Consider the following 57671-nt stretch of genomic DNA (forward strand, 5'->3'; position numbering starts at 1 on the left):
TTTGGTTCGTTCGACTTGCATGTATTAGGCACGCCGCCAGCGTTCGTCCTGAGCCAGGATCAAACTCTCGTTAAAATGAATTTGAATACTTATTCAACACCGTGAATAAGTTTCCTTAGCGTCTTACTTGACTTCGCTAGCAATTTCTTACTAGATTTGTTTTGGAAATCACTTTTGATTTCCTGCCCTACGAATTGATTGGTGAAACATACTGTCTCATCGCTTTTTCGTCTTCTTTTTGTTCAGTTTTCAAAGGTCAATTCTTTTCGTTGCTTTTTTACCAGCAACTCTTATACCTTACACCATCCAGCAATCAAAGTCAATAACTTTTCCAAAAAACTTTAATCATAATTTTCATTTTGATTATCAGATATTCGCTGGAACGTTTATTAATATACCATGTTTCCTAGGCCTTTGCAAGCGAATTTATAAAAAAGTTTTCATTCATACAAAATTGTTTGCGTGATAAAATCTATTCACTAAAACGCCATATATTAAAAAGCCTAAAAACTTCCTCAACACCTCTTTTTTAAAAGAAAAACCCAGCAAAAGGCGAATAAAAAATCGTCTTGAAGCTGGATTTTTAAGAATTTACTTTCAATCTCTATGTTTCATTGTCGGGAAAAGCAGCACATCACGAATGGATGGTGCATTAGTCAGCAACATGATCAATCGATCCATTCCAATTCCAAGCCCCCCCCGTCGGCGGCAAACCATGTTCTAATGCTGTCAAGAAATCTTCATCCATTTCATGGGCTTCATCATTCCCATGCTCTCTCTCCACAATTTGCGCTTCAAACCGTTCTCTTTGATCAATTGGATCATTCAGTTCAGAAAAAGCATTAGCGTGCTCACGACCAACAATAAACAATTCAAATCGATCAGTAAACCTGCCATCCTTTTCATTCTTTTTCGCAAGCGGTGAAATTTCTACGGGGTGACCATAAACAAAAGTAGGCTGAATCAACTTCTCTTCAACAAAGGTTTCAAAAAATTCATTTAAAATATGCCCATATGTCATATGCTCTGTAATTTCAACATGGTGTTCTTTCGCAAGTGCTTTCGCCTCTTCTGTAGTGACATTCCAAAAATCCACACCCGCATATTCTTTAACCGCATCAACCATATGAATTCTTTTCCATTTTGGAGCAAGCTCAACTTGGTAATCTCCGTATGTTACCGTCGTATCTCCAGTTACTTTTTCAGCCACATAAGATACGAGTCCTTCAACTAGATTCATAATATCTTCATAATCTTCAAATGCCGCATAAGATTCAAGCATTGTAAATTCTGGATTATGACGTGTTGAGATGCCTTCATTGCGGAAAACACGTCCAATTTCATAAACTTTGTCCATTCCTCCGACAATCAAGCGCTTTAGGTGAAGCTCAAGCGCAATACGTAAATAGAGATCCATATCAAGCGCATTATGATGCGTAATGAACGGTTTAGCAGCAGCTCCGCCGGCAACTGTATGCAAGACTGGCGTTTCCACTTCAAGATAGCCTTGTTCATCCAGGTAGTTACGTGTATATTTTAAAATCTGGCTACGCATGACGAATCGTTTTTGGCTTTCATCATTTGTGATTAAATCTAGGTAACGTTGGCGATAGCGCTGTTCAACGTCTTTCAAACCATGATACTTGTCGGGTAGCGGGCGAAGCGCTTTAGTCAGCATTTCGATAGCTGTTGCTTTGACGGATAGCTCACCTGCGTTGGTGCGGAAGACCGTGCCTTTGACGCCGATGATGTCGCCTAAGTCCGCTTGTTTGAAGATCGCATACTCTTCTTCGCCAACATTATCTTTGCGAATGTATATTTGAACTTGATGGAAACGGTCTTGGATATGTGTGAAACCCACTTTTCCTTTGACACGTTTTGTCATGATTCGTCCAGCAACGGATACTTCGATGTTCGCTTCTTCTAATTCTTCTTTTGTCTTCTCTTTATACTTCTCTTCTATTTCTTCCGGACTAATCGTTCGGATAAATTTCCCGCCAAAAGGGTCTACGCCTTCAGCTCGTAATGTATCCACTTTTTCACGGCGAACAATTAGCTGATCATTTAATTCTTCGTGATTTTCGTGACTCATGTCATGACACTCCTATTCTATTCATTATCTACAGATGCTACCATTATACGCTTAATCGGCTCCTTTTTTCTAGCCTAAACCGAAAAAAATTACCGCAAATTGGAATTTGCGGTAATTTTCATTCGCATTAAGATTGCTTAGCTAAACTTTTTTCTTCATATTGAGACACAAAGTCGCGTAAGATTTTTTCCATCTCTGCTTTTTCAGTTGCTTGATTGACAGCTACTTTTGCACGCGTACTTCCGCGCGCACCTTTTAAATAATAAGCTGCATGTTGACGGAACTCCCGAACAGCAATATTTTCTCCTTTAAGCGCGATTAAGCGGTCAAGGTGAAGCAAGGCTGTTTCGATTTTTTCACGCGGCTCCGGTTCCGGCAGAAGTTCACCAGTTTCAAGATACTTCACTGTGCGGTAAATCATCCACGGATTCCCTAGCGCTGCGCGCCCGATCATTACACCGTCTGCACCTGTTTCTTCAAGCATGCGCTTAGCATCTTCGGGCGTCTTGACATCTCCATTCCCAATAAACGGAATGTGGATAGCTTTTTTGACGTCGCGAAGCACATCCCAGTTTGCTTTCCCTTCATACATTTGCACACGAGTTCGGCCATGCATCGCCACGGCTGAAGCTCCGGCACTCTCAGCTGCTTGTGCATTTTCCACAGCAAAAACATGCTCATCATCCCAGCCGATCCGCATTTTTACAGTGACCGGTTTATCTACAGCCTCAACGACCGCTTTCACCATATCATGCACTTTGTTTGGATCAAGCAGCCACTTTGCACCTGCTTCACACTTGATAATCTTGTTTACTGGGCACCCCATGTTGATATCAATAATATCTGCGGTGGTATTTTCTGCCACAAATTTTGCCGCTTCGACAAGCGTTTCTTTCTCGCCGCCAAAAATCTGCAAGCTAAGTGGTTTTTCTTTTTTCGTCTATATAGAGCATATCGATCGTTTTCTTGTTGCGATACGCGATTCCTTTGTCACTGATCATTTCGCAGCAGACAAGCCCTGCCCCGAACTCTTTTACAGTCAGTCTGAATGCAGAATTTGAAATCCCAGCCATCGGTGCTACAACAACGCGGTTTTTAATTTCTACATCACCTATTTGAAACATTGACAAGCCCCTTCCTCTTTCAAAAGATTCCTTATTCTTTGCGCTAGTGATATGTTACCACAGATTCCGAGATTGGCAAGTACTTTTTAACCCTCGATTTTGAAATGTGTAAGTTTGACTTCTTGATCCTTGATTAAAGCTTCTTGCAGATAATTTTGCGCAACTGAATTTGCAATTTCTTGAAGGGGTAGCATCACAAAAGCGCGTTCTTTCATATAAGGATGCGGTATTTTCAATGTTTCCGTATTTATTTTCAAATCTTCATATAGCAAGATGTCGATATCAATCAAGCGAGGACCCCATTTAAACAGACGAACACGGCCAAGTTCAGCTTCGATACCGAGACAGGTTTCGAGTAGTTCGTTTGGAGATAACGAAGTTTTGATTTCAAGGGCAATGTTATAGAAAATATCTTGGTCTTCGTAGCCGACCGGGGCAGTTTCATAAACACCGGAAATTTTAGCAACATCAATTCCGTTCGCTTGACGAAGCTGTCTAACCGCCGCATTCAGGTTTTGAAGCTTATCCCCCACATTTGTCCCAAGTGAAAGGTATGCCGTTTTCACTTTGCCTCGCCCCGCTTTCGCTCAATTTCAACGGCTACAAAACGATAGTGCCCGGAAATCGGCGGATTTGGCTTCACTACTTTGACGGTGATGCTTTCAAGTAATGGATAATTCTCCAAAACTTCGGTTGCAATCGTTTCCGCAAGCGCTTCGATCAACTTATATTTTCTTTGTTCCGTAATTTCTTTTACAGTTTCATACACATCCGCGTAGCTAACTGTGTCCTCCACATTATCACTTAAACCGGCTTTTTTTGTCGATAAGTGCAGAATTAGCGAGATTTGAAAAATTTGACCGAGCTTATTTTCTTCCGGCAACACGCATGATAACCATAAAAACTGAGTTCTTCCATATATATTTTATCCATCTTGATCACCCTTTCTATTCTGTAAGCGGCAGCTTCCCAGTGATTGCATCTGTCATCTTTACCATCCGTGCAATTTCTTTCACATCATGCACTCGTGCAATCGAGCAACCTTTTGCAAGTCCATAAACTACTGTTGCGCCTGTTCCTTCTATTCTTTCATTGGCAGGCAGATCAAGCACCCATCCAATTGTCCCTTTACGGCTTGTTCCAAGTAGAACTTCATACCCAAGCGCTACAATTTCGTCAACTCGTCGCAATACTTCTAAGTTTTGCAGCTTTGTTTTAACAAACCCAAATCCCGGATCGAGAATAATATGTTGATCCGAAACTCCCGCTTCTTTGCATATAGCAACACTTTCCAGTAAGTCCGTTTTCACATCTTCCATAAAATCATCGTAATTACTATCTTTTCGATTATGCATAAGGCAAATCGGAATCTCATATTTTGCAGCTACTGTCGCCATATTCGGATCATATTTAGCGCCCCACTGATCATTCAGCATATCTGCCCCAGCAAGAACTGCTTTTTCCGCCACTTCGCTGCGCCACGTATCAATTGATATCCAAATTCCCGGCAAGGCTTCCCTAACCGCGCGAACAGCGGGCAGAACTCGTCTTTCCTCTTCTTCCTGAGAAACTTCTTTAAATCCCGGACGTGTTGAAATCCCACCAATATCAATAATTTCTGCTCCGTCCTCCGCCATTTGGACCGCTTGTGCAACGGCATTTTCTATCGTTATGTACTTTCCTCCATCCGAAAAAGAATCCGGGGTAATATTTAATATTCCCATCACCATGCTCGGATGATTCTTTAACCAGCTTTTTTTCATTTTGCTTCACCTCTCCCGTTATTATAGCAAACATCCGCCTGTTTGAACGCACAAAAAAACCGACACGGAAAAAGGGAGTAAACCGTGTCGGTCAAAAAAGGGAGTTTTAGGTTTCATTCTAAAAAGGGAGAAAGAATGAAAAAGTTTTGCTTGTTGTTAGCTTATACGTATATCTTAATTTATTAAGAAAAAAATCAACTGTTAAATTCATGAAAGTTTACTAAGAAAACGAAAACAGCTTTTTCATTTTCCTTTTCTAGGCAAATAAAAAACCGATATGGAAAAAGGGAGTAAACCACATCGGTCAAAAAGGGAGTTTTGGGTTTCATTCTAAAAGGAAGAAAGAATGAATTTAATTGTTAGTTGCTAGCTTATACCTATATATTAACCGCCAAAGAAAAATTTTTGCTGTATATTCTATGAAAGTTTGCTAAGAATTGGCGAGTAATTTTCTAATAGTTATTTTATGTAAAACAAAAACCGATGTGGAAAAAAGGGAGTAAAACCACATCGGCCAAAAAAAGGGTCAGGATTTTCATTCTAAAAGGGAGAAAGAATGAAAAGATTTGCTTGTTGTTAGCTTATGCTTATATATTAACTGTCAGAAAAAAAATTCCGCTGTCAGTTTCATGAAAGTTTGCTAAGAAAATGAAAACAGCTTTTTCATTTACCTTTTCTAGGCAAATAAAAAACCGATGTGGAAAAAGGGAGTAAACCACATCGGTCAAAAAGGGAGTTTTGGGTTCTTCATTCTAAAAGGGAGTAAAGAATGAAAAAGTTTTGCTTGTTGTTAGCTTATACTTACATATTAACCATTAGAAGAAAAATTCTGCTGTTATTTTCATGAGATTTCACTAAGAACTCGAATACAAGTTTCTTACTTTCTGGCGAGCTGACCGTTTCATCCCTTCCGTTCAAATATTCGAATCGCGTTCAGTTCCTTTGGAGTTGAAAACAAACAACTTCGACTGAATACTATCTCACAGGCATCTTAAAAAATCAAAATTGCTTTAAATTCCTATACTAAAGAAAACTATTCTTATTCAAAAAGATGCGCACGTTTTTATTGCTGAATATCAACAAATAAAAAACCAATGCGGAAAAAGGGAGTAAACCGCATTGGTCAAAAAAGGGAGTTTGGGATTTTCATTCTAAAGGGAGTAAGAATGAAAAAATTTTGCTTGTTGTTAGCTTATACGTATATATTAACCATTCTAAGAAAAAATCTGCTGTTAATTTCATGAAAGTTTGCTAAGAAAACACAAACCTCCCCTTCATTTTTGCCATTTCAAGGCATACAAAAACCAATGTGGAGAAAAGGGAGTAAACCACATTGGTCAAAAGGGAGTTTGGGATTTTCATTCTAAAAGGGAAAGAATGAAAAATTTTGCTTGTTGTTAGCTTATAGTTATATCATACAGTCAAAAAAAGTGTTCTCGCTGTGGAATTCATTAAAATTCACTAAGAAAACCATTTATTTCTTCTTACTTAGTCAAAATTATACAGCGCAGTGCTCAAATAACGTTCACCGTTACTTGCCACAATTGCCAGTACTTTCTTGCCTTCGCCAAGCTCTTTCGCTAAGTCCAGTGCGGCTTTAATCGTTGCTCCAGAAGAAATCCCAACTAATATTCCTTCTTTTCTCGCAACTTCACGTGCTGTTTCAAGTGCATCTTCACTTGAAACTTTAAGTACTTCATCATAAACTTTCGTATCTAATGTATCTGGAACAAAACCGGCACCGATTCCTTGAATTTTATGAGGGGATGGCACTCCGCCGCTAAGAACTGGAGATTCTTCTGGCTCAAGCGCATAAACTTTTACATTTGGATAATTTTTCTTCAGTACATGTCCAACTCCTGTGACAGTTCCTCCGGTTCCAACTCCAGCAATAAAAGCATCTAATCCGTCTTTCCCAAAAGCTTCTACAATTTCCGGCCCCGTTGTCTTCTCATGGACTTCTGGATTTGCCGGATTATGGAATTGTTGTGGAATAAAGTAGCCATGCTCTTTTGCTAGCTCATCTGCCTTGGCAATTGCACCCTTCATACCGTCAGCACCTGGTGTTAAAACTAATTCAGCACCATAAGCTTGCAGCAGCTTGCGTCTTTCTAAACTCATTGTATCTGGCATAACAAAAATGGCTTTATAGCCTTTTGCAGCAGCAATCATCGCAAGGCCAATTCCTGTATTACCACTTGTCGGCTCAAGAATGGTATCCCCCGGTTTGATGATTCCTTCTTTTTCCGCTGATTCAATCATCGCATTCGCAATTCGATCTTTCACACTGCCGCCTGGATTTTGAAATTCAAGTTTTACATAAACATCCGCACTTCCAGCTTCAGTCATTTGATTCAATTTCACGATTGGTGTATTTCCAATTAAATCTGTAATCGAGTTTACAATTTTCATTCATATCGCTCCTCATACTTTTGTTATACGTTTACTTTATCCAATTCCGACCATTTTTGTCAATTTTAATGCTTTTCAACTAAAAACAGCGGTTGCCAGAAAAAAGATCCACTTCATTTTCCGACAACCGCCGTTTCAGTTTTGCAAATTTATTTAGCTTCTTCGTAAATTTCTTCTAGTTCTGCCTCCGAGAATTCATAGTGCTTCCGGCAGAAATGACATTCAGTATCCGCACCGTGTTCTTCCGTAATCATCGAACGAATTTCTTCTTTTCCAAGTGCTTGGATAGCATTTTTAAAACGTTCTTTTGAACAAGTACATTCAAATTTAACTGGAAGCTTCTCTAAGATATGAAAATCCCCGGATTCTCCAGCCAAGCGAGCAATAATGTCTTCAGGCGTCTCCCCATTATCAATCATGTGTGATACGGGCGGACACTTTTCAAGAATGGCTTCAATTTGTGTAATCGCCTCTTCGTCCGCCCCCGGAAGAAGCTGGATCATAAATCCGCCTGCTGCGCGAATAGTCGTATCCGGATTTACGAGCACGCCAACTCCGACAGATGAAAGCACTTGTTCCGAGTTCGCAAGATAATAGGTGAAGTCTTCACCAAGTTCTCCTGATACAAGCGGAACTTGACCGGTGAATTTCTCTCCAAAGCCAAGATCTTTTTGAACGGATAGCGTACCTTCCGTTCCAACTCCGCGCCGAACATCAAGCTTATGGGCATCATTCAATTCTGCAAAATTCACATGCGGATTGGTTACATAACCACGAATTGTACCTTTTGTATCTCCATCTGCTAGAATCGTTCCAATCGGACCATTTCCTTCAACTTTAGATGTGATTTTTTGATCTTCTTTTTGCATCGCACCTAAAAATAGTGTTGCCGTCATTGTACGTCCTAAGGCAGCAGAGGCTACCGGCCACGTATCATGGCGTTGCTGCGCCTCACTCACTGTATCTGTTGTTCTTGCCGCATAGATGCGCACATAACCATTATAAGCCAAAGCTTTTACTAGATAATCACTCATTTAGTTCTATCTCCTCAAATTTTATTTCGTTTATAGAGCAGGTTTAAGCCCTTTAATGTTAAAAACGGATCTACTATATCGACTAAATTGGATTTCTCGGTAATAAAACGAGCAAGTCCACCTGTTGCTACAACCGTTGGATTCGAATCCGTCTCGGCTTTCATTTGCTTGATAATTCCCTCACATTGTCCAATAAACCCATAATAAATCCCAGCTTGCATTGAGCTGACGGTAGATTTTCCGACAACGTACTCCGGCTCAGCCAAATCAACACGAGGAAGTTTCGCCGCCCTCGTATAGAGCGCTTCTGCCGAAATCATAATTCCCGGCGCTATAGCTCCGCCTCGATACATTCCACTTTCATCAATGTAGCAAAATGTAGTAGCAGTTCCAAAATCCACAACAATCACTGGTTTACCGTACTCTTTTATTGCAGCAACTGCATTCACAATACGGTCAGCACCAATTTCGCGTGGATTATCTACCTTTAGATTCAACCCTGTTTTAATGCCTGGTCCAACGATTAACGGTTCGATCTCGAAATAGCGGTGGCACATTGTTGTGATTGCGTGCATGACAGGAGGAACAACTGAACAAATGACAGCCGCTTCAACTTCTTTGGCATTTAACTCAGCTTGAGCAAAAAAGCTTAAAACAAGCATTCCAAGTTCATCAGCGGTTCTTGCTTTATCTGTAGCCATCCGAAAAGTTCGAAGTAAAGTATCATCTTCATATACTCCAAGTGTACAGTTTGTATTTCCTACATCAATCACTAAAATCATCAGTCAGTCCCACCTTCTCCGCAGATCATAACGTATAATAACATCAGTCGCGCAATCTGTCGATTAATCTGTTTTTAAAAAAGACTAAGCCGAATCACTCGGCCTAGTCTTTCATTTTATTTCATTCGTTATCTTTTTTATCTTCTTGCTTAGGCGCTTCCTCTTTCACTTCGCTTTCAGCAGGTTTTTCATCACTTTCAAATTTCCGAGTAGCTTCTTCGCGATCTACTTCGTCTTCCGCTTTGGCTTCTTCTTTTTCCTCAGCAAAAGATTTTGGTTCAACGTCTTCAAAAGCTTTTGTATCTTTCTCAGAAGGATACTCATCAGCGACTACTTGATCGATGTCTGGAGGCATTACGCCGTCATCAAACAACGAACGAATTTGACGTGCATCAAGTGTTTCCACTTCAAGCAAGGTTTCAGCAATTAACTTGTGCTGTTCTTGATGTTCTAAAATGATATTTTTAGCACGATCATAGCAGAAACGGATAATACTTTGAACTTCGGTATCAATTTCATATGCAATTTTATCTGAGAAGTCTTGACCATTACCAAAGTCGCGTCCCATAAATACTTGCCCGTTTCCAGATGAGAACTGAAGCGGTCCGATCTTATCGCTCATCCCCCACTCAGTTACCATGCGACGTGCAATCTCTGTTGCACGTTCAAAGTCATTACTTGCTCCTGTTGTCACTTCGCCAAATGTAACCTCTTCGGCCACACGACCTCCAAGAAGACCTGTAATGCGGTCAAGAAGCTCAGGTTTCGACATAAGGAATCTGTCTTCTTTAGGAAGCATTACAGCATAACCGCCAGCTTGTCCACGTGGAACGATCGTTACTTTGTGAACTGTTTCAGCTTCATCAAGAACCATACCGACAATAGTATGTCCACTTTCGTGATAAGCTACGATACGACGCTCTTTCTTCGAGATTACACGATTTTTCTTCGCAGGTCCGGCAATAACTCTGTCGGTTGCTTCATCAATATCGCTCATATCAATTTGTTTTTTATCTGCACGAGCTGCAACAAGCGCCGCTTCGTTTAATAAGTTTTCAAGATCTGCACCGGAAAATCCAGGCGTTCTTTGTGCTATCGCTTTTAAATCCACACTCTTCGCAAGCGGTTTGTTTCTCGCATGAACACGAAGAACTGCTTCACGCCCTTTAACATCTGGACGGTCTACCATAATTTGACGGTCAAAACGTCCTGGACGAAGAAGAGCTGGATCAAGTACATCCGCACGGTTAGTCGCTGCAATGATAATAATGCCTTCATTGCCGCTGAAACCATCCATTTCAACTAAGAGCTGGTTAAGCGTTTGTTCACGTTCATCGTGACCGCCGCCCATTCCTGCTCCACGTTGACGACCTACAGCATCAATTTCATCGATAAAGATAATACACGGCGCATTTTTCTTCGCATTTTCAAACAAATCACGAACACGGCTTGCACCGACACCGACGAACATTTCAACAAAGTCAGAACCACTGATTGAGAAGAACGGAACACCCGCTTCGCCTGCTACTGCACGCGCTAAGAGTGTTTTACCTGTTCCTGGAGGTCCGACAAGCAGTACACCTTTCGGAATACGCGCGCCTAAATCCGAGAACTTGCGCGGATCTTTAAGAAATTCTACGACTTCCACCAACTCTTGTTTTTCTTCATCCGCGCCGGCAACATCCGTAAAGCGAACTTTTTTCTTGTCGTCGTTGTAAAGTTTTGCCTTGCTCTTACCAAAGCTCATTACTTTTCCGCCGCCACCACCTTGGGATTGGCTCATCAAGAAGAAGAATAGAATGATGATGATCAGGAATGGAATAATGGATGAGAAGAATGTTACCCAACCGCTGTTTTGCTTAGCAGGTGTCACATCCATCTTTGCATTATTCTCATTTGACGCTGTTTGAATTTCTTTTAACAGCGAATCACTGCTTAGTGCGTATGTTGTAAAGGCTGTATCACTTTTACTTTGCCCAAGACCTTTTGAATCATCGCTCTTGGAACTGCTTGAGGATTTAAATTCCCCTTCAATTGTATAGACACTTCGATCAGGTTGAATCGTAAATGATTTTACGTCCCCGTCTTGTAATTTTGTCATAAACTCATTGTAGCTGATATCTTTCGCAGCTTCTTTATTGGTGTTAAAGGAAGCAACAATCCCGATGATCACGAGAAAAATTATGACATAAAATATCGCATTTCTAAAAAATCTGTTCATTCCTTACCTCCTCCCACGCAAGAGCTTGGATTGATCGTTTCAAAATTTTCTTAAAGGAACAGCATATTGCATTACTTTATTCCCTAGATTTTCCGAAAAACACATCCTAAGTTGAAGTTCTCTTACGAAGATTCATTTATTAGTAATTTTTACACTTAAAAATAGGGTTTGCCAGTTAAAAAACTAAGACTAATCATAGCATAACGAGCAGCCCTTGCCTAATAATTTGCCCGTTTTCCAGGCAATTTTATTTCAAAAATTGAAGTATTTTTTTCTTCTTTATATTTTACCGAAAAAAATCGGAGATGTGAACTAGAAATTACTCAGCATAGATTTCTGGTTTTAACACGCCAATATAAGGAAGATTCCGGTATTTCTCAGCGAAATCAAGGCCATATCCGACTACAAATTCGTTAGGAACAACGAAGCCGACGTAATCTGCATCAATTTCGACATTGCGACCTTCTGGTTTATCCAGCAGTGTCACAAGCTTTACAGATTTGGCTTTGCGGTATTTGATCATTTCAACCAAATAGCTAAGTGTCCGACCACTATCAATGATGTCTTCAACAATTAGCACATCTCGGCCTTCGACAGAAGTATTTAAATCCTTAATAATTTTCACTTCTCCAGAGGAAACCATCCCGCCTCCGTAGCTTGAAACATCCATGAAGTCCATTTCAAGATACGTGTCCACTCGTTTCATCAAGTCGGTCATAAATGGTGTGGCACCTTTTAACACGCCCACTACAAGCGGGTTACGCCCTTCATATTCTGTCGTTAGTTCTGCACCAAGTTCACGAATTTTCTCTTGAATTTCTTCTTCACTGAACAGCACTTTTTGAATATCATCATGCATACTCATTTTTCCTCCTAAATTTTTGCGATATCGAATTATATATTGTTTCTTTTCGCGACTCGGTTTTGTGTCTTGATTCGATTTTTTCACTCCCGGAATCCATAAAATCTGCCCTGTAAAATCTGTGACTACTGGAAGGCTATCCCGCAAGTATCGCGGCACTTTTTCACTAATGAAAATGTCTTTCAGTTTCTTTGTTCCACCGCTTCCTTTGAGCTTCATTCTATCGCCAGGAAGCCGCGTTCTCACGATAAGCGGCAATGTCACTTGATCGGCATCTACTATAATTCCGTTAAGCCAGATGTTTGCACAGCTGAACTTTTTTGCCTCATTTTGAGTTCGGAACCATCAAGCAGTGCAATTCGATCTCCTGGTTCCAATTGATGATAGAACTCTTGCACTTTCATTTCTTTTGGAAAATGAGCTTCAAGATCATCATAAACTCGGCGAACAAGTAAACCTTTCGGTAAATTCAGCTGCGCCGATGGATTGTCACGCTGAACAATTGTTAAAATTTCTGCCACATGTTTTGCTGAAATTTCCTTGATTGTCTCGCCCTTATACAGGTATTTTAATAGTAAATGAATTAAGCGCCGTTGTAAAGGAAAGGCCAAATTTTTTTATCCCTGTTACGCTTAATTTGGCATGATTTTCACTTACTTCGCCAAGCTCCGTAAATTTCTGCTGTGCGAGTTCGGCAAGAAAGTCCATATCGGACTGATTTTCGCTTGAAAAGCGGGAAAAATGTTCATATAAGCGAGGATTTTCTTTTCTCAAAAGCGGAATAATATTTTCGCGGAAACGATTTCTTGTGTAGAGCGGGCTACGATTTGTCTCGTCCACACAATACGGTAGGTTATGTTCATGTGCGTATGCTAAAATGTCCGTTTTGCTTTCTTCTAAAAAAGGACGAATCAGCTGACCGAAACGCATTTCCCGTACTGGTCTCATGCCAGAGAAGCCACTCCCAGTACTGCCGCGAACTAGGCGCATCAATATTGTTTCGATTTGATCATCTGCATGATGTCCGACAACCACTTTATCGAGTGCTTCTGCTTGCAGAATCTCTTCAAAAAATTGATAGCGGAGCTTTCTTGCTGCTTCTTCTAAGCTAAGATGCTCTTTTTCTTGTAGTGCCTTTACATCGACTGTCTTTTCAAAAAAAAGGCAATTTATAGTTAGCTGCAAACTCTGCTACAAGCTGTTTTTCCGCCTCGCTTTCCGTGCGTAGCGAATGGTTTACATGTGCTACACTGATATTTCCTTTGTGAAATTGTAGCAAAAAATGCAGTAACGCCAAAGAATCCGGTCCCCCAGAAACCGCTACAAGCAATTTCTCATTTGGCCGGATTAAATCATATTTGACTATGTATTTTTGGACGCGCCTTGAAAATTCATCCATTCTAAAAATACCTTTCCTTTAGAAAATAAGGATGGGGAAATGAAGACCCATCCTTACTCAAACTTTATGCTTACGAATTAACCGCGTCTTGCACCGCGGCCTCCGCGTTTCGATTCAGTTTGGCGCTTAATTGTTGAAAGTCTTTCATCACTGTCCTTCAAGAATTTAGCCATTATGTCTTCAAAACCTTCTGGCTGTTTTGCTTGAGCCGCCGGTTTTTTATTGAAGCGCGGTTTTTTTTCATAACTTCGTTCTGGACGCGGACGATCCACCGCCTTACGAATAGAAAGACCAATCTTGCCGTCATCCCCAACATTCATTACTTTAACTGTAACTTCATCCCCGACAGTTAAAATATCGTTAATATCTTTGACATAGTTGTCTGCAACTTCACTAATGTGGACTAAACCTGTTTTACCGCCTTCCAGCTCAACAAATGCCCCAAAATTAGTAATCCCTGTAACCTTCCCTTGTAACTTGTTGCCCACTTCAATCGACATAAAAAAAAAGCTTCCTCCTTAAAAATTCACTCTATACAGCTTAATTATAACGGTAAAAATAAAGGTGTCAATCACTCAAACTCGTGAAAATCAACAAATTTCATTTAGATGTTGACTTTTTTTTTCTCCAGATCAGTCGGTGTATTAAATATGATTTCTCCCTCTTTCGATAAATAATACTCGCTTCTGGCTAACTTTGCTATGTATTCATCATCGTGCAGCTTACTAATTTGTGCTTTGAGCTGCCTCTCTTCCGTTTTTGCATCTGCTAACTTTTGCTCTACTTTTACCTTCTCAGCTTGCTTATTTTTCAACAGCAAAGCTTGCTTGGTGTAAGTAATAAAAACGGCTGCAAAAGCAATTACCAGTACAGCAAGGAGTACAGCCAGTCTTCTGGCCAGGGCAACGCGATGACGACTCCTCACTTTGTGAAGGTTTTCTCTATCTTTGATATAACGATTCTGCATACGCGTGACCGTCTTCTCATTTTTCATCCATCGCACCTCCTCTACGTTTAGCAAAAAATTTCTGACAGGTCAAAAAGGTTTCTTGTTATGATGATATCAATAATTTCACAATTTGTCCATTGGCAACCAACAAATCCCGACACTTTTTATCAGTCTTTTAAAATAGAAAAAACGGCCTAAACTTCTTAAGGCCGTTCATCATTAGTCTTGATCATTTCGTACTTCACTTACAATTTTATACATTTCAGTTGCGGTTTCTTTACGTGCATTTTCCTCAAGTCGCTCAATTGTTGCTGTTACAGTTTTTGGTCCAAATCTGATAACAAGCTCATCACCGACTTTTACATTTGTCCCCGGTTTTGCTACGGTTCCATTGACCATAATTCGACCTTTTTCTGCTACTTCTTTTGCTACCGTACGGCGTTTAATCAACCGAGATACTTTTAAAAATTTATCTAAACGCATAAGTTGAGCCATTTTCATTCCACCTTTATTGTTTTTTGACTAGTTTGCGACTAAGCGCGTATAGTTTCGTTCCAAATGGTAAATAAATAAAATCATGTGATTCAAGCAGTTTATAGCGTAACGTGAAAACAAGAAAAACCATACCACCTAAGAGACTTGAAATTAATGCTTGGAAGGCGCTGCCGGTTCTTGAAGTTAGCGGGAGAAACGCTTCCCAGAGGACCGGGATGACTGTCATGAAAAGAAGAGCCAAGGCGAGCTTCAGCAAAATAGATCGGTTAACAAACGGAACTGGAAGATTCTGTTTTAGTGCGTAATAAGAAATGATGAGGACTACGAGAAGTCCAATAATCGTCGAGATAGATGATCCGAGTGTTGCTAAACTTGGAACGAGCCAAGCGTTTGCTACAATTTTGGCGACAAGTCCAGCGATGACTGCTACAGCCGGAACTGCAATCTTGCCGAATCCTTGGAGGATACTGCTCATCATGATGATTAGCGAGCTTAAAAAGACTGCTGGCATGAACATTTGGAGAACAAAAGTCCCATCACTCGTTTCAAACAGCATTTGGTTAAGCGGACGCATGATTGCAATTAATCCGACGGTTTCTGCACCGGATAATATCAAAGTGATCTTCATCGCAAGTAAGACTGAACGCTCAAGCTGTCTTTGTTCTCCCCGAACGCGTGCAGCGGTTACCATCGGAACAAGTGCTAACGCAAGTCCTGAGGAAAGGACAAGCCCAAGTTGCAAAATCGGTTGTCCTCTGTCGTATACCCCTTTGAGCGATTTTGCAATCAAATCTGGGATACCGCCTTCTGCCATTAAGCGATAAACTTGAAAGGAATCTGCTAGTTGGAACAAGATCAGCATAGCACTGACGGTACATATGGCCAAGCTTTGTCTTAAAAACTCGCGGCCGATTCCACGCTTTTCGGTTCTGTTCGGTGAGACGGCCCAGATTTTCAAACTGCCTTTTGAAAGTCTTTTTTTATAAAAAGTCTGCAGTAAAAATATGGCTGCAAGTCCGCCAAACACTGCACCACTCATTGCATAGCTCCCTGCTTCAACCAAGCTTCGTCCGCTATGAATCGCGATCCATGCGCCGAGTAAAATCACGCCGACGCGAATCACCTGTTCGACAGTTTGGGACACGGCTGTCGGTGTCATGTCGTCTTGTCCTTGGAAATAGCCTCGAAAGAAAGCGAGGCGAGGTGTGAGTAGAAAGACAAAGCTGACAACGCGGATGGGGTCACTCAGTTCCACATCTCCCATCAAGACAGCAAAAAAGTCTGCACCGAAGAACAGTATCACGAAGATGGTAATTCCAAGCACTTTTAGGGTACGATTGACTGATTGCAAAATGATTTGCTGAGCGCGTAAATCGCCTTCTTTTTCCGCCATCATTTTTGAAATCACGACTGGAAAACCGCCAAGCGCGAGCGTCATCGCAATACCGTAAATCGGATATACTTGTTGAAAAATATAGAAGCCAACGTCACCAACCATATTTTGGAACGGAACACGATAAACAGCACTTAAAATTTTTGAGATGAGCGACGCAATCGTCAGTAAAAGTGCACCGCGCATTAAATTTTTAATGGAGCGTTCTGACATACCTTGCCGCCTTTCTGCTTTTAAGCCGAGTTTTGCGGTAAAACTTTTTCTAAGCTTTTCCTGCCGGATCTTCTTCTTTTAAAGCGCTCTTTAAATTTTTAGTCAGTGTTTTGACGTTGAACAGCCATTCTTGGAGCGATTTATTTTGAATATTCATTGTCAGTTTTAAGGCGGTACCATCCATTCCAACACCGACGGAACGCCCAAATTCAGCGATAACTTCCATCACAAGATCCCCGCGAATCCGTTTTGTACCTTCTTCAGAAAATAAAATTGTAATCTTTTTAGCTTCTTCTTTAATTTGTTCGATTCCAACTGCCAGAGCATGAATCCGTAGTTCGGTCGCACTAAAGAGATACTCCACTTCTTCTGGATATTCACCGAAGCGGTCTATCATATCGCTTTGCAAGCTTTCAAGTTCTTCTTCGGTTGTCACATTACGGAAGCGTTTGTACATCTCGATTTTTTGACGGCTATCTGTGATGTAGTACTCGGGAATGTAAGCATCAATTTGGATATCAATCTCAACCGGCAGTACTTCTTCTTGCTTCTCTTCTTTCGGACGGCGAGCTTCGATTGCATCTTTAAGCATTTGCGAATAGAGATCAAAACCGACAGAATCAATGAAACCGTGTTGCTGTGCTCCAAGAATATTTCCAGCTCCGCGGATCGATAAATCACGCATGGCAACTTTAAATCCTGATCCAAGTTCGGTAAATTCTTTGATCGCTTGGAGGCGTTTTTCTGCTTCTTCACGTAAAATCTTATCTTTTTGGTACATGAAATAAGCGTAAGCAATCCGGTTCCAGCGTCCTACACGTCCTCGCAGCTGATAAAGCTGAGATAATCCCATGTGATCGGCATTTTGAACGAACAATGTATTAACGTTTGGAATATCTACTCCGGTTTCGATGATCGTCGTCGTGACGAGTACGTCGTATTCTCCTTCAAGGAAACTCAAAATGACGGACTCGAGCTCAGATTCTGACATTTGACCGTGCGCAACGGCAACGCGCGCATCAGGAACAAGCGCGCTGATTTCATCTGCTTTTTTAAGAATGGTTTCAACGCGATTATAGAGATAGTATACTTGTCCGTCACGAGCCAGTTCACGTTCAATCGCCTCACGAATTAATACGTTGTTTTGCTCGGTTACGTAGGTTTGTACTGGGAAACGGTTAGCCGGCGGTGTTTCAATGACCGACAAGTCGCGTACGCCGAGCATCGACATATGCAAAGTTCGCGGAATCGGAGTAGCTGTCAAGGTAAGTACATCTATTTTTGAACGAATTTGTTTGATTTTCTCTTTATGGGTAACACCAAATCGCTGTTCTTCATCGACAACTAAAAAACCAAGATCACGATATTTTACGTCTTTTGAAAGCAGACGGTGGGTACCGACTACGATATCAACGGTTCCATTCGCCAATCCTTTTATGGTTTCGTTTTGCTCTTTACGCGTTCTAAAGCGACTGAGTAGTCCAATGTTAACAGGGAAGCCTTGGAAACGCTCTTTCATTGTTTCGTAATGCTGTTGTGCCAAAATGGTTGTTGGAACAAGAAAGGCAACTTGTTTGCCGTCCATCATTGCTTTAAATGCAGCCCGGAGCGCCACTTCTGTTTTCCCATAACCAACATCTCCGACTAGAAGGCGATCCATCGGCCTGATTCGTTCCATATCTTTTTTGATTTCTTTAATGGAACGGGCTTGATCTTCTGTTTCTTGATAAGGAAATGAGTCTTCAAATTCGCGCTGCATATCACTGTCAGGGCTGAAAGCAAAACCTTGTTCTGCTTCGCGCTCTGCATATAACTTAATCAAATCGTCTGCAATGTCTTGAACGGAAGCTTTGACTTTTGTTTTGACACGTTTCCATTCGCTACCACCCAGTTTATTAAGTTTCGGAGCTTTCCCTTCGGCACCAACGTACTTTTGCACAAGATCAAGCTGCTCAACTGGAATGAATAGTTTATCTTCGCCTTGATAGACAAGTAGCAGATAATCTTTATGGACACCGCTTATTTCTAAGGTTTCCATACCTACGTAGCGCGCAATTCCATGATTGATATGGACAACGTAATCGCCAACCTTTAGTTCTGAATAACTTTGAATTCGTTCTGCATTCGATAACTTCTGGCGTTTTTTTGGTTTTTTTTCGCGCGCTTATTGAACAACTCGGTTTCACTGATGATGGCCACTTTTGAAAGTGGAAGTTCAAAGCCATTTTGGAAACTACCGATCACGAATTGAATGACACCGAATTTCGGTACGTCTTCTTCACGCTTTAGGATGACGCTTTCCATATCGTAATCGGAAAGTGTTTGTTGCATTTTTTCGGCGCGTTCAATTGATGGCGCTAAAATCACGACTGCGTAATTATTTTTATTCCAACTTTTGGTTTCAGTTTGGAGGACTGACATTTGTCCGTGAAATTGCTGCATTTGCTTGTAAACAAAATTGGTTGTTTTTGATACGCGCAAACTTCCTTGTGTTTTTTGAAACAGCGTTAGATAGATTTTAGGCGCACGACTTTCTTCTATTAAATTGCGAAAATGATGACCTAGTTCGACGTCGCGGACGGTTTCAAGCCGGCTCAAGGTTTCAGTTTGCCATTCAGCTTCTTCACGTTCTAATCGTTCATCGGTTTCTTGTATGCGGGCAAATTCGTCTAGCACGAGCATGGCGTTTTTTGACGCATAATCTAGAAGAGACGCCGGGTCAGGATACGCGAGGCCAATGTATTTGAAAAACAAATCTGGTTTGATTCCGGAGCGAAGCAGTTCAAGGTCAACTTCGATGTTATCCACGAGCGCTTCTTTATCTTCTTGGTTCTTCATATTTTTCAAGGTACCCGCAAGTCCTTTTTCAAGTCGTTTGACGATATCTGGGAAATAAGCCTGCTCAAGCAAGATTTCTGTGGCAGGCAAAATTTGAAATTCTTCGATTTTATTTTGCGACCGCTGGGTTTCAACGTCAAAATAGCGCAACGAATCAATTTCGGTATCAAATAATTCGATTCGAATCGGATATTCTTCTGTGATCGGGTAAACGTCAATGATGCCGCCCCGCACACTGAATTCTCCAGGGGTATTTACCATACCGCTCATTGTATAGCCCATTGTTACTAGGTTCGCTTTTAACTCTTCAGGGTCAATTTCTTCACCTTGAACAAGCTTCACGTTGTATTTTTCCCAGAGTGAAACTGGTGGTAACAGTTTGCGGAAGCCGGATACGGGCACAACGACAATCCCAGGCTGTTTTGAAAGCAGGAATTCGAGTGCTTCAACGCGCTGACCTCGCAGTTCAGGGCTTGAGACACTTAACTCGGATGAAATGAGTTCATCAGCCGGATATAGAAACAACCGGTCGCTATCCATCAGTGACAAAAGGTCATCGTATAGTTTTTGCGCATGGTATAGATTATGTGTGACAAGTAAGATCGGACGCTTTGTTGCGCCTTCAATTACGCTCGCAAAAAGCGCTCGCGCCGAGCCGGAAAGACCCGTGACCAGCTGGGATTCATTTTTATTATCAACCGCTTTGACGATATCGCGGATTTCTTTTTGTTCATAGATCAGCTGTTTCAAGCCTTTCAATACAATCCTCTCCTTTGTCCAAAAACTGCTTTCATTATCTTTCTGAAAATTCCTTCTTTATAAAACAAGCAAGACAGCATGCCGAGGTTACCGTCTAGAGCCCGGTTCGGCATGCTTAATTATAGCGATTCATCACATCTAAAAAAGGAAGTTTTGTTGCATCTTCGATCGCATCTGCACTTTTTTTAATGGCATCAATAATCTCAGGCTGCTCTGCTTTAGCAAAGTCGCCGAGAACGTAATGGATGATTTCACCGCGTTCCGGACGATCAATTCCAACGCGAATCCGATTAAATTCTTGTGTTTTTAGATGGGCAATTAAAGAGCGCATCCCGTTATGACCACCAGCGCTTCCTTTTTGGCGCAATCTGATTTTTCCGATTGGCAAATCAAGATCATCATAGACGACGATCAAATCATCAATAGCAATATCGTAATAGTCCATCAGCGGCTTGACGCATTCACCAGAGGCATTCATAAATGTAAGCGGCTTGACAAGCAGGACTTTTTCGCCACCTATGATTAGGCTGCTTGTCATCCCATTAAATTTCGTGCTTTTCCACGGAGTTTGAAATCTGTAGCTAAGTTCATCCACCACCATGAAGCCGGCATTATGCCGTGTTCGCTCATATTTTTTTCCTGGGTTTCCGAGCCCTACAATCATTTTCATCGTTTTATTCTCCCCGCTCAACAAAACCACTTCAAAAATTGAACTGGTTTCTCTTTCCAATTATTTGTTTGATTATATCATGATTTTCACGGTTTTTAAAGTTCTCCCTCTTTACATAAAAAAGCGCGGCACCAAGCGGCACCGCACTTTCTATTCGTATCTTCTATTATTCAACGGGAGCATCTGCCGAACCGTGAACTGCTTCTGGTTCTGGCGCTTCGGCTCCTTCTGTCGGTTCTTCAGCAACACGTGGAGCCGCAATTGTTACAAGCGCTTCTTCGCCGTCTGTTATTATTTCGTAGTCTGCATTTTTCGGAATATCACTTGCAGCTAACGAATCACCGATTTCTAGACCAGAAATATCTACTTCAATGGCTTCTGGAAGTTTATCCGGCGTTGCTTTCACAATCACTTCATATAGAACTTGCTGTAAGACCCCGCCGGATTTCACACCGACAGAATCGCCTACAAGGTCAATTCGAACTTCAGTTTCTACTTCTTCACTCATATCTACTGCAAGCAAATCCAAGTGAATGATTTCATCTTTTAATGGATCTTTTTGATATTGATGTAATAAAACATTCATCTTCGATCCATCTACTGTTACTGCGAATACTTCGTTACGTCCGTGCTCACGAACCGCTTTGATTAGTTCAAGGGCATCAACTGAGACCGCAATGTTCTCTGCTTGATAGCCATAAATAATCGCTGGGATACGTCCTGCTTCACGTACTTCTGTTACTTGCGAATGCGGTTTCGTATCTCTTTTCTGAACTTCTAATGTAGTTGCCATAAAAATCCACTCCACTCATTCAATTTGTATTCATCAATAACAAATTTTACCCTACTTCGAAAACTTCAAACAAAATAATGTTTATTTTTTTCCAAGAAAAGGTAAACAAAAACTAGTGTAAAACTTTGTTATTGCACTTCTATTGTAACGTAAACTGAGCTTGCTTTCAAAAATTCCCGCATCAAATTTGGAATGTAAGAGCTTGCAAACTGTATTATAGCGTTTTCATAAAAAAATTAGTACAAATTTCCAAATTAAGGACGTTCATAGTTTCACAAACTGTAATAAAGTGTTATACTGTGTTAGTAAAAAGTTTTCTAAGGAGGAAGTTGTATATGAAAGACCAACAAAAAATAATTTTAATTGGTGACGGTGCCGTTGGTTCAAGTTACGCTTTTGCGTGTGTAAACTTAGGTATTGGTCAAGAGTTCGGTATCATTGATGTCGACAAAGATAGAACTATCGGAGATGCCATTGACCTTAGCCACGCTGTCCCTTTTTCCACACCGAAGAAAATCTATTCCGCTAATTACAGCGATTGCAGCGATGCTGATCTTATCGTCGTGACAGCCGGAACTGCTCAAAAGCCCGGTGAAACACGTCTTGACCTTGTCAGCCGCAATATAAAAATTATGAAAAGTATTGTTGACCAAGTTATGGCAAGTGGTTTTGATGGTATCTTCTTGATTGCTTCAAATCCAGTTGACATTTTAACTTACGCAACATGGAAGTTCTCAGGTCTTCCAAAAGAACGAGTTATCGGCTCTGGAACAAGCCTTGATACCGCTCGCTTCCGTTCTTCAATTGCCGACTATGTAAAAGTGGATGCACGTAACGTCCATGGTTACATTCTAGGTGAACACGGTGATACAGAATTCCCAGCATGGAGCCATACAACGGTTGGTGGACTTCCAATCACTGAATGGATTAAAGAAAACGAACAAGGTGCGATGGATACAATTTTCGTCAGTGTTCGTGATGCAGCTTACGAAATCATTAACAAGAAAGGCGCTACCTTCTACGGGATTGCTGCTGCTCTTGCACGGATTACTCAAGCCATCTTCAACAACGAAAGTGCCATCTTGCCATTATCAGTGTACTTAGACGGTCATTACGGTTTAAATGATATTTACATCGGCGCCCCTGCTGTTGTAAACCGCCAGGGTGTGCGTCATATCGTCGAAATGAGACTTAACGAAACTGAAAAGCAACAAATGGAACATTCAGCATCTACTTTGAAAAAAGTATTAAATGATGCCATGAACGAATTATAAGATCAAATTTTTATCCCATCACACACTTGAGCGGCGCCCCTTCGCGGGCGCCGCTTTTTTGTTTTCTTATCCAAAATCCGTGAACTTTCAGTTTCCCAACTGGTACTCGTTACGCAAAATGTAACAGGTTCCTTTCTGTTTTTCTCTGTTTTTTTAGTCGGAAAAGTCATTCCAAAATTATAGTCCTTATACTATGATGTTGCTGTGGCAATGAAATACTCGAGTATGCCCCAAAGAATCCGTCTATTGAGGTGAAAAACATGGTGAAGAAAAGAGACTATATTGATACAAATGATTTTTCTAAAGATGAAATCGTTTACATGATTGATTTGGCATTGAAATTGAAAGAAGCAATTAAAAATGGTTATTATCCGCCGATTCTTAAAAATAAATCACTCGGCATGATTTTTGAACAATCTTCCACTCGGACAAGGGTTTCGTTTGAAACAGCGATGACGCAACTTGGTGGACATGCCCAATATCTTGCACCAGGGCAAATTCAGCTTGGCGGGCATGAAAGTGTCGGGGATACCGCACGTGTTTTATCACGGCTTGTGGATATTTTGATGGCACGTGTTGAGCGGCACCAAACTGTTGTTGACTTAGCAGAAGACGCGACGATTCCAGTTATCAACGGGATGAGCGATTACAACCATCCAACGCAAGAACTTGGGGATGCGATTACGATGATCGAGCATCTTCCTGAAGGCAAGAAAATTGAAGACTGTAAAATCGTTTTTGTCGGAGATGCTACACAGGTTTGTGTGTCTACGATGTTCATGGCGACAAAGCTTGGTATGAAGTTCGTTCAATTTGGGCCAAAGGGATTCCAGATAAAAGAAGACCGGATCAAAATTGCAGAGGAAAACTGCAGGGTTTCAGGGGGAAGCGTGCTCATCACAGAAGATGCAGACGAAGCTTTGAAAGACGCTGATTTTATCTACACGGACGTTTGGTACGGGCTTTATGAAGCGGAACTTTCGGAAGAGGAACGGATGAAGACTTTTTATCCGAAATATCAGGTAGACATGGATTTGATCAAAAAAGCGGCTCCTCATGTGAAATTTATGCACTGCTTACCTGCTACTCGTGGCGAGGAAGTGACAGACGAGGTGCTCGATGCACCATTTTCGATTGTGCTTGATGAAGCGGAAAATCGCTTAACAGCAATGCGCGCTTTACTTGTATACTTCCTTAAACCCTACTTAAACTATGCCGAAGAAGCGACCTGCTTGAAATACGATGCGGATATTCAAGCGCTTTTACGGCATTATGTGGATTGATGCTTGATTTATTATGGAGGGAGAATTTTGTTTCTTCCTCCGTTCAAAAGAGGAAGTGGACGTTTTGAAGGAAAAGAAAAAGTTTCGTTTGTTTGATGCTGTTTTAATGGCGGTTTGTGTTATTTTAGTTGTTGAATCTGCCGCTCCAGCCGCCGCAATCGGCTCCTCGCAATTCTTTTGGTGGGTCGCTCTTTTGATTTTATTCTTTCTGCCGTACGGGCTTATTTCAGCAGAACTCGGAACAAGCTACGACGATGAAGGCGGTATTTATGATTGGGTCAAACGCGCATTTGGCAACAAATGGGGCGGCAGAGTTGCTTGGCTTTACTGGATTAATTATCCGATTTGGATGGCTAGCCTCGCTGTTTTGTTTATGGAGGTGGCGACACAAATTTTCAAGCTTAAACTAAGCACTCCGGTAGCCATCCTCATTCAGCTATTGTTCATCTGGATCGTTGTTCTGATCAGTTGTTATCCTGTCAGCGATAGCAAGTGGATTCTAAATATTGCGGCTTTTTGTAAAGTATTCATTATGCTTGCACTTGGTGTACTCGGCATTTACTTCGCGGTTACGAAAGGGCTCGCGAATGATTTTTCTGGAAAAGCACTTTTACCAAGTTTCGACTTAAACAGTTTATCGTTTATCTCGATCATTTTGTTTAACTTTCTCGGCTTTGAAGTTGTCACTACGCTTGCAGGCGACATGGAGAATCCGAAGAAACAGATACCGCAAGCGATTATTGTCGGTGGCATCTTAATTGCTTTCTTTTATTTGTTTGCTGCATTCGGGATGGGCGCTGCGATCCCAACGTCTGAGCTTTCGACGTCTGGCGGCTTGATAGACAGCTTTATCATGCTGATCGGCAACCTTAATCCGTTCGTTATCGTCATCGGAATTATGTTTATGTATACGCTTGTTGCCAATTTGATTTCATGGGCTCTTGGCGTCAATTATGTTGCGATGTATGCCGCAAGAAATAAAGATTTGCCGCGTGTATTCGGGATACAAAACAAGAAGAATGAAATGCCGCTTGGCGCTAATCTTTTAAACGGTTTAGTGGCTTCGCTTCTCGTTGTGATTGCACCACTGATTCCAAATGAAAATATTTTCTGGGCATTCTTCGCTTTGAATGTGGTGGCACTGCTTGCCTCTTATATTATGATGTTCCCAGCGTTTTTAAAACTTCGGAAAATCGATCCGGATCGCCCGCGGCCGTTTAAAGTCCCAGGTGGTAAGGTGCTACTCAATTTGTTCACCTATATTCCGGTCGCTCTGCTCGTCATCACGCTGATCTTTTCAGCCGTACCACTCAATGGTTCGTCTGCTGAATTAAATGAAAAAATCCCGATTTTGATCGGGGCAATTGCTGCTTTTATTATTGGTGAAATTTGTATCGCCAAAGCAGGAAAACGAAAGAACTCGGGAAAGGATGAATTGGATTGAAAACTTTAGATAGTTCTCCTAAAAAAGATGGATTTATGATGCCGGGCGAATTTGAAGCGCATCGCGGCTGCTATATGCTTTGGCCAGAACGTCCGGACAATTGGCGCAATGGCGCAAAACCGGCACAAGCAGCTTTCACAGCTGTCGCTTCGGCGATTTCAAAATTCGAGCCTGTTACGGTGGCTGTTTCACCGCGACAATACAGCAATGCACGCCATATGCTACCGGATCATATTCGCACAGTTGAAATAGATAATGATGATGCTTGGGTGCGCGACTGCGGAGCGACATTTGTACGCAACAAAGATGGCGAAATCCGTGCTGTCGATTGGACTTTTAATGCTTGGGGCGGACTCGTTGACGGGCTTTATTTCCCTTGGGATAAGGACGATCAGGTGGCGCAAAAGATGGCTGAATTAGAAGCTTCTGACAGATATCGCTTGGAGAATTTTGTACTGGAAGGCGGATCGATTCATGTTGACGGTGAAGGTACACTGATTACGACCGAGGAATGTCTGCTCTCTGAAGGACGCAATCCTGAACTTTCCAAAGAACAAATTGAAACGATCTTGAAGGAATATTTGAACCTTGAAAAAATCATTTGGCTGAAACGCGGCATTTACTTGGATGAGACAAACGGCCATGTTGATAATATTTTGAACTATGTGGCTCCTGGGGAGGTTGCGCTTGCATGGACAGATGATGTGAGTGATCCGCAATACGAAATTTCTAAGGACTGTCTCGACATTTTAGAGCATACTACGGACGCAAGAGGTCGTAAATTAAAAGTGCATAAACTTCACGTCCCTAACCCCATCTTGATTACAGAAGAAGAAAGTCGCGGTGTCGATGCTGTCGATGGTACTTTGCCGCGCGAAGCTGGCGACCGCTTGGCTGCAAGTTATATTAACTATTATTCTGCGAATGGCGGGATTATTTTTCCGCTGTTCGATGATCCGAATGATGAAAAGGCACGCGAAACATTGAGCGCGCTTTATCCTGACCGAGAAGTCGTCGGTGTGCCGGCGCGCGAAATCTTACTCGGTGGAGGAAATATCCACTGTATCACTCAACAAGTTCCTAAAGGATGATTGCGAGGGAAGAACATGAAAAAACGAAAAGTAGTAGTGGCACTCGGCGGAAACGCAATTCTATCTAATGACGCGAGTGCAGAGGCTCAACAAAAAGCTTTAGAACAAACGGCAGAACACCTAGTGGAATTTGTGCTACATGATGATGATCTTGTTATCTCACACGGAAATGGACCGCAAGTTGGAAATCTGCTACTGCAACAGCAAGCGGGAAACTCTGAAAAAAATCCTGCATTACCGCTTGATTCTTGTGTTGCAATGACTCAAGGAAGCATCGGATACTGGATGCAAAATGCGTTCGATAATGTCTTTCATAAACATCAGCTTGAAAAAGAAACCGTTTCGCTCATTACGCAAGTGATTGTTGATCAGGAAGATCCAGCATTCAGAAATCCTACTAAACCAATTGGCCCCTTTTTATCAAAAGAAGAGGCCTTAACGGAAGAAGCTGAAACAGGCGCTGTATTCATTGAAGATGCTGGACGCGGCTATCGCAAAGTAGTTCCTTCGCCCATGCCGCTTTACATTAAAGAACATGTTGCCATTCGTCAGCTGATCGAAAATGGCGTCATCACAATTTCAGCTGGCGGTGGCGGGATTTCTGTCGTTGATCAGGATGGGAAATTTACTGGTGTGGAAGCTGTCATCGACAAAGACTTTGCTTCTTTACGGCTTGCTGAAATGATCGAAGCCGACTTATTTGTTATTTTAACAGGCGTTGATCATGTTTTCGTCAACTTCAATAAACCGGATCAACAAAAACTGGAACATGTAACCGTTTCTGAGCTGGAAAGATGGCGCGCCGAAAATCAATTTGCAGCCGGAAGTATGCTCCCAAAAATTGAAGCAGCGATGGCTTTCGTGAAAAATCGTCCTTCGGCAAAAGCTGTTATTACTTCTCTTGAGAACATCGGCGACTTCTTAAAAAATGGAACTGGGACGGTTATCACAGCAAAATAAAATGATCAAAGCGAATCCTTAGTTCTAATTAGGCCAAGGGTTCGCTTTTTGTTATCTTAGGAACTATTGTATAATAATCCTGATAGAGACAGTTAGTAGTAATAAAGCTCACAACCTCACATGGAAAGGATTGAAAACTATGGATTTTTTTGAGATTGCCAGTCAATCCATCTCAAGCTTAACTCGCAACGAACGCATCTTATTTGATTACGTTGTTAAAAATATGACTCGGATAAAAAACCAAAGCATCCGCGAAGTTTCTGCTGAATGCTTTGTTTCAACTACTACTTTTTTGCGTTTTGTCAGGAAAATCGGATTTACAGGTTACAGTGAATTTACGACGGTATTGAAATTTACGGAAGCTAACAAACATGCCGAGATCCGCCCGAGCCCGTTTGTCGTGAACCAAAAGAATTATCGCGAAGAATATTTAAAAAATATCATTGAATCTGTTCGCGTACTGGAGCCATCAAAATTGCAACGCATCACGACGAAGCTCGAGCAAAAACCGCGAATTTATTTTTTCGCCAAAGGTTTGAGTAAACATGCCGCCGAATATGTCAAATACCTCTATACGATGAATGGCTTTTTGGTTGAATTTCCCGAGGATTATCAATATCGCCAGGCGATTTTGCCGCATATCGGCTCCGAAGATATGGTCTTTATTTTAACTTATGGTGGTCATGATATTGAACTTGTACAGACTGCTCAAAAACTGAAGGCACGCAAAAACACGCCTCTTCTCATTTCAATCACTTGCGCCGACAATAATATCATTCAAAATATGAGCGATATTAATTTATATATTTTTACAGATGAAATTGAAATTAACCATTTGGATATTACTTCACGCATTTCCACAATCGCTTTAATGGAGCTGATTTTGTACCAGCACATTGAAAATATGAACCCTAATGTATATAGTTAATTTTACACATACTTAGATTAATTTTTGACGGATTTTTGCTTTCCAAGTACACTTATGGAAAGGAGGTTTTTAAAAATGATTACAACAACATCCCCGAACATTGAAGGGAAACAAATTATCGAATATAAAAAAATTGTTTTTGGTGAAGTAATCACTGGCGTAAACTTCATGAAAGATATCGGAGCCGGCCTGCGCAACTTCTTCGGCGGGCGTTCAGAAGGCTATGAAGAGGAACTCATTAACGCGCGCGAAGCAGCTATTGCTGAGATGGAATCTCGAGCTGCCGAACTCGGTGCCAATGCAATCATCGGCGTCGATATTGATTATGAGGTGCTTGGAGCTGATAACGCTATGCTGATGGTAACGGCGTCTGGAACAGCTGTCGTGATTGAAGCACAAGATTATTAAAAAAAAGCGATGCCGCAAAGATTGCGGCATCGCTTTTACATTTTATTCAAACAATGAGCTTACTGATTCGTTTTCATGGACGCGGACAATCGCTTCGCCAAGTAAAGGCGCTACCGAAAGTTGTTCCATTTTGTCGATCCACTTATCCTCTGGCATCGCAATTGAGTTGGTAACAACCAATTTTTCAATTGGCGATTCGTTGATGCGCTCCATTGCTGGGCCGGATAAAACTGGATGTGTACAAGAAGCAAAGACGCGTGTTGCTCCGCTATTGCGCAGCGCATTCGCAGCAAGTGTGATGGTTCCTGCTGTGTCGATGATATCATCGATCAGGATACACACCTTTCCTTCTACGTTGCCGACAATGTTCATCACTTCCGCCACATTTGGACGTGGGCGGCGTTTATCGATAATCGCAATCGGCGCTTTTAAGCGGTCTGCCATTTTACGTGCACGGGTCACTCCGCCGTGGTCAGGTGAAACAACTACGATATCTTCACTCGACAGACCTAGTTTGCTGAAATAGTCGCTAAGAAGGCGAACAGCATTCAAATGGTCAATCGGAATATCGAAGAATCCTTGGATTTGCGGTGCGTGCATATCAAGCGTAATCATACGTGTAGCACCCGCTGTTTCAATTAAGTTCGCTACAAGTTTCGCTGTAATCGGCTCACGGCTTCTGGCTTTGCGATCTTGACGAGCGTAACCGTAATACGGCATCACAATATTGATGGTAGCTGCTGAAGCACGTTTCAGTGCATCAATCATGATTAAAAGTTCCATTAAATTCTGGTTGACAGGATAGCTTGTCGACTGGACAACATACACGTGGCATCCGCGAATACTTTCTTCGATGTTGATTTGAATTTCACCATCGCTGAAATGAGTGACACTTGATTTCCCCAGCTCAATACCTACTTCTTTCGCAATGTCTTCTGCTAATGCGCGATTTGAGTTTAACGAAAAAATCTTTAATTTTGGATCAAAATAATCGTTTGACATAATCAGCCTCCACAAATTTTATAAAATGATAACTAAATGTTTTCCCTCACAAAAGCTACTTTTTATGTTTATCAAGAATTTTCTTCACATAACCTGCTTTGTTCTCTTGACGAGCTCGCGCGATCGCAAGCGCACCTTCCGGAACATCATCTGTGATTGTCGAACCTGCAGCAATATACGTATTATCTGCAATTTCAACAGGTGCAACTAGGTTAGAGTTACAGCCAACAAAGACGTTATCGCCGATTTTGGTCTTGAATTTATTAAAGCCGTCATAGTTAACGGAAATACTGCCACAGCCAACATTTACATTTTTACCAACTTCTGCATCGCCCATATAAATGAAATGCGGCAACTTAGTTCCTTCATCTATAACTGCATTCTTGGTTTCTACATAGTTACCAATTTTGACATGCGCTTTGATATCAGATCCTGGACGAAGATGCGAGAATGGACCGATCGTTACATCATCAGCCACTTTACTGTCTTCGATTTCTGAACTGCGAATTTTAACGCGATCGCCAATTTCAGCATTATCGAACACAGAACCACTTGTAATGACACAATCTACACCAATTTTTGTTTTACCGCGAAGCGTAACATTTGCTTCGATTACTGTATCTTGACCGATTTCAACATCCACATCAATATAGGTGCTTGATGGATCAACAAGTGTAACTCCGTTTCGCATATGGCTTTCATTGATACGGTTCCGCATCAGGCGAGAAGCTTCTGCAAGCGCAACGCGATCATTCACACCAAGCGATTCTTCAAAGTTTGCCATTCGGTAAGCTGCTACAACTTCATCTTCATCTTTTAAGATTTTAATGACATCAGGCAAGTAATATTCACCTTGCGCGTTATCATTTGAAACTTTTGAAAGAGCTTCAAATAATGATAGATTGTCAAAGCAGTAAGTACCTGTATTAATTTCTTGCACACGTTGTTCTTTTTCAGAAGCATCTTTTTGTTCAACAATTTTTTCAACAATCCCCAAATCATCGCGAATAATTCGTCCATATCCAGTTGGATCATCGAGTGTTGTTGTTAAAATCGTTGCTTTTGCCCGCTTTTCGCTATGATACTTCACGAGCGCTCCGATCGTTTCACTTTCAATCAGCGGGGTATCTCCGCAAACAACAATAGTGATACCATCTAGGTCGCCAAGCAAGTCTTTCGCTTGTAGTACTGCATGCGCTGTTCCAAGCTGTTCTTCTTGTTTAACGAATTCGCTTTTTCCTTGTAAACGGCTACGAACTTCTTCTGCTCCGTGCCCTACAATGGTTACAATTTTATCAATATTCAAATTGCTGACTTGATCAACGACATGTTCAACCATTGGTTTGCCGCATACTGGATGTAAAACTTTATATAGTTTTGACTTCATTCGTGTTCCCTGACCTGCCGCCAAAACAATAGCATACTGTTTCGTCATTTTATAGAACCCCCAATTATCACTATTTACCATTAAGAATCATACCGTAAAATAGGGTTTTTTTCAAGGTCGCACGAAGGCGTTCAAACACGCAAAAAAAGCCTTCTTCAGACTAGAAAGCTTACATGTTCGTGCCCTGCAAAATGTGTCAAGCTTAAATTGATCTGGTCAGCCGGTTCAGCAGAACAGCTAAAACTCCCATTTCCTGCTTGCATCATTTTCAAGATTAAGACCTCATTTCCCTAATTTCTTTCATTATAGCATAGCCTTTTCTTGAAAAAAAAGTGTAAACAAAAAGAGCTGCCGTAAAAACGGCAGCTCTATCAATTATTTCATCATTCTTTTCATTATTCAGCAGATACTGATTCTGTTTCTTCAGAAGAAACCGCTTCTTCTTCACCAACACGGTCATATTCAGCGAGTACTACTGTTTGAATTTTACCGCGTGTATCAGAGTTAATTGGGTGTGCGATATCGCGAAACTCTCCGTCAACACCGCGTTTGCTTGGCATTGCTACAAAAAGTCCATTATTCCCATCAATAACACGAATATCATGCACGACGAACTCCTCATCTAAAGTGATTGAGGCGATTGCTCTCATTCTTCCATCAGTTTCCACACGACGTAATCTCACATCTGTTACTTGCATTTTCGTCACTCCTTATCCCACTTAGCCCCTTTACAAGGATGGTGCGCTCTCGGTAGCAGATTTAGGATCCCTCTCTCTGTTTCCGTATTTCGTCGCCGCTCCTATTATAAGGGATTTTTATTTTTTTATTCTGCCGCACTATCATCATTTGATTCTGCGTCAGTTGAAACCGGTTCTTCAGCTACATCGTATGCAGCGATAACTGCCTCTTGAATCTTTGCACGTGTTTCTGAGTTGATTGGGTGCGCAATGTCGCGAAACTCCCCATCCGGAGTCCGTTTACTTGGCATAGCCACAAAAAGCCCATCATTTCCTTCGATGACACGAATATCGTGTACAACGAATTCACCGTCGATCGTGATTGAAGAAATAGCCTTCATTCTTCCATCTGTCAAAACTCGGCGTAATCTCACATCTGTAATTTCCATTTCCTTCACCACCTTAAGTCTAGTTGCTCAGCTTTTGTTATTTAGCGATCTGTGCAACAAAGTTTTGTCTTGCTTCACAGAAAACAGAGATTCATACTTTCTCACCAGGCACCTCGTTTTCTATAACCATATGATAATTAAAAAAAGATGAATTTGACAACTTTGTGAACTCTGGTATTTTTTTGCATTTTAAGCCCCCTAAAATATTGACATCTATTAATTGTTCATAAATTGTTTTAAATTGTCGACTTTTGTTAATTTGTTATAAAATTCACTTTAAGATTAAATTGCGAAATTGACTTGCACAAACTTAAATATCTAAAATCTATTGAAAAAAAGTAATGGTTGATTAAAAAGTGGTGTACAATAAAAATACGATGAAAATTCATATAAAATAAGAAAATTTTACAAAAACACATTTTCAAGCGAAGCATATTTTTTTCACGAATTCAAAACGAAAAACCCGATACACGTTGTAAATAAAGGACTTTCTTTTAATTCCTATTTTGTTTGTCTGAATTTATCTTCATAAAATCAATACTTATGTAACAAAAATGTTAAAATTAGATGACAAGACAGTTGTCTGCAAACTATTTAACACTTGTCAGTTTTTGAATTAATAATAATTACGATTGCTATTCATCTTTTCTCACCCATGTCCAAATTAAAAAGCTGCTTTTGGCCAAATTGTGAACCTTTTTTGACCAGAAGCAGCTTTATTTTTTTACTCTGAACGAAGCGCGTCGATAGGGCGCAACTTGGATGCTTTATTGGCAGGCGCAAGCCCGAAAACAACGCCAATGCAAAGTGAGAAGACAAAGGAGAAGATGATCGTTCCTATGGTTATACCGGAAGGAATGTCCGCTACGCTACCGAAAACCATAGCACCACTTGCTCCGATGATGATCCCGATGATACCGCCAACTACGCTAATAACGACTGATTCAATCAAGAATTGCATCAAGATGTCACGCTTTTTCGCTCCAAGTGCTTTGCGGATACCTATTTCACGGGTACGCTCGCTCACGGATACAAGCATGATATTCATGATACCGATGCCACCGACTACAAGAGAAATGGCAGCAATTGCACCTAAAGCCGTTGTAAGAGTACCGCTGATTGTATTAAAGGCACTCAAGATTTCTTGTTGATTGATGACTTGGTATGGTTTTTCTTGATCTGATGAAGCTGTACTGTTTTCTGTGCCGTCTTGATTGAATTTAATCGATAAACGCGATTCAAGTGTATTTACGACAAAGTCAACATCTTCTGCCGTGTTCGTTTCTACATAGATCGTCCGGACGTTCGTGTCTTTCAGGAGACGTTGTGCCGCCATAATCGGGATGAAGACTTGGTCGTCGCTTGAACCCATCATCGATGCACCTTTGTCTTTTAAGACGCCGATAACTTTATAGGGAAGCCCGTTTAAGCGGATCGTTTTACCGATCGGGTCCGAAAAGCCGAATAAGTCGCTCGCCACATTTGGACCAATCACGGCTACTTTTTGCCCGTACTCGACATCAATTGGTAGAAGGAAACGCCCTTTTTCCAGCTCCAAGCTTCTTGCAACTTGATACTGGTCATTTGTCCCAATTACTTTTAAGTTCTTCGACTGGTAGTCATTTGTTGCGTTCGCTTGCCCGGAAAGTTCCGGTGACACACTTTTGACTCCGTCGATATTCTGGTATTTCATCGCTTCTTCGTAACTAAATTTGTCATTCGGGTTTACCGAAGTATTCATCACGGTAATGAGATTCGACCCGAGGCTACCCATTTGTTCGTTTACTTTTTGGGTAACACCGTTTCCAAGCGAGACAAGTAGAATGACTGAGCCGACACCAATAATGATTCCAAGCATTGTCAGAAACGAGCGGAGTTTGCTCGAACGAAGTTGTTTAAAGGCCATTTTCATACTTTGCAGGATGCTCAATTTGAAGACACCTCCTCGTGGAAAAGCTGACCGTCTTGAATGCGGATGCTGCGCGTACCATATTTAGCAAGCTCCAGATCATGAGTGATCATGACAATGGTATTTCCAGCAGCATTTAGTTCTTTTAAGATGCGCATGACTTCTTTTCCGGTTTTCGAGTCCAGCGCACCGGTCGGTTCGTCGGCAAGCAAAATAGAAGGATTCGCAGATAAGGCGCGCGCGATCGCCACACGCTGCTGTTGTCCTCCCGATAATTGTGTTGGAAGGTTGCGTTCTTTATCTGCAAGGCCTACTTTCCCGAGGGATTCGCGGGCGATTTTCTCGCGCTTTGAAAGACTGTAGCCACCGTAAATAAGCGGCAATTCTACATTTTCAAGAGCAGATAGTTTCGTTAACAAATTAAATTGCTGAAAAATAAACCCGATTTTTTTGTTGCGAATTTCGGACAGCTTGTTGTCATTCAATTGATAAACATCCACTCCGTCAAGGTGATAGCTACCCTCATCCGGAACGTCCAAGCAACCAATCATATTCATGAGCGTCGACTTCCCTGAGCCAGATGGTCCGACTATCGAGAGAAAATCTCCTTCGTTTACAGAAAGCGAGACATTGTCGAGCGCCTTGAATGTTTCGTCGCCAAGCGTATAGGTCTTTGTAATATTTTTCATTTCTATTAGCGGATTCATAAGCGATCTCTCCTTTCACTTTCAATCATTTAAACACCTGCTAAAGTGCTTGTTTTCTTCGAAGGTAAGATCACTTTATCTCCCTTAGCTAAACCTTTTGTGATTTCAATGTTATCTTCATTATGAAGCCCTGTTTCAACGAATTTCTTTTCTTTCGTTGTTTTACCATTTTTATCTTTTTTCGGAATCATGACATAGTACTTGTCGTTATCATCTTTTTGAACGGCTTCAATTGGTAAATAAATGGCATTTGCTTTTTCGTGAACTAAAATAGAAGCATCCGCCGTCATTCCAGCTTTCAAATCTTTTACGTTATCCAGCGAGATCACAACCGGGAATGAAGAAACGCCATTTTGAACTTGTCCTTGTTCGGCAATTTTTTCAACTTTTCCTGTAATCGCTTTATCTGGAAGAGCTGTAATGTTCACTTTTACTTCTTGACCGACTTTCACATTTGGAATATCAAGTTCATCCATTTGTACCTGCAAGTTAAGTTTGTCATAATTTGGAGCTGCTTGATTCTCGGCGGAAACAACTCCTGCTGCCGTCGCATTTATTTTCATTTCACCTTGTTTCACCGTTACTTCCACATTATCGCTTGTTTTACTCGTATTTGTATCTTTGCCCATAGTTAAAAAGACAATGATGGCACCTGCCAAAACGACAATAACGATGATCGCGATCAACCACTTAACCCATTTCTTCATTTTCATTTCCTCCTACCTTGTAGATAAGTTATGCAATTTTCATTGTAACATATTCAACTTCTGCCTGATTGCGTCGGGAGACTGATTTATCCAAGTAAGAGCTTGGCTCAGCAAATGTGCACATGGCATTCTTTTCCGCAAAAAAAGAAAGCCACTCCTGTAGCTTCCCTTCATTCTGTCGTAAAATAATTACCTTCTACAACTTCAATTTGCTTTTCTTTTACGTTTACATTTTTGATTTTAACAAGCGACACGTAATCATCAACAAGACGTTCCTCTGCATATTCCGACTCAGCAAGAACGCCAATCCCAACAAGCACAGCTTTAAACTCGTCGAGCAAGTTCTTCATTCCATTAATTGTTCCGCCAGCTTTCATGAAATCATCTACAATCACAACACGCGCTCCTTCAGGAAGGCTACGTTTAGAAAGCTCCATCTTTTCAATCCGCTTGGTTGATCCGGAAACATAATTGATGCTCACCGTTGAACCTTCTGTCACCTTACTATCTCGCCTCACGATCACAAATGGCACACTCAGATGCTCCGCGACAGCTTGCGCAATCGGGATACCTTTTGTTGCCACTGTCATAATTGCATCAATCGGCTTGTCGTTAAATTTGGTCGCAAGAATTTTGCCGATTGCTTTAAGCGTAACCGGCTCTCCGAGTAAATCTGATAAATATAAATAGCCGCCCGGAAGTAGCCGATCAGGTTCGGCGATTCGACTGCAAAGCGTTTGAACAAAGTCTAATACATCAGCATTATCAGCTTTTGATATGTAACGTACTCCGCCAGCAGCGCCCGGCACCGTCTCAAGTGTTCCAATCCCGCGATCTTCAAATGTTTTTTTAATGATCACGAGATCCTCGCTGATTGATGATTTTGCTGACCCGTAACGCTCGGCAAACATTGTAAGCGGAACCAGTCTGCGCGGATGCGACAGCAAAAACTGTGTCATATCAATTAACCGTTCACTGCGACGAATCTTCATACTCTCTCTCCCTTTTTTAAAACCGTATAATTAAATAAAAATAATACGTTTTGTACGTGTTTTCTTCATTATAAAACGACTTCAGCCGATTGACAACTGTGAAGGTCAAATTTTACAGTTCTTTATAGCTGATTACTTTTGCCTTTGCCCGTTTGATCATGTCAAACAGCTCAGGCGAAGTGAGTAGCGAAAGTTCTCTCATTCGATCTTTCGTATAGCTTGAAATCTTTAGCAAATCCTCATCGAGAAAAGCCGGGTGCGTCATCAATTCGATCACTTTATCAGTATTCTTATACGTTTCAATAATCTTCGCGAGCGTTGCAAGTGTCGCTTCATCCCCGTAAAAATCACCGAGAAAAAGATCTGGCGTTTGCAAGCTGCCATAATCCAGCGCCGCTACAGCTCGTCTCACGCTTACGCCATACTTTGCAGCCAGCTTATGTTGGATTTCATAGACATGGGGTTCAATAATATGGTGCATATCAAAATGAGTAAAACGAATGCCGGCCGCTTCTACTTTTTCAATTTGAGCAATGAATTCTCGTTCGACTTCTTGTTTACTGTAAGGCGTCGCCATTAATTCTTCGATCTGACGATAAAAACGTCCTTCTTTATTCACAAGCGTCTTGACGTCTTTTGAAACAGGTCGACCGAAAGTAAGCGTTAAATGGATACCGATATCAAGCCCCGGGTTCGCTTTCGCCGCTTCAGCTGCTAAATCGAATGCCAGTCCATTCGCAAGCATCGTCGTCGATTTGACAACGCCTGTACGGTAAGCTTCTAAAATGCCATAAGTAACCCCTTTTGTCATTGCAAAATCATCCGCATTAAAAATCAGTTTCATTTTGATTGCCCCCTATCCGATTGTCGTATCATTCCAAGGCCGCACCATGTAAACTTCATCGCAGAATCCGCGCAAGCCGTTATAAACTCGTTTAGCCCGGGAATATTGCTTTACAACTGCAAACACTGTTGGACCACTCCCACTCATCATCGCAGCATCTGCACCGAAATCAAGCATCTTTTGTTTAAGTTGCTTAACCTGCGCGTTTTTTTTCAAGTGTCACACTTTCAAGCACATTACCCATCGAAGCGCAAACTTGGTCAAGGCTGCCCGTTTCAATCGCAGCAAGCATTCCGGCTGTATCCGGATGGTCAACTTGATCCAGTTGCAATTCTTTATAGACAGAAGGTGTTGAAACGCCAATATTCGGCTTCGCAAGAATAATCCAGCAACTAGGCATCGGTCTAAGCCGCTTGATCAGCTCACCGCGCCCAGTCGCAAAAGCCGTTCCTCCGTAAATACAAAACGCAATATCAGATCCGATCTTGGCACTTAGTTCGGCAAGCTCCTCAAGCGAAAGTCCAAGCTGCCAAAGTTCATTCAGCCCCTTGAGCGCGGCCGCAGCATCCGTACTTCCACCCGCAAGTCCAGCAGAAACCGGAATTTGTTTGTCGAGGGTAATTTTAACACCAAGCTTCACATGATAAGTTTCTTTCAGCAAAAGCGCTGCTTGGTAAACTAAATTCCGTTGATCGCCTGGAATAAAATGTGCGCGCACGTCTAAAATAATCTTATCCTCTGGCAAAAGCTCAAGCTGCAAACGATCTGCAAGGTCAATCGTCGTCATAACCATTTCCACTTCATGGTAGCCGTCTCCACGCTTATAAAGAGCATCGAGCGACAAATTAATCTTTGCCGGTGCTTTCAAATTTATTTTCATCTTCTCGGCCTCCGTCAGTCCTTCTAAAATCTCTCCGTTTATTTTATCATAAGCGGCCTAAAATAAGTAGCGCAATTTGAATCCTAAAAAGAGTCCTTTTTGCCGTAAGCAAAATAAAAAGCCGAGCCCGTTCCGGGCTCGGCCAATCAAAAACTTATAAAGCCAGTTCTTTCTTATCGTCATTAAAAACAAGTTCTACGGCATCGGTTAAAATATCCGTATAACTATACGAAACTCTTTCGAAATTGTTTTCATCTCGATCAAGCTCAACAATGAAAACGGATGGATATGTTTCTGCTAAAACTCCGCACCGTTCGATCGTTTTTTTACGTCCACCGTGCGCTTTTAATGTCAAAGCTTTTCCTAGTCTAGCGTCTAGACCTTGTTTAATGCTTGCAATTGTTCTTGGCATTATTTTCCACCTCACTGTTTACTAGTATAACATAAACAGCCGAAAAAATCAATAAGATATTATTTTATCAGTATAGCAAAAGCTTGTCAACAAAGAAATACATTTTTTTTACTTATTTTTTTAAAATTTCTTCTAGTTCCTCACTAAGCATGGCAAATTCAGGAATGGAAAGGGTTTCACCGCGGCGCTTTAAATCAATATTGATTCCTGCAAGTTTCGCTTCGACTTCTTCACGCCGATTCTTCAACTCTGGAAATTTCTGAGCCAAGTTATTCCATAGCGTCTTACGGCGGCTAACAAATGCAGCTCGCGTCACCTCAAAGAAAAACTCGACATTCTTGACGTCTGCAAGCGGCTTATCGCGGCGCACGAGCTGCACAATAGCTGAATCCACATTCGGCTTCGGCATAAACACATTCTTCGGGACGATAAAGGCGAGGCTTGCTTCCATATAAAATTGGATCGCGATCGTCAAACTGCCGTAGCTCTTCGTTCCTGGAACCGCGCTAATTCGTTCAGCCACTTCTTTTTGCAACATAAAGGTCATCGAATCTGCCGGAACTTCTGCGTGAAGCAAACTGAGAATAATCGGCGTTGTCACGTAATAAGGCAAGTTTGCAACGATCTTAAGCGGCGCTTCGCTATCGCTGAACTCGCGTTCGATCACTTCTGCAAGGTTTGCTTTTAGAACATCGCCGTGCTCAATATGCACATTCTCATAAGGCGAAAGCGTATCTGCAAGGATTGGAAGCAGGCGCTGATCAATTTCAAAGGCCACGACTTCTTTACTTGTCCGAGCAAGGTGTTCTGTAAGCGCGCCGATGCCCGGTCCGATTTCAATCACGTTAGTGTTCTTATTTAATTCCGCTGTTTCGGTAATTCGTCGCAAAATATTCGGATCGATCAAGAAATTCTGTCCCAGACTTTTCTTAAATAAAAACCCGTATTTCTTTAAGATTTCCGTTGTCCGACCCGGAGTCGCAATATCTTTAGTCATTTTTTTCCTCCTGAAAAACTACGCCAAGCGCATCTTCAAATTCCTGTTTGCCAATTTCAAACATAACAAGTCGAGCTTCAAGCTGCTTTCCATTCGTATATCCGATTCGCAGAAGCTCGCCGAGACGGTCACGGCGCGCCCGCGCGCCGTCGCCAAATAAGAGACCCGCTTCAATTAAGCGCTTGCGCGATACTGGATTCAATTCTTGTTCAGGCTTCACTCGGCTCGTGTGGAAAGCACTTAAGGCTTCACGGATGACATCCGGGGAGGCGTGTTCTACACCAAGGCCTCTACCATACTTTGGAAGCGCTTCGCTCCGCTTGATAAAAGCATGTTTGCATCCGGGAACAGCCGCATCAATTATTTTCCTAATCTTCTCGCCTGGAAAGTCAGGGTCGGTCAAAATGATGACACCGCGCTTTTCATTCGCGAAGCGAATCCGCTCAATTGTGTCTCCGTTTATTGCCGAGCCATTTGTTTCAATTGTGTCTGCCTCAACTGCTCGACGTATGGCAGTCGTATCATCGCGGCCTTCTACGACAATCACTTCATTAATAATTGGCTTTTCCATGTTAAAACGTCCTTTTTTAAAAATCAGTATGCTTATCATACCATAGCATAAAGAAAAAGCGAAGCCCGATAAGTCAGCCTCGCTTTTTATACAAGTTTTTATTTAGAGAACTGTAACGGTTACTGTTCTTCGTCCCCAACTCACGCATGAGCCGTAATCTGGGAAGTAAACGTCAACGATATTCCCTTTAATCGCGCCGCCAGTGTCTCCAGCGATCGCTTCGCCGTATCCAGATACATAAACGCGTGAACCAAGTGGAATAACACGAGGATCTACTGCGACTACTTTCAGTCCCGGATTAGCAGATAAATTAATTCCAGTTGCTGTCACTCCGCCGCCTGTATAAGCAGTGGATTCCATCGTATACGTTTTTCCGCCGCTTGGTGCTGCCGAAGTGTTATTACTGCTCGAACTTGGCTTGTGTGCCGCTACAGTATTTGATGCTGCCGGCTTGTTCGTGCCAGTATGATTGACTGCGACAACTTGCGGTTGTTTTGTTCCGCGTGCCACAATTTTATCTGTACTTTCTGAAACAACGGATTCACTAATGCGATTGCGTTGTTTTTCTTTACCGTTTTCAAATACGATTTCATATTTCACTTTTTTCGTTCCATTTTTTCCTGCAGAAACGACTTTTGTGTTGCCTCTTGCAAGGCTTGAATCTTCTTTATATACGGTTTCAAAAGCAATAGCTTCATTTTTTTTCTTCTGTTTTTTTATCTACATAAGTAACAAGAATGGTCATGTTTTCTTTTAAATCAGCATCTTTTGCTGGTGAAACACGATCTTCTTTACTCAACTTAATATTCTTTTCACTAAGTAAATCGCCAACATTGTTTTTTGTTGACCAAACTTTTTTCTTTTTTTCTCCCCATTTTGAAGCGATAAGAAAATGGCGCGGTCGATTTTGATGTTTTGGCCGTCTTTTACTTTCGAATCTAAATCAGCACTCACAACATCATGCGGACGTGTCGTAATATTTTCGTCCTTCAAAACGTCTCCTACCGTTTTTTTCGTACTCCAAACATTTTCTTTTTTACCATTGTCTATAATGGTTAATTGGTTTGCTTTTGTATAGTTAATATCCATACCGTCTTTAATTTTTGTATTTTTAGCAGGAGTTACTTCATCATGCGCACCAAGTTTGATACCCGATTCTGAAAGAGCGGCTCCAACTGTATCTGCATGTGTTTTAACTTCCATTTTTTCACCAGCGTTTATAATGGTGATATCGTTTTTTGTTCCTTCGAAAACGAAATAAAAAACCAATGATACTACAATAACAAATCCTGCAATCAAAATAGGTAGTTTCCATTTTGATAATTGATTAGCGTTACTGCTGTTTTCCATGGTCATGTATTTCTCCCCTTTCTACTCGCTAGTGATTATATACGGGGGACTAAAGAACTGTCAATTTATTGGAAAGTTTGTTCACATTTTCTCAATAAAATCATTAAATCGTTGGTATCAAGCCGTTTTAAAATTGTGTTTTTACAAAAAATGTTAATTGTGACAAATATATTTCAATAAACTACGACTCGAGGCTTAGGCATAAAATAAGGTGGTTCAGACCAATTTGCACTCATTGTATACGATAAGCTTAAGAATGCGTTACAGTGACCCTGTTTTGTTACAAAAAGATTACGATCACTTTTCAATCCGAAACAGCTTTTCTGCGTTAGACGTTGTGAGGCTAGCGATTTCCTCATATTTCATTTCTTTCAATTCTGCAATTTTTTCGGCAACTAACTTGACGTAAGCTGGCTCATTTCGCTTGCCGCGATTTGGGTGCGGCGCAAGGTACGGGGCATCGGTTTCGACAAGGATACGATCAAGCGGGACTTGTTCCGCCGCAATTTTTGGAAGTTTTGCGTTCTTAAAAGTTACGGTTCCGCCAAAGGAAATATGAAAATTGAGCGCCAAGCAGGCTTCCATGACTTCAACCGTTTCACCAAAGCAGTGCATAATACCCCCTACTTCTTCCGCATGTTCTTCCTGCAAAATTCGGATGACATCTTCGGTTGCTTCGCGATTATGGATGACAATCGGTAAATTCACTTCTTTGGCAAGCTGGATTTGCTTGCGGAAAACTTCAAATTGAACGTCTTTTGGTGATGTATCCCAGTGATAATCAAGCCCCATTTCGCCGAGTGCCACCATTTTCGGATGCTTCGTCAGTTCGCGAAGCCAGTCTAGATCAGCATCTGTGAAGTCAATTGCATCGGTTGGATGCCAGCCGAGAATCAGGTAGATGAAATCATATTGTTCTGCTAGTTCAAGGGCGCGTTCGATCGTTTTTTTATTGAAACCGACAACAGCATCTTGGTTACATCGTTTTCCTTGGCGCGTTCGATCACTTCCACCAGATCTTCATCAAATGCTGTGTCGTTTAAATGGACATGCGTATCAAAAAGCATTGTCTTCCCTCCAAAAATTCGTTTCCTTCTATTATACTATTTGCATTCGCGTTCGGAAACTCCGGCGCATTTATAATATATAGTAGAAATTTGTTTAAACTAAAAGACCCCCTCACGGATAGGTATCGCGAGGGGGTTTTATTCATCATTATTTTACTTTTGAGCCGTTTGGAAGGTCAGCATTTGCTTCGATGACACGTAGCTTTCCATCAAATTCACCGGATAGGATCATTCCTTCGCTCATTAAACCGCGTAATTTTACAGGTTTTAAGTTCGAAACGACGATTACTTTTTTCCCAAGCAATTCTTCTGGGGTATAAAATTGGGCGATGCCTGAAAGAACTTGGCGTAATTTGCCTTCACCAAGGTCAAGTTGGAAAAGAAGTAATTTGTCTGCTTTCTTCACTTTCTCAACTTGTTTCACTTCAGCAACACGAAGGTCCAGTTTATCGAAATCTTCTATCCCGATTTGTGGTGTCTCAAATGCTTCTACCTCAGCCTGTTCCGCTTCTTGTTGTTTCACAGGGTTCGTAGCCTTCATTTGTTCTTTAATGTATGCCACTTCTTCTTTCGCATCAAGGCGTGGGAAGATTGGCGTGCCTTTTGCAACTACTTTAGTCCGAGCCGGAATTTTGCCAAAGCCGTTCAAGCTTTCAAAGTTTTGTTCGACAGGCAGATTCAGCTGTTCAAGGATAGCTTCCGGAGCTTTCGTCAAAAATGGTTTCAACAAGACCGCAATGATCCGCAGTGATTCAGCCAAGTGGTTCATCACGCTTGCAAGCTCGGTTTTGTCTTCTTCTTTTGCGAGTACCCACGGCGTTGTTTCATCAATATATTTATTGGTGCGCGAAACAAGCGACCAAACTTTCGACAGCGCAACGGAGAACTGCATATGTTCCATCGCCGCTTCATAGTCTTTTACAACTTCATCTTTGAAGTTTTCAAGCGGTTCATCAAATGCTGTAACATGGCCGCTGTAAGCCGGAATTTCGCCGTCAAAATATTTGTTGATCATGGCGATCGTACGGTTGAGCAGATTTCCAAGGTCGTTTGCGAGGTCGTAGTTAATTCTGTCAACAAAGTCTTCCGGAGTAAACAGCCCATCGGAGCCAAACGGAACTTCACGCAACAGGTAGTAGCGCACGGCGTCAAGGCCATAGCGGTCAATCAGCATATACGGATCGACGACGTTGCCTTTAGATTTTGACATTTTTCCGTCTTTCATTAGAATCCACCCGTGACCGAATATGGTTTTTGGAAGTGGTAAATCAAGTGCCATTAGGATGATCGGCCAGTAAATGGTATGGAAACGGACGATTTCTTTGCCGACGATTTGGACGTCTGCCGGCCAGTATTTTTGGAATTTCGCATCATCTGGCGTGTTGTAACCAAGAGCCGTGATATAGTTTGACAGCGCATCAATCCACACGTATACCACGTGTTTCGGATTACCTGGTACTTTGATGCCCCAATCGAAAGTGGTACGGGATACAGCTAAATCTTCAAGTCCCGGTTCGATAAAGTTTTTCAGCATCTCATTTTTGCGCGATTCTGGCAAAATGAAATCGGGATGGTTATTATAATAGTCGACTAGGCGATCTGCATATTTACTCATCCGGAAGAAATAAGATTCTTCTTTGACAAGCTCCACTTCATTGCCGCTTAGTGCTTTTCCACCGATGACGACGCCGCTTTCATCACGATATACTTCCGCAAGTTGGGTTTCCGTGAAATATTCTTCATCAGAAACGGAATACCAGCCTTCATATTCGCCAAGGTAAATATCGCCTTGATCAACGAGACGCTGGAAGATTTTTTCAACGCCTTGTTTGTGACGCGGTTCGGTTGTACGAATAAAATCTGTATTCGTGATTTCCAGTTTTTCCCACAAACCTTTGAAGCTCGCTGCTAGTTCATCCACGTATTCTTGCTCTGAAATGCCGCGATCAGCAGCTTTTGCTTGGATTTTTTGTCCGTGTTCATCGGTTCCGGTTAAGTAAAATACGTCGAATCCTTTTAGACGTTTATAGCGTGCCATTGCATCTCCAGCAACGGTTGTGTAAGCGTGTCCAATGTGCGCTTTTCCGCTCGGATAGTAAATCGGCGTTGTAATATAAAATGTATTTTTTTCTTTAGGCAATCTTTTTCCCTCCTAATTGACTTCACAATTACCTCTTATTATAGCATTTTTTTTTGTGGCACAAAACAGAATTTTTGCTGTTCAGCACTGATTTATTTAAGAAAACTAGGATTTACTTAGCGAAACTAGTTTCCCTTGCAAAACTCTTAGCTCTTTTGCTTATTTGAATACATAGCAAAATTTATTATCTATAATGATTTTTGCGCGAAAAACGATCTTTTCATATGGTCAGAATATTAAGATATGGCGAAAATGACATAATTTATCTCAAAATCTTTAATGAATTCCTGCCTCTGGGCGATTGAATAGACTGAAAACTTTTTTTTAGAATACTCATGTAGCGATAAAACGGAGGTGAGAAAGCATCAGCATCGTTGCGCAAAAAAAGTATACTTCAGGAGGAATAAAGAATTCATGCAAACCAACAATTTTTCAAAAAAAAGCTAAAAAAGGATTAATCATTGGGGTAGCAGCTTTAACTTTAGGCGGACAATTCGCAGCTTTACCAATCAACGTTTTCTCGGCTGATGCAGCAGAACAAGCAGTTGTAAATGCAACTGTTGCAACTGTTTCGAACTACGAGGAATACAAATCCGCTTTGGCAGACAAAAACATCACTGAAATCAACTTAACAAACGATATCTACTTCCCATCAGAAAAAAATGTTTACACCGATGTTCGTGTTACTCACTCTGTAACAATCAATGGGAATAACAATACCATTTATGTGTATAAGAGTTCTATGAACGGTCAACTCGATGGTGCCAACACTGTAACATTCAACGATGTAAACATTGTTGCTAATCCAGAAGACGGTTTTTACTCGTATTATGGACTAGTTTTGACAAGCGTTCCAGATTACACAATTAATTTGAATAATGTTAACTATTATGGGCCACAGGCAATTTACAATCCTAGAGGAAACGTTAATGTTTCTGGAAACACTACACTTACTTCAACTAGAAATCACGAAACCATGGAAGTCAAAAATTTAACGGTTAAATCTGGTGCAAATGCCAAATTCACTACAAATAAAGGAAATAGTGTTCGCGGTTATTATTCAGGCGCTATTATTTTAGAAGACAACTCGGCTCTTACAATTAACAGCGGTACTTACGCATTCTTACTTGACGGAACTGCGCCTGTAACTATTGGAAAAAATGCCGTTTTGAATACTTCTAGCAACTACAGTGGTATTTCAGTACCAGCAGGAACACTCAGCATTAAAGATGGCGCGAAAGTAGACATTAAAAGCTCTAGCCCAACAATCAACGTTCCTCAAGTAAATGTTAAAAATATTAACGTCGGAAAAGCATCTACTTTCAACGTTACTTCTTCAGCAACTTCTGCCTACGCTATTCGTACAAACACTGGTACTCTCCAATTCTTCGGCGATGCTAACTATGATATCAACAACTTGAACCGCACAGGTCGTGCCTTGTATATGCCTGCTTCAAGCATCAACTTAAATGGTGCAACTGTAGGAGCATGGAATAAAGATAATATGACAGATGCACCTGACCTTTCGTGGGATGCAGTTGTAGGATCAATCAAAATGTCTGGTTATGTCACACCATCTGCAAATACCTCAGATGATAATCTTAACGCTAACTTTAAAGCTCAGAACTATCATAGAATTGCAAGTGTTGCAGCTACGGCTCCAACTTTAGTAGTTAATACTATTAATGAGGATGCAAAAGTTGTATCAGGTACTGCTACGCCAGGATCTAATGTGACTATTTTAGTTAATGGTAAAACATATGAAACAGTAGCTTCATCAAGCGGTACTTTCTCTGTAGCCATTGATCCTGCTGCGAAAGAAGGCGATGTCTTCAAAGTAACAGCATCTAAAGGGAACAAAGAAGCTACTCAAACACTTACTGTAAAAGACGTAACAGCTCCTGATGCTCCTGTTGTTGAAGGTTCTATCATGACAACATCGACAACAATCAGTGGTACTGCGGAACCTAACTCTACTGTTGAAGCAAAAGTAAACGGTATCGTTATTGGCAGCACTAAAGCTGATGCAAATGGAAATTACACAATTAACATTCCTAAACAAGCTAAAGGTGTTTCTATCGCTGTAACTGCAACTGATGCTGCTGGAAATACAAGTAAAGCAACGACTGTTAAAGTGGTTGAAACTAATAAAGATTACAAACTTACTGTAAACTCTTACAATCTCGGACAAACTACTTTAACTGGTACTTACGGTAAAGATGTTTCTAAAGTCCGTTTATTCGTTAATGGTGTAGTTGTTCTTCAAGCTACTACTAACAACGGAACTTACACTTTCAATAATGTTGCTAACCTAATTAAAGATGGCGACAAAATTGAAGTAGTTGCTGTTGATTCTGCTTACGCAGAAGTAAACCGTGTTGAAGTTGCTGTTAAAGGTGAACTAGATACTTCTCTAACAGCTAATACTTACACAATCGGTCAATCTTTAACTGGTACGTATGGTAAAGATGTTTCTAAAGTTCGCCTTTGGGTGAATGGCGCAGTTGCTGCTCAAGCTACTACAAATGCTGATGGAACTTATACTTTCCCAACTGCTGGAAGTTTGATTAAAGCTGGAGATAAAGTGGAAGTTGTCGCTGTTGACTCTAAATATGTAGAAGTAAACCGCATTACTGTTGAAATTCCTGCGGCTAACGAAACTACACTTACAGCTGATAGCTATGAAGCAGGTCAAACTAATCTTACTGGTAAATTCAGCTCGGATATTGCAAAAGTTCGTCTTTGGGTAAACGGTGTGGTGGTTACTCAAGCTGTCCTTAACTCTGACGGCACATACTCTTTCCCTAATGCTAGTGCATTAATTAAAGATGGCGACAAGGTTGAAGTTGTAGGAGTCGATTCAAAATATGTAGAAGTAAAACGTATCACTGTTGATGTGAAAAGCAGCTCTGTAGTCACTGACTACTCTCTAACAGCTGACACTTACAATTACGGAGATCCTTCACTTTCTGGAACTGCTGGAAAAGATGTATTCCGAGTTCGTCTTTGGGTAAATGGCGCGGTTGCTACTCAAGCAACGCCTAGCGAAAATGGAACTTACAGCTTTACGAATGCAGCTAATTTAATTAAAGCTGGGGATAAAGTTGAAGTTGTTGCTATTGACAGCACATATAAAGAAGTAGCTCGTCTAGATGCAACTCCTATTGATAACTCATCATCTGCAATTAACACACCCGGCTATACGCTTGGAAGCTATACTTTAGACGGAACTGCTGGTCCTGACGTTGCTTATGTACGTCTTTGGATCAACGATAAGGTTGTCACTCAACGTATCCCAGCTAGTGACGGAACATTCAGCTTTGCAATCTCTGAAGGTCAAATCAAAGCTGGCGATAAAGTAGAATTAGTTGGTGTTGACAGTCGTTATGCGGAAATCAGCCGCACGCTTGTAACTGTTAAATAATCTCCTGATTCACATAAAAAGAGTGAGGAAATTTCCTCACTCTTTTTTGATCTCGTGATAAGCTGCATAGACATCACGTTTTGGTAAGCCGCGCTCTTGCGCGGCTATTTTAATGGCTTCCTTTGAAGTAGCTTCTTCCCGCTCGATGATCGCTTCCACGTGTTCTTTAAGCGATAAGTCTGTCCACCAGGATGGTTGTTCGGCTGGAGTGTCACTGCTACCGGATACGACGATGCAGAACTCTCCGCGGACGGTTTCGGACGCGGCCCAAGCAAGTGCTTCTTCGACAGTTCCCCGCAAGTATTCTTCATAATACTTCGTCAGTTCTCGGCACAATGAAACTTCACGTTCAGCCCCAACTGATTTCGTAAGCGCCTTCAAGGTTTCTTTCAACCGATGTGGCGACTCATACAAAATCCAGCTTTCTTGGCGCATCGCTAATTCCTCCAAGGCTTTTTCTTTTTCCTTCGCGGAACGCGGTAAAAACCCGTAAAAATAAAATGGCTGCGGAAGTTGACCTGATGCGATAAGCGCGGTTAATGCAGCATTTGCTCCCGGAAGCGCCACAACTGACACATCTTCGGTAAGCGCAGCTCTAACAAGCTCATAGCCTGGGTCGGATATCGCAGGCATCCCAGCATCGCTCACAAGCGCAATATTTTGCCCCTTTTTCAAGTCTTCAACAAGCTCCTTTTCACGAGATTGCTCACTGTACTGGTGATAACTTACCATTTTTGACTGAATCTCGAAATGGTTTAACAGCTTAATTGTATTGCGCGTGTCTTCTGCTGCGATTAAATCGACTTCCTTTAAAATACGAATGGCACGGAATGTCATATCTTCAAGGTTTCCAATCGGCGTTGGAACAAGATAAAGCGTCCCGATACCGTCTTTATTTTGAAAGCTTTTCTGAATCTGCATCTTCATTCCGCCCTTCATTCAAATAAGTTTCTTTAGCCTTGCGTGATAATGCTTTAAAACGCGCCTCGGCTTTCGTCGCTTCGCTCCGTGTTGCAAAACGCTCGGAGTGGATCACTTGAACTGGGCGACGCGTTTTTGTGTACTTGCAGCGGATTCCATCATTGTGCTCTTGTTCACGCCTTGTTACATCTGTTGTATAACCGCCATAAAACGTCCCGTCGCTACACTTTAAGACATAAAAAAAAATGTTCACTTGCCTTTGCCATATAAAATCTCCCTCACAAGTTCTGTGTATTCCCCATTTTCTTCGTGAACGACGATCGGCGGCAAATAGCGCACACCCGGCTTCGCGTCCTTGATTCCTTCAACAAGCACCATGTTCGCATCGCGCCCAGGAAGTGGATGTACCAGTTGAACGCGCTTCGGTTCAAGACGATGACGCTTCATCAAACCTGTTAGCTCGAGAAGGCGCGCCGGACGATGCACAAAACTGGCCTTGCCTCCTTGGCGCAGAAGCTCTGAGCTGACTTTTATAATATCATCCAAGTTGCCGTGAACTTCATGGCGGGCAATTCGAAAATGCTCATTGTCGTTAACTTTGCTTTCTGGAGGAGTCGCAAAATAAGGCGGGTTACACGTCACAAGCGCATGTTTTTCTTTTCCAAGAAGTTTCGGTGCATCTCGAACATCCGCTTCAAGCATCGTAATCTTGCTCTCGAGCTTGTTATATTGGATACTACGGCGCGCCATATCGGCAAGCCGCGGCTGAATTTCGATCCCAGTGATCGGTACCTCAGTATGTTTGCTTAACAGAAGTGGAATAATTCCGTTGCCGCTACAAAGGTCAACAATACTTCCTTTATGGAAAGGAATATAGGTGAAGTGCGCGAGCAAAACAGCGTCAAGCGAAAATGAGAACACAGTGGGACTTTGGATGATCCGCATTTCTTCCGCAAGTAAATAATCCAGCCTTTCATCGCCTTTAAGCATGTTCTATCCCCCTTTAAAAAAAGCCTCTCAAGAAACGAGAGGCGGTCGTTTATTTTTTGTTGAGTAAGGAGAGACAGAACAAGCAATCTTCCCCATTACTTCTTGGGCTGCCGAAGTGAATGTTGCAAACATGGAACCCTTCTTTGTAAAGTTTCACAAGGTTGTCGTGACCTTCGCCAAGTTCGATCATCTGCTGCATTGCTTCCTTGCGATCTTCCGCCATGATTCCTTCATCATTTTCCGAATCCGCTAAATTTCTCGTTTCGCCAAGTCTTTTTCTCAAATAATCATTTTCAATCTCAAGTCGGTTATTTTCTTCAAGCATGCTGCCGAGATTCGTTTTTAGATCGCCAAGCTGCTGATAAAGCTCGCCGATTTGCTCCTCCATATTGCTGACTGAATCAAATAATGCCTTTTTTATCCACTTTCTTCACCTCAAGACTTTGCCTTTTCAGCTAAAAAGGTGTTATATGGGCGGAGTTCATCCAGTTCATATTCAAGAACTAGTTCATCTTCTGGAAGACGAACTTGGAGAATTCGTTTCAGTAAGTTGATGCCCGTCACTTTTCCTTCTGCTCCTTCAGGCGTAGTTACCTTCACACCTACATCCGGCATTTCGCGTTTTGCTTGTTCATATTCATCGTTTTCATACTTCAAACAACACATCAAACGTCCGCATAGCCCAGAAATTTTCGTTGGATTCAGCGATAAATTTTGATCTTTCGCCATTTTAATCGAAACCGGCTCAAAATCGCCTAGGAATGTCGAGCAACAAAGCATTCTACCGCAAGGCCCGATTCCACCAAGCAGTTTCGCTTCATCACGCACTCCAATCTGCCGCAGTTCAATCCGCGTTCTGAAAACAGAGGCAAGATCCTTCACAAGTTCGCGGAAATCAACCCGTCCTTCTGCTGTAAAATAAAAAATAATTTTGTTGCGATCAAATGTATAATCTACATCCACGAGATTCATTTCGATATCATGCTCGCGAATTTTTTCATCACAAAGCAAAAAAGCTTTTTCACAGGAAAGATTGTTCTCTGCAACCGCCTTATAGTCATCCGCTGTTGCAATCCGAATCACATTTTTAAGCGGCAAGACCACATCTTCCTCATCCACCATCCGCGGTTCAATCACTGCGCGTCCGAATTCAATCCCTTGTGCGTTTTCGACGATCACACCTTCGTCTTGTTTAATATCTAAATCGCCAGGCGAAAAATAATAAATTTTACCGGCATCCTTAAATCGGACCCCTACAATTTTAAGCAAATCCATGACCCCCTTGTAACTTTAATACGAGCTGCTCCATCAGAAGCTGCGCATTCATGTTTGAATCCAGTTTCGTTTTTGCTTCAAGTACCGCTTCGATTTCCCTTGTAATTTCTGGCAGTGAAAACTGAAGTGCATCACGTTTTAGCCACTCAATTTGACTGGCCGAAATCACAGTGTAATTCTCATTCAGCATTAAATGCAACACATCCCGGTAAAGCAGCAGCAGCAAATCAAGTCCCATTGCCATACCTTTCTTCTCTTTAAAAAGCGGCATCCACGTTTCTTGAATAAAGATCAGCGGATTTGGTCCGTTATGATGCAACCCTTCATAAAGCTTGATGGAAGCATTCCTTGCTTCACTGAAAAACTCATCTTCATTCAGCTGCTCAGCTTCCTTGATACTTCCCGTGATACTCGCAAAAATACGTACTTTTTGTTCGCTGATTCCAACTTGTTCAAGTTTCTTCACAAGCTGGTCAAATGGCAGTTCCCGAAACGTAACCGGCTGCAATCTTGATGCAATCGTTGGCAAAATTTTAGCTGGATTCGTGGTGAGGAATAGAAGCAGTGTCCCTTCCTCTGGTTCTTCTATAAATTTAAGCAGACTATTGGCCGATTGAACAGTCATTTTATCCGCTTCATCAATGATTAAAACTTTTTTGTTAGATTCCATCCCTTGCTTGATTAGTTCCGAACGAATGCCCCGAACTTGATCAATTTTGATGCTTGCGCCGTCAGGGGCAAGCCAGTGAACGTCCGGATGGTTGTCATTTGCGATCCGCGTGCAGTTGACACACTCGGAACAAGCAAAAATTTCGCTTGTTTGTTCAAGACAAAATAAACTTTGGGCGAGCCAGAGTGCCATCCGCTTTTTCCCAACACCACTTGGTCCAGAAAAAAGATAGCCGTGCGACAAACGATTTTCTCGTTTGCTACGCTTAAATAGATTGATCACAACAGGCTGTAGTTCTTCTAATTCATCTTGTAATCTCACAAAAAACTTCCTTTCAGGTTCATTCTTTCCTATTATAACATGACTAATAAATAACGCATGGCTTTTTAACTAAAAAATTGAAATTGATGTTTCTTATGCTTTCTTTGCCTTTTACTAGTTAAATATGGACAGTTAGAGGTTTTCAGAATAAAATAAGGTAACAGAAACGATCGAAATGTTTAAAAAGGTGGGAACACAATGAAAAAGGAAAAACAAGAAATCAGCAACTATTTAACGATCCATACCGATGAAATAATCGCTAAATGGCTCGATTCCATTTACTCAATGAAAATGCCTTATACTAGTCCAGTTTATGAACCGCTTTATAAAAAAGAATTAACTGAGGATAGTAAGCAAACTGTTCAGCTGATTATCGATTTTTTCCACGAAGACAAACAATATTTTGATAAGTCTTTAAAAAAAATGGCTAGAGCATATGTACCAAAGACGCGTTAAAAATGATGTTCCATTGCCTGAAGTAATTATGACACTTGATAAACTTCGACAACAAGTCTTAAGTGCCGCTGCAGTTTTTGCGATTCATGATGATTCTATTACAAAAGCAGATTTTTCCAAGATCATTCATACTGCCAATCAAGCTTTTGATACCATTATCGGACAGTTCAGCACACTTTATTACACACAAATTGTGAATTTCATTGAAAACCAACGTTCGCTCATTGATGAAATTAGCGCCCCGCTAATCTCGATTACAGACCAAATCGCCATTCTCCCTGTTGTTGGTCGCGTTGACCGAGAGCGAGCTCAGCTACTTATGGAAAGTGCTGTCAAACGATGCAACGAACTTAATTTGAACGATCTTTGCCTCGATCTTTCCGCAACCACAACATTCGATACTGCTCTTGCCGAAATGTTGTTTCAGCTTGCGCATATCACGAAGTTGCTTGGGATTGAGCTGGTACTTTCGGGAATTAAGCCGAAGATGGCGCAGGAAATGATTCGGGTAGATATGCAAATTGAGATTCCTGCCTATCATTCGTTAAAAGCATTCCTCAAAGATCGGCTGTAATAAAAAGAAGCAGAACTTGGCTCATTCTGCTTCTTTTTTTATGCAAAGTTTCGAAGGGCGTAAGCTACACCGTCCTCGTTATTGCTTTTCGTAATCTTTTTTGCCAGGTTTTTAATCTTTTCCGTCGCATTTTCCATCGCGATAGGAAGGCCGGCAAATTCAAACATCGACACATCGTTTTCTGCATCGCCAAGGCACATCACTTCCTCAGCAGTGATCCCGAGTTTCTGAGCAAGTGCTCGTAAAGCATGACCCTTACTCACATCCGGATGAAGAAATTCCAGATTATACGGCACACTCCGAACTATCGTATAGCGCGCCTTGAGTTCATCTGTCAGCGCATCAATAACCTCCGTAATTTTTTCCGGCTCATCAAGTAGCATCACTTTCGGAATTTCAATCGTATCCTCTGCCTCATCAACAGTTTGATAATAAAGCGGCGTTTCAAGCAACAGCGAATCGCGCGCCGTCAAAATCGAAATTTCTCGATGCGGAATATACATTTTGACGGCATCAAAATACGTAACATGGGCACCAAGCGGGCTGCAAAAATCGAAAATCCGCGCTAAATCTGCCTTACCAAGCGCTGTGCTAGATACAATCTGCTCGGAATTCGTTTCAAGCGTGATCGCCCCGTTCATCGTAATCGCCACATCGTCTGCATGGAATAAATCGAGCGCATCAAGGCTTGTCTTAATCCCAGCAAGTGGTCTCCCTGTACAAAGTACGATTTTCATTCCGCGCTCGCGCGCTTCCCCGACTGCCTCTATGACTCCCGGCGTCACTTCATGCTGATCATTCAGCAAAGTCCCATCCAAATCAATTGCAACAAGTTTAATCATCCATTCTCTTTCCCTTCCGACAAATCGCTTTTCCTCAAGTTTACGTGAACTCCCAAAAGTGCGCAAGTGCCGTTTCAAGCTCAGCGGCGCTATAAATAACTCGACGGTTCGACCAGTGTTCAGGAAATTCGCGGATATAGCGCGGCTCGTTAAAACGTTCATCAATCAGTAGCACAACACCTTGATCGGTAGCACTACGAATAACGCGACCAGCAGCTTGAAGCACTTTGTTCATCCCCGGAATCTGATAGGCATAATAAAACCCTTTTCCGCCATCTTGATCAAAATAATCCTTTTCGAGAGCGAGTTTTCGACTTGGCTGCGGTAGCCCGACGCTGATAATTGCCGTCCCAATCAAGCGAGTTCCTTTTAAATCCACGCCTTCTGAAAAAACACCGCCAAGAATTGCAAAGCCGGCGAGCTCTGTATCTGTTTGGAAGGAATTTAAAAAGGCATCGCGCGCTTCCTCAGCCATGTCCGGTTCTTGAATTTGGACACGCACGTCTGGATAAAGCGCTAAAAACCTCGTATGCACAGCGGTCATATACGCATAAGATGGAAAGAAAAATAAGTAATTGCCGCGATGTGCCTGAATCATCTGAAAAAGTGCATCCGCAATTTCATCATAGCTTGATTCCCGTTTTTTGTAGCTCGTACCAATGTAAGCAAGCGGCAATACTGCCAAATGCTCATCCGGAAACGGCGAGGGAAATTTAAGTTTGCTTGTATCTTCCTCGCCACCAAGTAGCGCGGCATAGTAACGAAGCGGCGAAAAGGTGGCAGAAAACAGTATGCTCGCCGCGCCAAAATCAAGCCGATTTTGAACGAGTTTGGATGGATCGAGGCAGAGCTCAGTAACCGTTGTATCCTTCCCAGTCTGTATCAAAGTCACATAGTGTTCGTCGTAAAACTCAGCGATCTTACAATAAAGACGTGCCGCGAAGAACAACTCGAGCAGATCCGGATGGGCAGAGTGCGATAAATTTTTAGGAAGCCAGTCCGAGGCGGCTTCGGTAAACTTTTCGACCAAGGTGTTGAATTCGGATACAGATTCGGTTTGGACGAGTTCTCCATCCGCGGCCTCGCAAGCTTTACGAAATGTGATCATAGCACGATTTAAGTTATTCAGCGCCTGATGAAGCGCAGTTTCCTGCTTCGAAATTTGCCGCTTCACTGCCAGAACCTGCTGCTTTGAAAGCGTAGCTGTGTACATGCTTTTTGCGCGGTCAACCAAATTATGGGCTTCGTCAATTAGGAATGTATAGCGCTCGCTTGCCTCAACAAAAAAGCGCCGCAAATAAACGGTTGGATCAAATAAATAGTTGTAGTCACAAATGATCAAATCGCAAAACAAAGCAGCATCAAGCGATAGTTCAAACGGGCAAACAGTATGACGCCTTGCATATTCTTCTATCACATCGCGCGATAAACAATCTTCATGTTTTAATAGGTCAAATAGCGCCAGATTGACGCGGTCAAAATAACCGTTCGCAAAGGAACAATCATCTGGATTGCAACTTCGCTCTGTTAGAAAGCAAATTTTATCTTTGGCGGTCAATGTGACACTTTTTAAACGCATCTGCTGTTTGCGCAGTTCACGCGCTGCATCCTCAGCCACTTGACGCGTCGCCGTCTTTGCGGTCAAGTAGAACAGTTTATCTGTCTTCCCTTCGCCAATTGCTTTGATTGCTGGAAACAGTGTTGACATGGTTTTACCGATTCCTGTTGGGGCTTCAGAAAACAGTTTTTCTTCTGCGGCAATTGTGCGATAAACGGCGATTGACAACTCGCGCTGACCTTTTCGGTATTCCGGATACGGGAACGAAAGCTGTTTGATCGTCTCATTGCGTTCTTTTTTAAACGCATGCATGAAAACGGCAAACTGTGCAAATTCGCCAAGTAGTTCTAAAAAATAGCGCTGCATTTCTTCCAGCGAAAGCTGTCTTTGGAGTCGTGTGATCACTTCTTCTGCGAGGTGATAGTATGTCAGCTGAATCGTCATTTCGCTCAAACCATGTTCAGATGCATAAAAATAGCCGTACAAAATAGCCTGCGCCCAGTGCACCTCATAACCGCCTTCTGGAAGTTCGCCGAGCGCTGTTTTCGTCGTTTTGATTTCATCAATCACTTCACCGTCTATAATCCCGTCCGCACGCCCGTGCACGCAAAAGCGAATCCCATCAAGCTCTTGTTCAAAGGCAAGTGCGACTTCGCTTTCGTAACCTTCATCTGCCTCTTTTTGTAGTTTTCGATGAATTTTTGCTCCGATAAACGCCGCATCTGAATCTCCCATTCGGCTGTCGATACTGCCCGACTTCAACACAAATTCCACTAACTTTCTGACCGAAATTCGCACTTCACCCATCCGCCACACGCTCCCTGTCTTTCTCCACATTTTAACACAAGAACGTTTGTTCGTAAATAAAAAAGAGCCTAGGCTGCACCAGCAAAATCTGCTTTTGGCACTGCCTCAACTCTCTTTACCAATTTATTTTCGTTTCGCCAAGTTCACCTAAGGTCTGATTAATCGTACTAAATGGTTTGCTTCCAAAAAAACCACGGTTTGCCGATAACGGGCTTGGGTGAACGCCTGTTATGATTTTGTGCTGTTTATTTGTGATCAGCGGAATTTTCTTTTTAGCATCATTTCCCCAAAATACAAAGATGATCGGCTTTTCACGCTCGTTTAGAGCTTGTATTAAATTATCTGTAAAAAATTCCCAGCCTTTTTTGCGATGTGAACCTGCTTTCATTGTCCCATCAACGGTTAAGACTGTGTTTAGCAGTAACACGCCTTGTTCTGCCCAGTCTGTTAAATTGCGCTTGGTACGCTTGATTCCGAGATCGCTTTCAAGTTCTTTAAACATATTGCGTAGCGAAGGCGGAAATTTGGCAGCCGAATCTTCTACTGAAAAGCTGA

The 57671-nt window shown here is 41.8% G+C and carries 45 protein-coding genes, 1 rRNA gene and 10 pseudogenes (1 of these 56 running past the window's edge); 9 read left to right on the plus strand and 47 right to left on the minus strand.

Features of this window, described 5'->3' with window-relative positions; genetic code table 11:
* From MFLO_RS10180 to MFLO_RS10270, 22 genes and pseudogenes are all read right to left on the minus strand, one after another.
* Positions 1-75: ribosomal RNA gene (locus MFLO_RS10180) — 16S ribosomal RNA — on the minus strand; the annotation flags it as partial.
* 522 nt (positions 76-597) lie between these two features.
* A pseudogene (gene lysS, locus MFLO_RS10185) lies at positions 598-2092 on the minus strand (lysine--tRNA ligase).
* A 127-nt stretch (positions 2093-2219) separates the two neighbouring features.
* Positions 2220-3216, minus strand: a pseudogene (gene dusB, locus MFLO_RS10190) (tRNA dihydrouridine synthase DusB).
* Positions 3217-3302: 86 nt separating this feature from the next.
* Entirely contained in the window at positions 3303-3782 is a 480-nt protein-coding gene (folK, locus tag MFLO_RS10195) for a 2-amino-4-hydroxy-6-hydroxymethyldihydropteridine diphosphokinase (protein ID WP_036097860.1), read from the minus strand.
* Positions 3779-4149, minus strand: a pseudogene (folB, locus tag MFLO_RS10200) (dihydroneopterin aldolase). The gene folK and the pseudogene folB overlap by 4 nt, the downstream one beginning before the upstream one ends.
* 14 nt (positions 4150-4163) lie before the next feature.
* A complete protein-coding gene (gene folP, locus MFLO_RS10205; protein ID WP_338151519.1) occupies positions 4164-4979 on the minus strand; it encodes a dihydropteroate synthase in 816 nt (271 codons plus the stop codon).
* A gap of 1488 nt (positions 4980-6467) precedes the next feature.
* Positions 6468-7391: a cysteine synthase A gene (gene cysK, locus MFLO_RS10210; protein WP_036097862.1), complete on the minus strand. Its 924-nt coding sequence runs from the start codon at positions 7389-7391 to the stop codon at positions 6468-6470.
* A gap of 149 nt (positions 7392-7540) precedes the next feature.
* On the minus strand, positions 7541-8425 hold the full coding sequence (gene hslO / locus MFLO_RS10215; protein ID WP_036097863.1) for an Hsp33 family molecular chaperone HslO: 885 nt from the start codon (positions 8423-8425) through the stop codon (positions 7541-7543).
* A 14-nt stretch (positions 8426-8439) separates the two neighbouring features.
* A complete protein-coding gene (locus MFLO_RS10220) occupies positions 8440-9207 on the minus strand; it encodes a type III pantothenate kinase (protein WP_036097864.1) in 768 nt (255 codons plus the stop codon).
* A 121-nt stretch (positions 9208-9328) separates the two neighbouring features.
* Positions 9329-11428 carry an ATP-dependent zinc metalloprotease FtsH gene (gene ftsH / locus MFLO_RS10225; RefSeq protein ID WP_036097865.1) on the minus strand — a complete coding sequence of 700 codons (2100 nt, stop codon included), beginning with the start codon at positions 11426-11428 and terminating at the stop codon, positions 9329-9331.
* Between the two features lie 319 nt (positions 11429-11747).
* Positions 11748-12287, minus strand: coding sequence for a hypoxanthine phosphoribosyltransferase (gene hpt / locus MFLO_RS16865; protein WP_338151520.1), 540 nt, complete (start codon positions 12285-12287; stop codon positions 11748-11750).
* A 114-nt stretch (positions 12288-12401) separates the two neighbouring features.
* Positions 12402-12509, minus strand: a pseudogene (tilS, locus tag MFLO_RS17035) (tRNA lysidine(34) synthetase TilS); the annotation flags it as partial.
* Between the two features lie 59 nt (positions 12510-12568).
* Complete coding sequence (locus tag MFLO_RS16870) at positions 12569-12901, minus strand: TilS substrate-binding domain-containing protein (RefSeq protein ID WP_077913214.1); 333 nt, start codon at positions 12899-12901, stop codon at positions 12569-12571.
* Entirely contained in the window at positions 12846-13475 is a 630-nt protein-coding gene (tilS, locus tag MFLO_RS16875; RefSeq protein ID WP_051993603.1) for a tRNA lysidine(34) synthetase TilS, read from the minus strand. The genes MFLO_RS16870 and tilS (MFLO_RS16875) overlap by 56 nt, the downstream gene beginning before the upstream one ends.
* Positions 13444-13689: a PP-loop family protein gene (locus MFLO_RS16880; RefSeq protein ID WP_051993604.1), complete on the minus strand. Its 246-nt coding sequence runs from the start codon at positions 13687-13689 to the stop codon at positions 13444-13446. Before MFLO_RS16880 ends, tilS (MFLO_RS16875) begins: the two co-directional genes overlap by 32 nt.
* 77 nt (positions 13690-13766) lie before the next feature.
* Positions 13767-14189, minus strand: coding sequence for a S1 domain-containing RNA-binding protein (locus tag MFLO_RS10240; protein ID WP_036097866.1), 423 nt, complete (start codon positions 14187-14189; stop codon positions 13767-13769).
* A gap of 104 nt (positions 14190-14293) precedes the next feature.
* Positions 14294-14683, minus strand: coding sequence for an FtsB family cell division protein (locus tag MFLO_RS10245; RefSeq protein ID WP_036097867.1), 390 nt, complete (start codon positions 14681-14683; stop codon positions 14294-14296).
* 174 nt (positions 14684-14857) lie between these two features.
* Positions 14858-15121 carry an RNA-binding S4 domain-containing protein gene (locus MFLO_RS10250; protein ID WP_277619785.1) on the minus strand — a complete coding sequence of 88 codons (264 nt, stop codon included), beginning with the start codon at positions 15119-15121 and terminating at the stop codon, positions 14858-14860.
* A 25-nt stretch (positions 15122-15146) separates the two neighbouring features.
* Positions 15147-16739: a putative polysaccharide biosynthesis protein gene (locus tag MFLO_RS10255; RefSeq protein WP_036097870.1), complete on the minus strand. Its 1593-nt coding sequence runs from the start codon at positions 16737-16739 to the stop codon at positions 15147-15149.
* Between the two features lie 49 nt (positions 16740-16788).
* Positions 16789-20336, minus strand: a pseudogene (mfd, locus tag MFLO_RS10260) (transcription-repair coupling factor).
* Positions 20337-20451: 115 nt separating this feature from the next.
* Positions 20452-21006 (minus strand): aminoacyl-tRNA hydrolase, encoded by a 555-nt coding sequence (gene pth / locus MFLO_RS10265; RefSeq protein ID WP_036097871.1) that lies wholly within the window; start codon positions 21004-21006, stop codon positions 20452-20454.
* Between the two features lie 166 nt (positions 21007-21172).
* Complete coding sequence (locus tag MFLO_RS10270) at positions 21173-21799, minus strand: 50S ribosomal protein L25/general stress protein Ctc (RefSeq protein WP_036097873.1); 627 nt, start codon at positions 21797-21799, stop codon at positions 21173-21175.
* 335 nt (positions 21800-22134) lie between these two features.
* On the opposite strand from MFLO_RS10270, the gene MFLO_RS10275 reads away from it, so the two are divergent.
* The 7 genes from MFLO_RS10275 to MFLO_RS10305 all read left to right on the plus strand — a co-directional run bounded on the left by MFLO_RS10275 (position 22135) and on the right by MFLO_RS10305 (position 29187).
* On the plus strand, positions 22135-23073 hold the full coding sequence (locus tag MFLO_RS10275) for an L-lactate dehydrogenase (RefSeq protein WP_036097874.1): 939 nt from the start codon (positions 22135-22137) through the stop codon (positions 23071-23073).
* A gap of 260 nt (positions 23074-23333) precedes the next feature.
* Entirely contained in the window at positions 23334-24356 is a 1023-nt protein-coding gene (gene ptcA / locus MFLO_RS10280; protein ID WP_036097875.1) for a putrescine carbamoyltransferase, read from the plus strand.
* 64 nt (positions 24357-24420) lie between these two features.
* On the plus strand, positions 24421-25800 hold the full coding sequence (locus MFLO_RS10285) for an APC family permease (protein ID WP_036097876.1): 1380 nt from the start codon (positions 24421-24423) through the stop codon (positions 25798-25800).
* On the plus strand, positions 25797-26891 hold the full coding sequence (aguA, locus tag MFLO_RS10290) for an agmatine deiminase (protein WP_036097877.1): 1095 nt from the start codon (positions 25797-25799) through the stop codon (positions 26889-26891). The genes MFLO_RS10285 and aguA overlap by 4 nt, the downstream gene beginning before the upstream one ends.
* A gap of 15 nt (positions 26892-26906) precedes the next feature.
* Positions 26907-27851 (plus strand): carbamate kinase, encoded by a 945-nt coding sequence (gene arcC / locus MFLO_RS10295; protein ID WP_036097878.1) that lies wholly within the window; start codon positions 26907-26909, stop codon positions 27849-27851.
* A 139-nt stretch (positions 27852-27990) separates the two neighbouring features.
* Positions 27991-28779, plus strand: a complete 789-nt coding sequence (locus tag MFLO_RS10300; RefSeq protein ID WP_036097879.1) for a MurR/RpiR family transcriptional regulator — start codon at positions 27991-27993, stop codon at positions 28777-28779.
* A gap of 75 nt (positions 28780-28854) precedes the next feature.
* On the plus strand, positions 28855-29187 hold the full coding sequence (locus MFLO_RS10305; RefSeq protein ID WP_036097880.1) for a putative heavy metal-binding protein: 333 nt from the start codon (positions 28855-28857) through the stop codon (positions 29185-29187).
* Between the two features lie 42 nt (positions 29188-29229).
* Here MFLO_RS10305 and MFLO_RS10310 read toward each other — a convergent pair whose 3' ends face one another.
* From MFLO_RS10310 to metG, 16 genes and pseudogenes are all read right to left on the minus strand, one after another.
* Positions 29230-30189 (minus strand): ribose-phosphate diphosphokinase, encoded by a 960-nt coding sequence (locus MFLO_RS10310; protein ID WP_036097881.1) that lies wholly within the window; start codon positions 30187-30189, stop codon positions 29230-29232.
* Between the two features lie 55 nt (positions 30190-30244).
* Positions 30245-31624 (minus strand): bifunctional UDP-N-acetylglucosamine diphosphorylase/glucosamine-1-phosphate N-acetyltransferase GlmU, encoded by a 1380-nt coding sequence (glmU, locus tag MFLO_RS10315; RefSeq protein WP_036097882.1) that lies wholly within the window; start codon positions 31622-31624, stop codon positions 30245-30247.
* Positions 31625-31971: 347 nt separating this feature from the next.
* Positions 31972-32274: a septation regulator SpoVG gene (gene spoVG, locus MFLO_RS10320; RefSeq protein WP_036097883.1), complete on the minus strand. Its 303-nt coding sequence runs from the start codon at positions 32272-32274 to the stop codon at positions 31972-31974.
* Positions 32275-32399: 125 nt separating this feature from the next.
* Positions 32400-32702 (minus strand): septation regulator SpoVG, encoded by a 303-nt coding sequence (gene spoVG / locus MFLO_RS10325; RefSeq protein WP_036097885.1) that lies wholly within the window; start codon positions 32700-32702, stop codon positions 32400-32402.
* Positions 32703-33426: 724 nt separating this feature from the next.
* Positions 33427-34632, minus strand: a complete 1206-nt coding sequence (locus tag MFLO_RS10330; RefSeq protein ID WP_036097887.1) for an ABC transporter permease — start codon at positions 34630-34632, stop codon at positions 33427-33429.
* Positions 34629-35318 (minus strand): ABC transporter ATP-binding protein, encoded by a 690-nt coding sequence (locus MFLO_RS10335; protein ID WP_036097888.1) that lies wholly within the window; start codon positions 35316-35318, stop codon positions 34629-34631. The genes MFLO_RS10330 and MFLO_RS10335 overlap by 4 nt, the downstream gene beginning before the upstream one ends.
* 29 nt (positions 35319-35347) lie before the next feature.
* Positions 35348-36025, minus strand: coding sequence for an efflux RND transporter periplasmic adaptor subunit (locus MFLO_RS10340; RefSeq protein WP_036097889.1), 678 nt, complete (start codon positions 36023-36025; stop codon positions 35348-35350).
* Between the two features lie 170 nt (positions 36026-36195).
* Positions 36196-37017 carry a pur operon repressor gene (purR, locus tag MFLO_RS10345; RefSeq protein ID WP_036097890.1) on the minus strand — a complete coding sequence of 274 codons (822 nt, stop codon included), beginning with the start codon at positions 37015-37017 and terminating at the stop codon, positions 36196-36198.
* Positions 37018-37129: 112 nt separating this feature from the next.
* The gene (locus tag MFLO_RS10350) at positions 37130-37861 is read right to left on the minus strand and encodes a carbohydrate deacetylase (protein WP_036097891.1); all 732 of its coding nucleotides are present in this window, start codon (positions 37859-37861) and stop codon (positions 37130-37132) included.
* A gap of 12 nt (positions 37862-37873) precedes the next feature.
* Positions 37874-38741: pseudogene (gene ispE, locus MFLO_RS10355) on the minus strand (4-(cytidine 5'-diphospho)-2-C-methyl-D-erythritol kinase).
* Between the two features lie 154 nt (positions 38742-38895).
* Positions 38896-39153 (minus strand): Veg family protein, encoded by a 258-nt coding sequence (locus MFLO_RS10360; RefSeq protein WP_036097893.1) that lies wholly within the window; start codon positions 39151-39153, stop codon positions 38896-38898.
* A gap of 112 nt (positions 39154-39265) precedes the next feature.
* Positions 39266-40150, minus strand: coding sequence for a 16S rRNA (adenine(1518)-N(6)/adenine(1519)-N(6))-dimethyltransferase RsmA (gene rsmA / locus MFLO_RS10365; protein ID WP_036097894.1), 885 nt, complete (start codon positions 40148-40150; stop codon positions 39266-39268).
* Positions 40143-40721, minus strand: coding sequence for a ribonuclease M5 (gene rnmV / locus MFLO_RS10370; protein WP_036097898.1), 579 nt, complete (start codon positions 40719-40721; stop codon positions 40143-40145). The genes rsmA and rnmV overlap by 8 nt, the downstream gene beginning before the upstream one ends.
* Positions 40722-40823: 102 nt before the next feature.
* A pseudogene (locus MFLO_RS16480) lies at positions 40824-42077 on the minus strand (ubiquitin-like domain-containing protein).
* Positions 42078-42368: 291 nt separating this feature from the next.
* Positions 42369-43138, minus strand: a pseudogene (locus tag MFLO_RS10380) (TatD family hydrolase).
* Between the two features lie 148 nt (positions 43139-43286).
* Positions 43287-45278, minus strand: a complete 1992-nt coding sequence (metG, locus tag MFLO_RS10385) for a methionine--tRNA ligase (RefSeq protein WP_036097899.1) — start codon at positions 45276-45278, stop codon at positions 43287-43289.
* 508 nt (positions 45279-45786) lie between these two features.
* On the opposite strand from metG, the gene MFLO_RS14740 reads away from it, so the two are divergent.
* On the plus strand, positions 45787-48702 hold the full coding sequence (locus MFLO_RS14740) for an immunoglobulin-like domain-containing protein (RefSeq protein WP_338151521.1): 2916 nt from the start codon (positions 45787-45789) through the stop codon (positions 48700-48702).
* Positions 48703-48738: 36 nt separating this feature from the next.
* On the opposite strand, the gene rsmI is transcribed toward MFLO_RS14740, so the two are convergent.
* From rsmI to holB, 6 genes and pseudogenes are all read right to left on the minus strand, one after another.
* Positions 48739-49623: a 16S rRNA (cytidine(1402)-2'-O)-methyltransferase gene (gene rsmI, locus MFLO_RS10395; RefSeq protein WP_036097900.1), complete on the minus strand. Its 885-nt coding sequence runs from the start codon at positions 49621-49623 to the stop codon at positions 48739-48741.
* A pseudogene (locus MFLO_RS10400) lies at positions 49595-49889 on the minus strand (GIY-YIG nuclease family protein). Before MFLO_RS10400 ends, rsmI begins: the two are co-directional and overlap by 29 nt.
* Positions 49873-50613: a tRNA1(Val) (adenine(37)-N6)-methyltransferase gene (locus MFLO_RS10405; RefSeq protein WP_036097901.1), complete on the minus strand. Its 741-nt coding sequence runs from the start codon at positions 50611-50613 to the stop codon at positions 49873-49875. The pseudogene MFLO_RS10400 and the gene MFLO_RS10405 overlap by 17 nt, the downstream one beginning before the upstream one ends.
* A gap of 49 nt (positions 50614-50662) precedes the next feature.
* Entirely contained in the window at positions 50663-51001 is a 339-nt protein-coding gene (locus MFLO_RS10410) for an initiation-control protein YabA (protein WP_051993606.1), read from the minus strand.
* A 47-nt stretch (positions 51002-51048) separates the two neighbouring features.
* Positions 51049-51882: a PSP1 domain-containing protein gene (locus tag MFLO_RS10415; RefSeq protein ID WP_036097904.1), complete on the minus strand. Its 834-nt coding sequence runs from the start codon at positions 51880-51882 to the stop codon at positions 51049-51051.
* Positions 51875-52879, minus strand: coding sequence for a DNA polymerase III subunit delta' (holB, locus tag MFLO_RS10420; RefSeq protein ID WP_036097905.1), 1005 nt, complete (start codon positions 52877-52879; stop codon positions 51875-51877). Before holB ends, MFLO_RS10415 begins: the two co-directional genes overlap by 8 nt.
* Positions 52880-53077: 198 nt before the next feature.
* Between holB and MFLO_RS10425 the strand changes: the two are divergent.
* Positions 53078-53909, plus strand: a pseudogene (locus tag MFLO_RS10425) (STAS domain-containing protein).
* Positions 53910-53947: 38 nt separating this feature from the next.
* Here MFLO_RS10425 and MFLO_RS10430 read toward each other — a convergent pair.
* From MFLO_RS10430 to MFLO_RS10440, 3 genes are all read right to left on the minus strand, one after another.
* Complete coding sequence (locus MFLO_RS10430) at positions 53948-54751, minus strand: Cof-type HAD-IIB family hydrolase (protein WP_036097906.1); 804 nt, start codon at positions 54749-54751, stop codon at positions 53948-53950.
* A gap of 40 nt (positions 54752-54791) precedes the next feature.
* The gene (locus MFLO_RS10435; protein ID WP_036097908.1) at positions 54792-57116 is read right to left on the minus strand and encodes an ATP-dependent DNA helicase; all 2325 of its coding nucleotides are present in this window, start codon (positions 57114-57116) and stop codon (positions 54792-54794) included.
* Positions 57117-57231: 115 nt separating this feature from the next.
* Positions 57232-57671 carry the 3' portion of a uracil-DNA glycosylase gene (locus tag MFLO_RS10440; protein WP_036097910.1) on the minus strand. It continues 208 nt past the right edge of the window, so only the last 440 of its 648 coding nucleotides appear in the window; its start codon lies beyond the right edge, outside the window — the gene reads right to left on this strand; its stop codon occupies positions 57232-57234.

This window comes from Listeria floridensis FSL S10-1187 (genome assembly GCF_000525875.1).
Taxonomy (GTDB): Bacteria; Bacillota; Bacilli; order Lactobacillales; family Listeriaceae; genus Listeria; species Listeria floridensis.

Coding starts and splice junctions, on each gene's coding strand:
- rsmA (WP_036097894.1), bottom strand. CDS start 40,150: ATGACTAAAGATATTGCGACTCCGGGTCGGACAACGGAAATCTTAAAG.
- MFLO_RS10410 (WP_051993606.1), bottom strand. CDS start 51,001: ATGGAGGAGCAAATCGGCGAGCTTTATCAGCAGCTTGGCGATCTAAAA.
- MFLO_RS10245 (WP_036097867.1), bottom strand. CDS start 14,683: ATGAAAAATGAGAAGACGGTCACGCGTATGCAGAATCGTTATATCAAA.
- MFLO_RS10360 (WP_036097893.1), bottom strand. CDS start 39,153: ATGCCAAGAACAATTGCAAGCATTAAACAAGGTCTAGACGCTAGACTA.
- MFLO_RS16880 (WP_051993604.1), bottom strand. CDS start 13,689: ATGGATGAATTTTCAAGGCGCGTCCAAAAATACATAGTCAAATATGAT.
- cysK (WP_036097862.1), bottom strand. CDS start 7,391: ATGAAAATTGTAAACTCGATTACAGATTTAATTGGAAATACACCAATC.
- ptcA (WP_036097875.1), top strand. CDS start 23,334: ATGGTGAAGAAAAGAGACTATATTGATACAAATGATTTTTCTAAAGAT.
- folP (WP_338151519.1), bottom strand. CDS start 4,979: ATGAAAAAAAGCTGGTTAAAGAATCATCCGAGCATGGTGATGGGAATA.
- hpt (WP_338151520.1), bottom strand. CDS start 12,287: ATGCATGATGATATTCAAAAAGTGCTGTTCAGTGAAGAAGAAATTCAA.
- MFLO_RS10350 (WP_036097891.1), bottom strand. CDS start 37,861: ATGAAACTGATTTTTAATGCGGATGATTTTGCAATGACAAAAGGGGTT.
- MFLO_RS10250 (WP_277619785.1), bottom strand. CDS start 15,121: ATGCGTTTAGATAAATTTTTAAAAGTATCTCGGTTGATTAAACGCCGT.
- glmU (WP_036097882.1), bottom strand. CDS start 31,624: ATGACGAAACAGTATGCTATTGTTTTGGCGGCAGGTCAGGGAACACGA.
- MFLO_RS10405 (WP_036097901.1), bottom strand. CDS start 50,613: ATGCTTAAAGGCGATGAAAGGCTGGATTATTTACTTGCGGAAGAAATG.
- MFLO_RS10310 (WP_036097881.1), bottom strand. CDS start 30,189: ATGTCAAACGATTATTTTGATCCAAAATTAAAGATTTTTTCGTTAAAC.
- MFLO_RS10435 (WP_036097908.1), bottom strand. CDS start 57,116: ATGGGTGAAGTGCGAATTTCGGTCAGAAAGTTAGTGGAATTTGTGTTG.
- MFLO_RS10240 (WP_036097866.1), bottom strand. CDS start 14,189: ATGTCGATTGAAGTGGGCAACAAGTTACAAGGGAAGGTTACAGGGATT.
- MFLO_RS10305 (WP_036097880.1), top strand. CDS start 28,855: ATGATTACAACAACATCCCCGAACATTGAAGGGAAACAAATTATCGAA.
- spoVG (WP_036097885.1), bottom strand. CDS start 32,702: ATGGAAATTACAGATGTGAGATTACGCCGAGTTTTGACAGATGGAAGA.
- hslO (WP_036097863.1), bottom strand. CDS start 8,425: ATGAGTGATTATCTAGTAAAAGCTTTGGCTTATAATGGTTATGTGCGC.
- spoVG (WP_036097883.1), bottom strand. CDS start 32,274: ATGCAAGTAACAGATGTGAGATTACGTCGTGTGGAAACTGATGGAAGA.
- rnmV (WP_036097898.1), bottom strand. CDS start 40,721: ATGGAAAAGCCAATTATTAATGAAGTGATTGTCGTAGAAGGCCGCGAT.
- pth (WP_036097871.1), bottom strand. CDS start 21,006: ATGAAAATGATTGTAGGGCTCGGAAACCCAGGAAAAAAATATGAGCGA.
- rsmI (WP_036097900.1), bottom strand. CDS start 49,623: ATGCAGATTCAGAAAAGCTTTCAAAATAAAGACGGTATCGGGACGCTT.
- MFLO_RS10255 (WP_036097870.1), bottom strand. CDS start 16,739: ATGTCAGAACGCTCCATTAAAAATTTAATGCGCGGTGCACTTTTACTG.
- ftsH (WP_036097865.1), bottom strand. CDS start 11,428: ATGAACAGATTTTTTAGAAATGCGATATTTTATGTCATAATTTTTCTC.
- MFLO_RS10270 (WP_036097873.1), bottom strand. CDS start 21,799: ATGGCAACTACATTAGAAGTTCAGAAAAGAGATACGAAACCGCATTCG.
- MFLO_RS10300 (WP_036097879.1), top strand. CDS start 27,991: ATGGATTTTTTTGAGATTGCCAGTCAATCCATCTCAAGCTTAACTCGC.
- MFLO_RS10335 (WP_036097888.1), bottom strand. CDS start 35,318: ATGAATCCGCTAATAGAAATGAAAAATATTACAAAGACCTATACGCTT.
- MFLO_RS10220 (WP_036097864.1), bottom strand. CDS start 9,207: ATGATTTTAGTGATTGATGTAGGAAATACAAACTGTACACTTGGAGTA.
- MFLO_RS10340 (WP_036097889.1), bottom strand. CDS start 36,025: ATGAAGAAATGGGTTAAGTGGTTGATCGCGATCATCGTTATTGTCGTT.
- arcC (WP_036097878.1), top strand. CDS start 26,907: ATGAAAAAACGAAAAGTAGTAGTGGCACTCGGCGGAAACGCAATTCTA.
- purR (WP_036097890.1), bottom strand. CDS start 37,017: ATGAAGATTCGTCGCAGTGAACGGTTAATTGATATGACACAGTTTTTG.
- MFLO_RS10275 (WP_036097874.1), top strand. CDS start 22,135: ATGAAAGACCAACAAAAAATAATTTTAATTGGTGACGGTGCCGTTGGT.
- MFLO_RS10430 (WP_036097906.1), bottom strand. CDS start 54,751: ATGATTAAACTTGTTGCAATTGATTTGGATGGGACTTTGCTGAATGAT.